53 protein-coding genes and 3 pseudogenes (1 of these 56 only partly in view) are annotated in these 56,175 nt (G+C 70.1%); 30 read left to right on the top strand and 26 right to left on the bottom strand.

All coding sequences use genetic code 11. The annotated features are described in order from the left end of the window. Positions 1-117: 117 nt before the first annotated feature. A complete protein-coding gene (locus IE124_RS12265) occupies positions 118-588 on the top strand; it encodes a GNAT family N-acetyltransferase (protein WP_189507735.1) in 471 nt (156 codons plus the stop codon). Between the two features lie 5 nt (positions 589-593). Here the strand turns inward: IE124_RS12265 and IE124_RS12260 are convergent. Together IE124_RS12260 and IE124_RS12255 are read right to left on the bottom strand one after the other, a co-directional pair. Then, positions 594-1,711, bottom strand: a pseudogene (locus IE124_RS12260) (IS630 family transposase). A 169-nt stretch (positions 1,712-1,880) separates the two neighbouring features. Then, complete coding sequence (locus tag IE124_RS12255) at positions 1,881-2,891, bottom strand: hypothetical protein (protein ID WP_189507734.1); 1,011 nt, start codon at positions 2,889-2,891, stop codon at positions 1,881-1,883. 309 nt (positions 2,892-3,200) lie between these two features. On the opposite strand from IE124_RS12255, the gene IE124_RS12250 reads away from it, so the two are divergent. Next, positions 3,201-3,674: a hypothetical protein gene (locus IE124_RS12250; protein ID WP_189507733.1), complete on the top strand. Its 474-nt coding sequence runs from the start codon at positions 3,201-3,203 to the stop codon at positions 3,672-3,674. Between the two features lie 149 nt (positions 3,675-3,823). Here the strand turns inward: IE124_RS12250 and IE124_RS12245 are convergent, their stop codons facing one another. Both IE124_RS12245 and IE124_RS12240 read right to left on the bottom strand, forming a co-directional pair. After that, positions 3,824-4,456 carry a hypothetical protein gene (locus IE124_RS12245; protein WP_189507732.1) on the bottom strand — a complete coding sequence of 211 codons (633 nt, stop codon included), beginning with the start codon at positions 4,454-4,456 and terminating at the stop codon, positions 3,824-3,826. A 118-nt stretch (positions 4,457-4,574) separates the two neighbouring features. Beyond that, positions 4,575-6,593, bottom strand: a complete 2,019-nt coding sequence (locus IE124_RS12240) for an RICIN domain-containing protein (protein ID WP_229832394.1) — start codon at positions 6,591-6,593, stop codon at positions 4,575-4,577. Positions 6,594-7,387: 794 nt separating this feature from the next. Between IE124_RS12240 and IE124_RS12235 the strand changes: the two genes are divergently transcribed. After that, a complete protein-coding gene (locus IE124_RS12235) occupies positions 7,388-8,122 on the top strand; it encodes a dienelactone hydrolase family protein (protein ID WP_189507822.1) in 735 nt (244 codons plus the stop codon). A 423-nt stretch (positions 8,123-8,545) separates the two neighbouring features. Here the strand turns inward: IE124_RS12235 and IE124_RS12230 are convergent, their stop codons facing one another. Further along, positions 8,546-9,037, bottom strand: coding sequence for a DUF6326 family protein (locus IE124_RS12230; RefSeq protein WP_189507731.1), 492 nt, complete (start codon positions 9,035-9,037; stop codon positions 8,546-8,548). 162 nt (positions 9,038-9,199) lie between these two features. On the opposite strand from IE124_RS12230, the gene IE124_RS12225 reads away from it, so the two are divergent. Beyond that, the gene (locus IE124_RS12225; RefSeq protein ID WP_189507730.1) at positions 9,200-10,342 is read left to right on the top strand and encodes a sensor histidine kinase; all 1,143 of its coding nucleotides are present in this window, start codon (positions 9,200-9,202) and stop codon (positions 10,340-10,342) included. After that, on the top strand, positions 10,339-10,995 hold the full coding sequence (locus IE124_RS12220) for a response regulator (RefSeq protein ID WP_189507729.1): 657 nt from the start codon (positions 10,339-10,341) through the stop codon (positions 10,993-10,995). The genes IE124_RS12225 and IE124_RS12220 overlap by 4 nt, the downstream gene beginning before the upstream one ends. Before the next feature lie 1,090 nt (positions 10,996-12,085). On the opposite strand, the gene IE124_RS12215 is transcribed toward IE124_RS12220, so the two are convergent. Next, positions 12,086-12,499, bottom strand: coding sequence for a hypothetical protein (locus IE124_RS12215; RefSeq protein WP_189507728.1), 414 nt, complete (start codon positions 12,497-12,499; stop codon positions 12,086-12,088). A 283-nt stretch (positions 12,500-12,782) separates the two neighbouring features. Between IE124_RS12215 and IE124_RS35350 the strand changes: the two genes are divergently transcribed. The 7 genes and pseudogenes from IE124_RS35350 (at position 12,783) to IE124_RS12185 (ending at position 17,875) form a co-directional block, all read left to right on the top strand. After that, a complete protein-coding gene (locus tag IE124_RS35350; protein ID WP_268246717.1) occupies positions 12,783-12,908 on the top strand; it encodes a hypothetical protein in 126 nt (41 codons plus the stop codon). 24 nt (positions 12,909-12,932) lie between these two features. After that, complete coding sequence (locus IE124_RS12210; protein ID WP_189507727.1) at positions 12,933-13,169, top strand: hypothetical protein; 237 nt, start codon at positions 12,933-12,935, stop codon at positions 13,167-13,169. Between the two features lie 269 nt (positions 13,170-13,438). After that, positions 13,439-13,822: a VOC family protein gene (locus tag IE124_RS12205; protein ID WP_189507726.1), complete on the top strand. Its 384-nt coding sequence runs from the start codon at positions 13,439-13,441 to the stop codon at positions 13,820-13,822. Continuing rightward, complete coding sequence (locus IE124_RS12200) at positions 13,819-14,694, top strand: sigma-70 family RNA polymerase sigma factor (RefSeq protein WP_189507725.1); 876 nt, start codon at positions 13,819-13,821, stop codon at positions 14,692-14,694. The genes IE124_RS12205 and IE124_RS12200 overlap by 4 nt, the downstream gene beginning before the upstream one ends. A gap of 129 nt (positions 14,695-14,823) precedes the next feature. Next, positions 14,824-15,728 (top strand): annotated as a pseudogene (locus IE124_RS12195) (FAD-dependent oxidoreductase); the annotation flags it as partial. A gap of 342 nt (positions 15,729-16,070) precedes the next feature. Continuing rightward, positions 16,071-17,198, top strand: a complete 1,128-nt coding sequence (locus IE124_RS12190) for an NHL repeat-containing protein (RefSeq protein ID WP_189507724.1) — start codon at positions 16,071-16,073, stop codon at positions 17,196-17,198. 191 nt (positions 17,199-17,389) lie between these two features. After that, positions 17,390-17,875 (top strand): excalibur calcium-binding protein, encoded by a 486-nt coding sequence (locus tag IE124_RS12185; RefSeq protein ID WP_189507723.1) that lies wholly within the window; start codon positions 17,390-17,392, stop codon positions 17,873-17,875. A gap of 779 nt (positions 17,876-18,654) precedes the next feature. Here IE124_RS12185 and IE124_RS36100 read toward each other — a convergent pair. Beyond that, the gene (locus tag IE124_RS36100; RefSeq protein WP_189507722.1) at positions 18,655-19,989 is read right to left on the bottom strand and encodes a transposase; all 1,335 of its coding nucleotides are present in this window, start codon (positions 19,987-19,989) and stop codon (positions 18,655-18,657) included. Positions 19,990-20,078: 89 nt separating this feature from the next. Between IE124_RS36100 and IE124_RS12175 the strand changes: the two genes are divergently transcribed. Further along, positions 20,079-20,495: a hypothetical protein gene (locus IE124_RS12175; protein WP_189507721.1), complete on the top strand. Its 417-nt coding sequence runs from the start codon at positions 20,079-20,081 to the stop codon at positions 20,493-20,495. 385 nt (positions 20,496-20,880) lie between these two features. On the opposite strand, the gene IE124_RS12170 is transcribed toward IE124_RS12175, so the two are convergent. The 3 genes from IE124_RS12170 to IE124_RS12160 all read right to left on the bottom strand — a co-directional run bounded on the left by IE124_RS12170 (position 20,881) and on the right by IE124_RS12160 (position 24,087). After that, positions 20,881-21,711 (bottom strand): DUF1206 domain-containing protein, encoded by an 831-nt coding sequence (locus IE124_RS12170; protein WP_189507720.1) that lies wholly within the window; start codon positions 21,709-21,711, stop codon positions 20,881-20,883. Positions 21,712-21,868: 157 nt separating this feature from the next. Further along, entirely contained in the window at positions 21,869-23,488 is a 1,620-nt protein-coding gene (locus IE124_RS12165; RefSeq protein ID WP_189507719.1) for a sodium/solute symporter, read from the bottom strand. Then, positions 23,485-24,087, bottom strand: coding sequence for a DUF485 domain-containing protein (locus tag IE124_RS12160; RefSeq protein WP_189507718.1), 603 nt, complete (start codon positions 24,085-24,087; stop codon positions 23,485-23,487). The genes IE124_RS12165 and IE124_RS12160 overlap by 4 nt, the downstream gene beginning before the upstream one ends. A gap of 545 nt (positions 24,088-24,632) precedes the next feature. On the opposite strand from IE124_RS12160, the gene IE124_RS12155 reads away from it, so the two are divergent. Further along, a complete protein-coding gene (locus IE124_RS12155; protein WP_189507717.1) occupies positions 24,633-25,313 on the top strand; it encodes a YoaK family protein in 681 nt (226 codons plus the stop codon). A 251-nt stretch (positions 25,314-25,564) separates the two neighbouring features. On the opposite strand, the gene IE124_RS12150 is transcribed toward IE124_RS12155, so the two are convergent. From IE124_RS12150 to IE124_RS12135, 4 genes are all read right to left on the bottom strand, one after another. Further along, on the bottom strand, positions 25,565-26,641 hold the full coding sequence (locus IE124_RS12150; protein ID WP_229832391.1) for a serine hydrolase domain-containing protein: 1,077 nt from the start codon (positions 26,639-26,641) through the stop codon (positions 25,565-25,567). Beyond that, positions 26,610-27,176, bottom strand: coding sequence for a hypothetical protein (locus tag IE124_RS12145; RefSeq protein ID WP_229832390.1), 567 nt, complete (start codon positions 27,174-27,176; stop codon positions 26,610-26,612). The genes IE124_RS12150 and IE124_RS12145 overlap by 32 nt, the downstream gene beginning before the upstream one ends. Positions 27,177-27,241: 65 nt before the next feature. Beyond that, positions 27,242-28,231, bottom strand: coding sequence for a nucleotidyl transferase AbiEii/AbiGii toxin family protein (locus tag IE124_RS12140; RefSeq protein ID WP_189507716.1), 990 nt, complete (start codon positions 28,229-28,231; stop codon positions 27,242-27,244). Further along, positions 28,228-28,821: a hypothetical protein gene (locus IE124_RS12135; protein ID WP_189507715.1), complete on the bottom strand. Its 594-nt coding sequence runs from the start codon at positions 28,819-28,821 to the stop codon at positions 28,228-28,230. Before IE124_RS12135 ends, IE124_RS12140 begins: the two co-directional genes overlap by 4 nt. A gap of 189 nt (positions 28,822-29,010) precedes the next feature. On the opposite strand from IE124_RS12135, the gene IE124_RS12130 reads away from it, so the two are divergent. After that, entirely contained in the window at positions 29,011-29,748 is a 738-nt protein-coding gene (locus IE124_RS12130) for a PH domain-containing protein (RefSeq protein ID WP_189507713.1), read from the top strand. A gap of 653 nt (positions 29,749-30,401) precedes the next feature. Here IE124_RS12130 and IE124_RS12125 read toward each other — a convergent pair. Beyond that, positions 30,402-32,264 carry a glycoside hydrolase family 18 chitinase gene (locus IE124_RS12125; RefSeq protein ID WP_189507712.1) on the bottom strand — a complete coding sequence of 621 codons (1,863 nt, stop codon included), beginning with the start codon at positions 32,262-32,264 and terminating at the stop codon, positions 30,402-30,404. 432 nt (positions 32,265-32,696) lie between these two features. Between IE124_RS12125 and IE124_RS12120 the strand changes: the two genes are divergently transcribed. After that, on the top strand, positions 32,697-33,209 hold the full coding sequence (locus IE124_RS12120; protein ID WP_189507710.1) for a hypothetical protein: 513 nt from the start codon (positions 32,697-32,699) through the stop codon (positions 33,207-33,209). Next, entirely contained in the window at positions 33,206-33,550 is a 345-nt protein-coding gene (locus IE124_RS12115; protein WP_189507708.1) for a transcriptional regulator, read from the top strand. The genes IE124_RS12120 and IE124_RS12115 overlap by 4 nt, the downstream gene beginning before the upstream one ends. A 139-nt stretch (positions 33,551-33,689) precedes the next feature. Here the strand turns inward: IE124_RS12115 and IE124_RS12110 are convergent, their stop codons facing one another. The 3 genes from IE124_RS12110 to IE124_RS12100 form a co-directional block, all read right to left on the bottom strand. Then, entirely contained in the window at positions 33,690-34,070 is a 381-nt protein-coding gene (locus IE124_RS12110) for a YrdB family protein (protein WP_189507706.1), read from the bottom strand. Positions 34,071-34,749: 679 nt separating this feature from the next. After that, positions 34,750-35,280: a sortase gene (locus IE124_RS12105; protein WP_189507704.1), complete on the bottom strand. Its 531-nt coding sequence runs from the start codon at positions 35,278-35,280 to the stop codon at positions 34,750-34,752. A gap of 521 nt (positions 35,281-35,801) precedes the next feature. After that, the gene (locus IE124_RS12100) at positions 35,802-37,463 is read right to left on the bottom strand and encodes an FAD-dependent oxidoreductase (protein WP_189507702.1); all 1,662 of its coding nucleotides are present in this window, start codon (positions 37,461-37,463) and stop codon (positions 35,802-35,804) included. A gap of 231 nt (positions 37,464-37,694) precedes the next feature. Between IE124_RS12100 and IE124_RS12095 the strand changes: the two genes are divergently transcribed. The 7 genes from IE124_RS12095 (at position 37,695) to IE124_RS12065 (ending at position 43,020) form a co-directional block, all read left to right on the top strand. After that, positions 37,695-38,816, top strand: coding sequence for a SchA/CurD-like domain-containing protein (locus IE124_RS12095; RefSeq protein WP_189507700.1), 1,122 nt, complete (start codon positions 37,695-37,697; stop codon positions 38,814-38,816). A gap of 67 nt (positions 38,817-38,883) precedes the next feature. Next, positions 38,884-39,354, top strand: a complete 471-nt coding sequence (locus IE124_RS12090; RefSeq protein ID WP_017237472.1) for a cupin domain-containing protein — start codon at positions 38,884-38,886, stop codon at positions 39,352-39,354. Next, positions 39,351-40,619 (top strand): beta-ketoacyl-[acyl-carrier-protein] synthase family protein, encoded by a 1,269-nt coding sequence (locus IE124_RS12085; RefSeq protein WP_189507698.1) that lies wholly within the window; start codon positions 39,351-39,353, stop codon positions 40,617-40,619. The genes IE124_RS12090 and IE124_RS12085 overlap by 4 nt, the downstream gene beginning before the upstream one ends. After that, positions 40,616-41,863 (top strand): ketosynthase chain-length factor, encoded by a 1,248-nt coding sequence (locus IE124_RS12080; protein WP_189507696.1) that lies wholly within the window; start codon positions 40,616-40,618, stop codon positions 41,861-41,863. The genes IE124_RS12085 and IE124_RS12080 overlap by 4 nt, the downstream gene beginning before the upstream one ends. Before the next feature lie 24 nt (positions 41,864-41,887). Then, positions 41,888-42,148 carry a phosphopantetheine-binding protein gene (locus IE124_RS12075; protein ID WP_015037975.1) on the top strand — a complete coding sequence of 87 codons (261 nt, stop codon included), beginning with the start codon at positions 41,888-41,890 and terminating at the stop codon, positions 42,146-42,148. A 1-nt stretch (position 42,149) separates the two neighbouring features. Then, on the top strand, positions 42,150-42,629 hold the full coding sequence (locus tag IE124_RS12070) for an SRPBCC family protein (RefSeq protein WP_189507694.1): 480 nt from the start codon (positions 42,150-42,152) through the stop codon (positions 42,627-42,629). A gap of 58 nt (positions 42,630-42,687) precedes the next feature. Further along, positions 42,688-43,020, top strand: a complete 333-nt coding sequence (locus tag IE124_RS12065; RefSeq protein WP_017237477.1) for a TcmI family type II polyketide cyclase — start codon at positions 42,688-42,690, stop codon at positions 43,018-43,020. 94 nt (positions 43,021-43,114) lie between these two features. Here IE124_RS12065 and IE124_RS12060 read toward each other — a convergent pair whose 3' ends face one another. Together IE124_RS12060 and IE124_RS12055 are read right to left on the bottom strand one after the other, a co-directional pair. After that, complete coding sequence (locus IE124_RS12060) at positions 43,115-44,143, bottom strand: methyltransferase (protein WP_189507692.1); 1,029 nt, start codon at positions 44,141-44,143, stop codon at positions 43,115-43,117. A gap of 54 nt (positions 44,144-44,197) precedes the next feature. Further along, positions 44,198-45,262 (bottom strand): right-handed parallel beta-helix repeat-containing protein, encoded by a 1,065-nt coding sequence (locus IE124_RS12055; RefSeq protein ID WP_189507690.1) that lies wholly within the window; start codon positions 45,260-45,262, stop codon positions 44,198-44,200. 186 nt (positions 45,263-45,448) lie between these two features. Here IE124_RS12055 and IE124_RS12050 point away from each other — a divergent pair, with 186 nt between their 5' ends. Next, positions 45,449-46,993, top strand: coding sequence for an MFS transporter (locus IE124_RS12050; protein WP_189507688.1), 1,545 nt, complete (start codon positions 45,449-45,451; stop codon positions 46,991-46,993). A gap of 378 nt (positions 46,994-47,371) precedes the next feature. Here IE124_RS12050 and IE124_RS12045 read toward each other — a convergent pair whose 3' ends face one another. Together IE124_RS12045 and IE124_RS12040 are read right to left on the bottom strand one after the other, a co-directional pair. Next, a complete protein-coding gene (locus IE124_RS12045) occupies positions 47,372-48,085 on the bottom strand; it encodes a class F sortase (RefSeq protein ID WP_370468753.1) in 714 nt (237 codons plus the stop codon). Between the two features lie 112 nt (positions 48,086-48,197). Further along, positions 48,198-48,914 (bottom strand): hypothetical protein, encoded by a 717-nt coding sequence (locus IE124_RS12040; RefSeq protein ID WP_189507686.1) that lies wholly within the window; start codon positions 48,912-48,914, stop codon positions 48,198-48,200. A gap of 519 nt (positions 48,915-49,433) precedes the next feature. Between IE124_RS12040 and IE124_RS12035 the strand changes: the two genes are divergently transcribed. After that, complete coding sequence (locus IE124_RS12035) at positions 49,434-49,622, top strand: hypothetical protein (RefSeq protein ID WP_189507683.1); 189 nt, start codon at positions 49,434-49,436, stop codon at positions 49,620-49,622. Here the strand turns inward: IE124_RS12035 and IE124_RS12030 are convergent. Continuing rightward, positions 49,619-50,200, bottom strand: coding sequence for an SDR family NAD(P)-dependent oxidoreductase (locus tag IE124_RS12030; RefSeq protein WP_189507681.1), 582 nt, complete (start codon positions 50,198-50,200; stop codon positions 49,619-49,621). The two genes, IE124_RS12035 and IE124_RS12030, sit on opposite strands and share 4 nt — an antisense overlap. 445 nt (positions 50,201-50,645) lie before the next feature. Here IE124_RS12030 and IE124_RS12025 point away from each other — a divergent pair, with 445 nt between their 5' ends. The 4 genes and pseudogenes from IE124_RS12025 to IE124_RS12010 all read left to right on the top strand — a co-directional run bounded on the left by IE124_RS12025 (position 50,646) and on the right by IE124_RS12010 (position 54,199). Beyond that, positions 50,646-51,110, top strand: coding sequence for an SRPBCC family protein (locus IE124_RS12025; RefSeq protein ID WP_306432393.1), 465 nt, complete (start codon positions 50,646-50,648; stop codon positions 51,108-51,110). Next, a pseudogene (locus tag IE124_RS12020) lies at positions 51,092-52,683 on the top strand (phytoene desaturase family protein). Before IE124_RS12025 ends, IE124_RS12020 begins: the two are co-directional and overlap by 19 nt. 345 nt (positions 52,684-53,028) lie before the next feature. Beyond that, the gene (locus tag IE124_RS12015; RefSeq protein ID WP_189507679.1) at positions 53,029-53,574 is read left to right on the top strand and encodes a GrpB family protein; all 546 of its coding nucleotides are present in this window, start codon (positions 53,029-53,031) and stop codon (positions 53,572-53,574) included. Positions 53,575-53,932: 358 nt separating this feature from the next. Then, the gene (locus IE124_RS12010) at positions 53,933-54,199 is read left to right on the top strand and encodes a hypothetical protein (RefSeq protein WP_189507677.1); all 267 of its coding nucleotides are present in this window, start codon (positions 53,933-53,935) and stop codon (positions 54,197-54,199) included. Between the two features lie 129 nt (positions 54,200-54,328). Here the strand turns inward: IE124_RS12010 and IE124_RS12005 are convergent, their stop codons facing one another. The 3 genes from IE124_RS12005 to IE124_RS11995 form a co-directional block, all read right to left on the bottom strand. Beyond that, positions 54,329-54,631 (bottom strand): hypothetical protein, encoded by a 303-nt coding sequence (locus IE124_RS12005; protein ID WP_189507675.1) that lies wholly within the window; start codon positions 54,629-54,631, stop codon positions 54,329-54,331. 308 nt (positions 54,632-54,939) lie between these two features. Then, positions 54,940-55,839: a hypothetical protein gene (locus IE124_RS12000; RefSeq protein WP_189507673.1), complete on the bottom strand. Its 900-nt coding sequence runs from the start codon at positions 55,837-55,839 to the stop codon at positions 54,940-54,942. 171 nt (positions 55,840-56,010) lie between these two features. Then, positions 56,011-56,175, bottom strand: partial view of a DUF2071 domain-containing protein gene (locus IE124_RS11995; RefSeq protein ID WP_189507671.1) — the final stretch only. It continues 561 nt past the right edge of the window; the window shows 165 of its 726 coding nt (coding positions 562-726); the start codon falls outside the window, past its right edge; it ends in the stop codon at positions 56,011-56,013.

Raw genomic sequence — 56,175 nt, 5'->3', positions numbered from 1 at the left:
GCGTTCGGCTAGGGAGCTAGTGCTCTGACCGCATAGGTTCACCGGGTTCGGTTCTGGTTCGAGCGTCGCGGAGAACTCGGATGCAGCCGCGTCCTGTGTCTGCGAGCATGCGTCGCTGTGGAGATCAACAACTCTGTCGTCCGGCGCGCGGTCGCCTCCGACGCTGCTGCGGTGGCCGATGTGTGGCTGCGTTCCTTCGCGGCGGCGCTTCCAGGCGTGCGCCGGGCGCACACGGACGACCAGGTCCGGGCCTGGTTCCGCGAGGTGGTCGTGCCCGGCCAGGAGACGTGGGTGGCGACGGTTGACGGCTCGGTGGTCGGGATGATGGTGCTGGACGGCGAAGACCTGGAACAGCTCTATCTCGATCCGGCCTGGCAGGGCCAGGGCATCGGAGGCCGACTCGTGCACCTGGCCAAGCAGCGTCGCCCGGCCGGGTTGGCACTGTGGACATTCCAGGTCAACGAGTCGGCACGGCGCTTCTACGAGCGGCACGGCTTCATCGCTGACGAGGCCACCGATGGGCACCGCAACGAGGAACGCGAGCCGGATGTCCGGTACGTATGGCGTTCCGGGGAGCAAGAGCTCTGAGGTGCTCACGCCGCCTGGGCGAGTTGTCGTCCGCCCCAGCGGATGCCCTTCTCGCTGCGGATGCGGGCGCGTTCACAGCGTTCGGCGGCCAGGACGTCGCGGTGGCGGGCGGTGGCGTTGCGCCACCGCAGATAGGCGTACAGGGCCCGCGTCTGCACGGTGTGGTTGGGGTGGTTCGAGTTGGCGATGGTGAACCGCCGCAGCGGGCCCAAGTGGGCTTCGATCGGGTTGGCCCAGGACGCGTAGGTCGGGGTGAAGCACATCTCGACCTTGTTCTTCTCCGCCCAGCGCCGGATGCCGGTGCCGTTGTGGGCGGACAGGTTGTCCATGATCACGTAGATCGGGGCGCTGTCCTGGCGGGCGGCCCGGATCGACTTCAGCGCGGCCAAGGTGTTGGCGGCACCCTTTCTGCGGTTGACGCCCCACAGGGTGTCGTCGCCGATCGAGTAGCAGCCGTGGAAGTAGCGCACCCCGTGGGTGGGGTGGTAGGTCGCGGGATGCCGCTCGGGCCGGCCTTGCTCGGCCCAGCCCGAGCCCGCGGTGGGACGAATCCCGAGCGGGCCGAACTCGTCGAAGGCGAAGACCCGGTCCGGGAAGCGGTCGAGGACCTCCTCGATCCGGTCCAACTTCGCTTCGCTGTCGGGGTCCGGGGATTCCTTCCACGTCTTGGTGCGCTGGAAGGTCACGCCGCGACGGGCGAGCAGACAACGTAAGGCCTCGCGGCCGATCCGGATGACGCGCCCGTGGACTTTCCACAGGTAGGCGGCGAGTTTGCGGATGGACCAGCGGGTGCAGGGCTGACCAAGTTTGGTGGGGCGGGGGTGGCCGTCTGGATGACGAAGTCCTCGTCGTCAGGCTTGAGCAGGCGGGGACGGCCTCCCGCCCACCGAGAGTCCAGGCAGGCCAGGCCGACATCGTCGAACCGGTGGATCACGTCCCGGACAGTGTCCTCATCGGCCTGCACGAGCTGGGCGATCACCGGCACCCGGTTCCCACCGGCCGAGGCCGGCAGCATCATCGCGCGCCGATAGCGCACCGAGCTGGTGCTGCCCCGGCGCACGATCCGCTGCAGCTTCTGCCCCTCCTGGTCGGTCAGTCTGCGCACGCGGACAGGCTCGGCCACCGCGCCTCCAGCGATCGGATCGGACGTCACCGCACATCCAACCGCCACGACCACCAACCCGGCCAACCTATACGGGCAGAGCACTTGCGCCCCCTACGGCCAAGGTGACGTTGCGCGCGATCTGGTCGCGGCCGCGGATCCGCCGGCCGAGGGTTGCCCCGTCACCGAGTCAGGCGGCGGCCCAGCGCAGTACGGTCTCTCCGTGGGCGGTGAGCCAGGTGCCGTCGCCGATCGGTATGGCGGAGACCCCCGGCGTCAGCGGGTAGTCGAGTTCGGCGAGGGGCCTGAGTGTGTGAGCGTCGAGCAGGAGGTGGGTGCCTTCCTCCGTCCACTGTTCCTCGGCCGCCACGACCAGAATCCGCTGGTCGTCGAGGAAGCCCGGGGTGTAGCCGGCGAAGAGCCACTCGTCACGGAGAACCTCGCCGGCCTCGATGATGACGTCGTCGGCACCCTCCTGTGTACGGCAGAGATAGCCTCCTCCGACGTCCTGACTGACCAGCACCCCTTCCGTACCGAGGCCGACGTAGGGTTCCTCGGCGGTGCCCGCCGCCCGGACGTCGAGCCCGTCGGTCGTGTAGGTGATCAGGAGACAGTGCGTACCGTCCTGGCCCATGGACGCGGTGAGCAGAATCTCGGGGCGTGCGTCCGGGAACTGCTGGAAGGCGTACGTCGCTGAGAGGGACGGCAGGACGTGCTCGGCAAGCACCTCGCCGGTGGCCAGGTCGAGGGCCCTGCAGATGTCGCCCTTGGAGGGCCCATCCGCCCCGAGGGGTCCTGCCATGGTCGCCAGGAGGACGCGCCCGGCCAGGTCCGGCGTGCAGGCGCCGGTGGCTCCGGGTGAATGCTGCCAGTCCCGGTGGCGATGTTCCCAGCGGACGGTTCCGTCGGATTCTTGGACAATGACGGCCTCCCGGGTGCTGGTGGCCAGGGCGCCGTCGGGCAGAGGCGAGCAGTAGGGGTCGGAGCCGTTCGCGGCCGGGTCGGTCCACGTGGCGCGGGCGCCGGCCACCAGAGATTGATCGGTGCTGATCCTGCTGGTGGTGATCGTGCCCTGGTATCGGGTGACGAGCCAGTGCGCGCCGTCGCGCAGGAGCCAGCCGTCCATTTTCCCCAGCGCCTCGGTGATACCGGGCAAGGACTCGCGGGCGAGGAGCCGTGCGGGTAGGCGGGGGTAGTTCATGTGCTCTTTCCAGTCCGTGCCTGGGGTGTAGCGGCTGGGCCGCTGGAACTGCCGCCGATTGGTGGGTCTGTCGTCATCGTACGTCGGCCCCGCGGGCATCCCCTCGATGCGGATGGAGGGGTGCGCAGAAGTCGGGACAGACGCTGCGTTGGGCCGCGCCGTGGGTGGGCAGCCGATCGTCCGAGCCTTTGCTGTGCCGGTTTCCGTGTTGCCGTCGCACCCCGTACCAGAATCGGGGGCGGCTGACACGGCTGGAATGGCCTGGAAATCGGTGGGAGCCCGGCGGCTCCGGACCTACTGTCACCCAAGATGGAGATGAACCTCCGGAAGCTGCCGGACAATCAGCACGAGATCCTCGTCCGGGCCCGCAAGGGACCGGACGTCAGGCTGCCCGCCCAGCCCGTCGGCCCGACCCTGCCGCACGACCTGGTCCACGCCGTCGTGGAGACCGCCCTCGGCATCGACGACGGCTTCTGGGGGGCGATGGCGCGCGGCGCCACCTTCGAGGGGTTCGAGCTCGTCCTCCCAAGCCGGCACCGCCGCTCGGGGCTGAAGGTGCTGCGCCGGGGCGGCGGCGCCGTCATGACCGCCGAGCTCTCCGTGAACTGGGCCTACCGGGTGTGGCTCGGCCTCCCCACGGAGGGCCGCGGCATCGGCCGGGCACCCCTGGACGAGGCGGCCCTGGCCCGGACGACCCCGCACCTGGACTCCGCCGCCGCCCGCTGGGCCGCGCTCCCGGAGGGCGGGGAACTCCTCTGGCGCTGGGGGGTGGACCGGGCATGACCTCCAGGGCCTGGGCCGACCCTGATCTTTTGGGCAGGTGGTCCTATGGGCCGGCGGGCGGCACCAGGGCCTGTGCCGGCCCCGTCGACCCACAGGAACGAGCCCGATGACAGAGGGGCACGAGCCTGTACGTGATCTTCAAAGGTGGGTCAACGCCTGCGGGCGCGGGCTCGCCGCACGAGAAGGCCGACCGTGGCGCCGACGAGCGCGAACCCCGCCAGACCGGCCACAGTCCACTCGGCCGTACGGTCGACCCGGTCGCCCGCCGGGCTCGAGGAGGGAGGGGACGGCGCGGGCGCCGGCGCCGACGGGGCCGGATCGGTGGCCGTCGTGGGGACCGGCGCGGGCGTGGTGGGGGTGGGGCGGGGGGCGGGCGGTGACGGGTCGACCGCGGGGACCGAGATCTCCGCATCCCCATGACCGAGGGCGGGGAAGCCCACGTCGACGGTGACCTTCCACGTGCCGGGGGTGAGGACCTCGGCGGTGCTCCAACTCGTACGCGAGCCGGGGTCGCGGACCAGCGGCCACGGGCCCATGGAACGAGATCCGTCGGGGCTGGCCGCGTTCACCGTGGCGGCGACGGCCTCGTCGACGGCGTCCCCGTCGTTCTCCCAGGTGATCTCGGTCGTGACATGACCGTCTCGCTGGCCGGTCACCACCACCTTGACGGTGTCTCCGTGGGCCTGGGCGGTGGTCGGCAGGACCAGGACCTGGGCGAAGAGCGTGAGCATCAACAGCAGGCCGAGGCCCGTGCCCGCGCGGAAAAGACGGTGTGTACGCATCGTTGCGGTGCTCCTGGTGCGTGGGTTGGTGCGGTGCGGTGGCGCCGGTGGACGGCCGCAGGAGCCGCCCACCGGCGCCGGGGCAACCCGGAGGTCGCCGTCGGAGTTCAGGCCGAGGTCAGGAGACCTTCTGGACCGTCCATACCTGTGTCGCAGCGCCGTTCGTACGCTCCATGTCGAGCAGCCAGCTCCCGTAGTACGGGCGGTTGCTCACCGTCAGGGCGAAGCCGCCGCTCGGGTCGGTGACGGCGACCGCTCCGTTGCGGCTGGACACCTTCCACCTCTGCGTGGCCGCGTTGCCGCACGCCTCCTGGGCGACCCACATGCCCTGGGTCGGAGCTCCGCCCGTCTGAAGGCACTTGCCGGAGACGGCGGAGCGGATGCGGACGAGTCCGCTGCCCGCGTCGTCGAACAGCCACTGCTGCTGGGCGTAGCCGGTGGCCCGCGCCCCGACGAGCACCGTGCCCTCGGCGGAGCGCCCGCCCCAGATCTCGGCGGCCATGCCGGTACCCGCGTTGCCGAGGGTGTAGCGGGTGCCGGGGGTGGTCGTGCCACCGCCCGCTTGGGCCGTACGGAAGGCGGTCGTCCGTCCGGCACCGCTGTCACGACCGGACCGGTCGCGGACGGAGACGGCTACCTCGTACCGGGTGCCGGGCTGAAGGTTGTAGATGCGCAGAGTCCGCGACTGCACCCAGGTCAGGTGCCGGCCATTCAGCAGGACCTGGTACCAAGCGGCGCCGTCGACCGCGGGCCAGCTCACGACGGCGGCCGTGGATTGGATCTGACCGACCGTCGCGGCCGGTCCTCCGCTGGGCTGCTTGGTGGGCGTCGGGGTCGGCGTCGGGGTCGAGGTGCGGGTCGGCGTCGGGGTCGGCGTGGGAGTGCGGGTGGGCGTCGGGCTGGGGTTCGGGTCGGGGCCGGCGCCGCCCGTGGACCGCATCAGGAACTGGTTGTCGGCGGTGTTCCAGTGCGTGGCCAGATAGCTGCCGGCCCTGGGGCTGGTGTGGAAGTAGTCGTCGTGGTTGCAGTCCAGGATGTTCTCGGCCGCCTGGTTGGAGCACACGTACCGCATCTGGGGGTAGTACGGGGTGTCCGAGTAGCACATGACGTCGTACTCGTCCGTGCAGTGGGCGCCGCGACTGGTGTTGGGGGCGCTGTTGTTGACCGCGCCGAGGTTGTGCCCCAGTTCGTGCGCCGCGGTGTGACCGCCCCAGCAGCCGGAGTCGGTACGGCCGTAGGAGGGGCCGAAGTTGCTCTGGTTGTTCTGGCCCGGTCGCTCGTCACCGGCGAAGGTACCGATGCCGCAGTAGACCTTGGCGTCCGCGAAGATCATGTACTTGCGGTCTCGCCGGTTGAGGCCCTTGTCGGCGAGCGCCTTGTTGGTGGCGCTGAACTCGGCGAGCGCGGACGCGGGAAGCTCGATGTTGAGCACGGTCGGCGTGCAGTCGGCCGCGGTCACATAGCGGATGTGCCGTACACCGCCGGTCTCCTTGGCGCTGGTCGCGTAGATGAGGTCGGCGTCGGCCGCCCACTTGCGGAACGAGGCGACGTACTCGCCGTACCGGTCACGGTCGGGGCCGTGCACGTACACGACCTGCACGCGATTGCCGGTGCTGCCGTCTCCGTCGCACTGGACGGTTTGACCCGCGGGGCCCGCGGCGACGGCCTGACTGCCGGATGTGGCAGACGGCGTCGGCGCCGCGGCATCCGCGGCCCGGGCGCCGGTCGCGTCGGCGGCGGGGGCGTCCTGTGGGCGTACGGCCGCAGGCGTTTTCGCGATCACAGCGGGAGCCACGTCCGCCTTGATGTCCACGCCCTTGGGCGGAGCGTCGGGGCCATGGGTGCACAGTCCGGCGTCGGTGCGGTAGACGCCCGTGCAACGGTCACCCTTGGCGGCCGCCTTGAGCCCGTCGTAGACCATGCCCCGCCGGGTGTCGTTGGCGGGCTTCCCTACGATGGGATCCGGCTCCTCGTCCCTGGCCGGTACGGCGGCCGGCGAGAGGGGTGCCGTCGCGGATCCGGCCTGCGCGGGTATGGCCGCTGCGGGCGTCCCCGCCTGAGCGTCACCGCCTATGCCGGCGTAGGTGACTCCTGCCGCGATCACGGCCGCTGACGCCACGGCGACAGTGGCGAGCATCAACCCCCTGGGCTTGCGTCTGTGTCCACGCTTCGTGCGATGTCCAGTCATGCGCACCTCAAATCCTTGGTCGGAGGAGTGGGTGGCGGAAGCCTGCCAGACACGCACGGTGGAGAATTCAGGCAAACAGGAATGGCCGTCGAGATATCAGAACGTTACTTCCGGCATTGATCTGATGAACACTCAACTCACCTTACCTGAAGGGGAGTTGAACTTTCACACGCGAAAGGTCCAGGCCTTTTCGGGAATCTCGTTACCGAATCGAGATATCAGGATTGAGCCTATTGACGGCAATTCAGTATGGGATTCACCTAATTACTACCTCGTGAATTCCCTTCGTCACCATCCGTGAGGGATCTCGGCCTCCGCAAAGCAGACGACCGGCCTGGCTCCGGCGCGCACGCTCAACCGCCCGGGCACCAAGCGTGGTTATAGGGCTGGTGTGACCGGCGATCGGGGTACTCCGGCCGGTCATGGGCGGCTGTCTGCGGCGTAGATCGTCCGTCAGCGGTTGATTGCCGGCCGGCTCTTCGGTGCTCGAAGCGGTGGAAGACGTGCGCTTCCCGACCAGTGGAGGGCGTGGGCCCGACGCCCTGGTGTCCTGCTAGGGAGCCTCCTCGAAACCCGTTGGCGGAACCACGGCGGCCGCTGCTACGTTTTCGGAGGCCGTGCGAGAGAACGAGGAGGTGGTACCCGTGAACGCAGTATCGACATGGGTGCTCCCCTCGTGGGTCACGGTCGGGCGATAGGTCGTCCGGGAGCGCCGTTCCTTGGCACTCCTGAAAGGCACGACCGTGCACTTCACTTCTGAACAGCGTCTCGACGGCGCTGTCCTCGAGCGCGCATTCACCCTCGGTGAGATCCCCGGCATCCTGTGGACGCCCGCATCTGCGTGCGTACCGACGCCGGTGATCCTGCTCAGCCCCCCTCCTCTCGGGCTGCGCAAGACCTATCCCCGGCTGGTGGCCCGGGCCCGGCGCGCTGCGGCCGACGGCTTCGCCACGGCCACCATCGAGCTCCCCGGAAGCGGCGACCGGCCCCGTTGGCCCGCCGCAGAGCAGGCCCTCGTCGATCTGCGCCGGGCGATGGAGGCCGGCGAGCCGGTCAGCGACGAGATCATCGACGCCCTCATCCTCCCACTGGTCGACAAGTCGGTCCCGGAATGGCAAGCCGCCCTGAACGCCCTCCTAGCACTGCCCGAGATCGGCGGCCCGGTCGGGTACTCGGGAGGAGTGATCTCCATCGGCACCCGGCTGGCGGTGGTCGAGCCGCGCATCTCGGCCGCCGTTCTGTTCGCCGGGAGTTTCGTCCCCCGGGCCATGCTCGAGGAGGCCCGCCAGGTCACCATTCCGCTGCACGTCCTGCTGCAGTGGGACGACGAAGGAAACAACCGGCAGGCAGCCCTGGACCTGTTCGACGCCTTCGGCTCCAGGGAGAAGACCCTGCACGCCAACATGGGCGGGCACACCGGCGTCCCGCAGTCCGCAGCCGACGAAGCGGGCCGATTCCTCGCCCGGCACCTGAAGTGACGCCCTTCCGTCAAGGCACCAGGAGCCGGTAAGCCGTGTCGGCCAGGATGCTGCCCATCCAGGAAAAGCTCCCGGCCCTGCTCGGCTCTCTGCCACGGCCCCTGCCAGACTCTCGGCAGGGGCCCACGCACCGCCCGAAACCATGAACTGCTCGACGCCGCATGGTCATGGACTTGCCGGCGCCTTGGGACGTCGGCTCGTCGTGGCGGGTGCCGGTGGCGCGGACGACGACCTCGCCGCGCTTGGGGTCGGTGTCGACGAAGCGGGGGGCCTGTGTGCGCATCCGATGTCCTGACCTGCCGGTAGGGGCCTCGGAAGGCCCCTACGCGACGTCCCGGTGGTAGGTGGTGTCCCACTGCCAGGCGGCCCCCACGGCGGCAACGAGGTACTTGGCTCCGAACAGGACGGGGACTGCTCTTGGGTTCACGCTTCCTGCTGAGCGCGAACGGTTTCACGGTCCGGGCTGGTCGCCACGGTCGCCGACGGTGTGGTGCGGGGCCAGGTCCAGGCGTACCGCAGGATGAGGGCGAGAACGATCACTTCCAGTGCGACGCCGAGGCCGTAGAAGTACGTCCAGGACTCGCCCACCACGTTGAATGCCGCGAAGGGGACCTGTAGCGAGGCCACGACGAGGTTCGTGATGCGGTTGGGCCGGGCGGGCAGCGTCATCGACAGCACGACCATGAGGATCGGGACCGCCATGAGCACGAGGAAGGTGGTCAACAACGTCTGGCTGACGTTGAACTCCCAGACGACGCCGGCCTCGATGTCGTCGACGACGCCGGGCTTGAAGAAGGCGATGATGTCCACGTAGACGTACAGGAACATGAAGCTTGTCCACGCTGCGGCGAGCTTGGCTCTCACCGGGATCCGCTGGTCTTCCAGTGCGGTCGTGGTGGGTTGACGCGTTCTCATCGTGGGCTCCGTTGTCGTGGTGAGGACTGGTAGGCCCACGATCGCTGAGCCCGGCGGCGAGCACATCGACGTCGAGGCCGGACCCGCCTCGGCCGTCGGGAGGAGCGGCGTCTCGTTCTTTCGGTCGGTCCCCGACGCCTCGGCGGCCCCTAGGCTGGGTGTGTGACCACCAACGCCCTGAGCACGCTGTGGGCCGAGCCCCGCGCCACGGACGCTCCCGAACGGGTGCCGCGCGACTGGGTGCTGGTCGGGGTGTTGATGGTGACGTCGCTGCTCGAAGGAGTCCTCCGGGACGAGGTCGCCTGGCGGCCGTTTGCGACGATCGTGGCGGTCGGACTTGCGCCGGTGCTGCTGTGGCGGCGTACCCACCCGTTGGCCTGTGTGGTGGTGGCCTTCGGCACCGCGATGGCGCTGGGACTGGCTCGCCTGCTGGGCGGGGCCCCGAGCGTGGGCCTCGACACGATGGTCTATTTTCTGGTACTCGTCCACGCGCTGGTCCGCTGGGGCTCAGGGCGCGAGATCGGGATCGGGCTGGCGGTGGTGGCGGTCGCTGCGGGAATCGGTACGGTCGCCGACTACACCCGGCCGGCCGACGCCATCGGCGGGTTCGCCGTCCTGACGGCGGCGGCGGCGGGCGGAGCGGCGTTCCGCTACCGCGCGGAGAGCTGGCGCCGGGCGTTGGAGCAGAGCCGCAGCCAGGAGCGGGTCGGCCTGGCGCGCGAGCTGCACGACATCGTCGCCCACCACGTCTCGGCGATCGCCGTGCAGGCGCAGGCGGGCCGGGCGATGGCCGGACAGCGACCTGAAGCGGCGCTCGAGGCGCTGGTGGTCATCGAAGGGGAAGCCTCGCGGACGCTCGCGGAGATGCGGGCGATGGTCCGGGTGCTGCGCGACGGAGCCCCGGCGGAGCGCGCCCCCCAGCCCGGCGTTGCCGACCTGGTGTCCCTCGCCCGACGCGCCCCGGTCCCGGTCGTCGACGTAGAGTTGCCAGACGACATGGACGAACTTCCGCCCCAGGTCGACGCGGCGGTCTACCGGCTGGCGCAAGAGGCGCTGACCAACGCCCTGCGGCACGCCCGCAACGCCTCGCGTGTGGAGATCCGGGTCGTAGTGGGCGAGGGAAGGCTGCGACTACGCGTGACCGACGACGGACAGATCGACCCGGCACGGTCGGTGAACCACGGCTTCGGGCTGCTGGGGATGACCGAGCGCGTGCAGCTGCTCGGCGGCACGCTGCGTGCCGGGCCGGCGCCCGAGGGCGGGTGGACGGTCGACGCCGAAATGCCGACGAAGGTACGCCGATGACGGTACGCGTGCTGGTGGCCGACGACCAAGATCTGGTGCGCACCGGTCTGTCGATGATCCTTGACGCGCAGCCCGACATCGAGGTCGTCGGCCAGGCCGCCGACGGCCACACCGCTGTCGAGCTGGCGCATCGGCTCCGCCCTGACGTGTGCCTGGTCGACATCCAGATGCCCGGGCTCGACGGCATCGAGGTGACCAAGCTCCTCGCAGGGCGAGGCGTCCCGGACCCGATCGCGGTAGTGGTGATCACGACATTCGACCTCGACGAGTACGTCTACGGCGCGCTCCGGGCCGGCGCCCGAGGCTTTCTGCTCAAGGACGCCGGGCCGGCGCTGCTCGTCCAGGCCGTCCATGCCGCCGCCGTCGGCGATGCCCTGATCGCGCCGAACATCACCCGGCGGCTGCTGGCCACCCTCGCCGCCAGGGAACCGTCGAGCCGACGGACCCAACCGATCGAGCCGCTCACCGAACGCGAGGAGGAGGTGCTGACGCTGGTCGCCCGTGGCCGCACGAACGCCGAGATCGCCGCCGAGCTATTCATCGGCTTGACGACCGCCAAGACCCACGTCGCCAGCCTGCTGACCAAAATCGGCGCCCGAAACAGGGTCGAGATCGCGATGTGGGCGTACGACACCGGCCGGGTGGGGGCCTGAACCCGGGTCCACCGCGCCGTAGTTGGTCTGTGGACGACGAAACGAGAAGAGATGCCTGCTGACCTGGGATGACGAGTGCTTCCTACGCCCTCATCGGTCCCACGAAGCAGGACACCGTGTAAGTGGGAGCCCCCCCAGGCCGGCCACGCTGTCCGCCGCGTTCGACGACCACGACCTGATCGCGCACGCCGGGCTCATCCCCACGATCCGGCCGGCTGAGCGGTGTGGCTTGCTCGCCCTGGTGGCCGAAGGGGTTCCCTGCTTTCCCGCTTACGAACGGCCGGCCGTGCTGCTGATGTCGATCTCGAATTTTGGCTCTGCCCGGAGCTCCGAGAAGGGTGAGGTCGCCCGAGTGGAGGTAGTGGGGATCCAGCGACCCACTTGGCAGGTCGCTACCCTGCTGCCACGACCGGGCCTGCGGTGACCTGAGGCCCGTTGGGAAGCAGCGGCGCGAGGTTGTTCCTTACGAAGTCCGCCGCCCGTTCGATCGATTCCTCAGCCCCGGTTTGGTCTTCAAATACGCTGGTAGAGACCATCACTCCGTCTCCGGCGTCCACCCAGTAGTACGCCACGAAGCCGGGGACTCGGCGAAGCAGAGGCACGAATCCCTCGTCGACTCGGCGTCCTGCCTCGGCAGAGTCAGTCACTCCCTCGTAGCGCCGAATTACTGCGTACATAGCTGATCTCCTCCTGGATCCCAAGGTCACGTTGCGCGAAACCACATACCCCCACCGAGCTCCTCTCGCCCGGGTGACGTCCGGAGGTGACCTGGATAGGCGTATCGGTGCGCCAAACCGGGCATTGGCTGTGACCGGGGCCGCGGCGCGCGCGGGACCTCACGGACTTCCGGTCAGAGCCAGATTCAAGCAGCGCCACACTCTCCACCTCGGGAACTCCGATGCCTCGGAGGCCGACATCGAACGGGCCGGGGTGGCCCGCACGGCCTAGAAGCCCACGCGGTCGGTCGGCTCCCGTCCCCGAAGCGTCACCTGGGGCCCGTGGACCGTGTCAACCGAGACGCAGGGCGAGCGGTCCTCGATGAAGTCGGCCTGCACGGCAGGCTGCGTCCGCGCGGTGTCCCTGGGGTGTCTCAGTAGTCGAAGGCGTGGAATTCGACCTGGGTGGTTCCGTCGGGGGCGTGGCGTGCCGTAACCGCGATGACGAAAGCGCCCTTCGTCTTCCTGGGGTCGCGAGTCACGTTCACGCACACGTCGACGGTGCATGGCGGGGTCTGGAACCCGCCGTCGGGGCGTTCGCCCCGGTCGGGGAAGGAACGGCTCACCCACGCGTCGAGCGCGGCTCGGGGCATCTGGAACGTCCCCCGGTACCCGCCATCCATCAAGCCGTAGGTCCGGCACTCCGCACCTGTCGCATGTTCGGGGAGTTCGGCTATGGCGAACTCGAACGCCTCCTCGCAGGACACCGGCCCTTCCCCGTCCCACTTCGCCTGCGACGCGAGCAGGAGCAGCAGAGCGAAGAGCACAGGCAGCCCGGCGATCGCCATCCCGGACCAACTCCAGGCTGCGCGCCCCGATACTCGCGGTTTTGACAAAGCGACCCCTGTCCAGATTGAACAGGTTCAAAGACGCGTGGGTGCACCGAACCGTTCCAGAAGCCCGTTGGATCTCTCGATCTTCCATCGGTGCTTCCGAGATGTTCGGAGGACTCCACGCCCGACCTAGCGATCCGCGGAGTCATGTGGCGTTCGCGGAACCACGCCAGGTTGCCGGCGGAGTGTTACGCCTGGTCGGCCGAACCTTGTTGGCATCGTCGACGAGAGCCACGGCGTGAGCGGAGGGAACACGGCACGTTGGTCGATCAGCGAGGTGCCACCGCCCTTCGAGCGCAAGCAGAAAGGCAAGCAGTACCGGCTCGACCACGGCCCATGGATCACCCGGCACAAGCCTCTGTGACAGCCCCACCCATGAACGATCACGATGCGGCTGCCGGTCACCCCGGCGATGGCCGGTGGAACGTTGGGCTGGGTGCCCCGCCACCTGCTCGTGCCCGTCGACGTGCACGTCGATCACCAGTCCGGCGCCCACGTCGGCGAGATCCTCGTATGGACGGACCGCGGAGCCACGCTCGCAGCCCTGGAGTTCGCCTGGGTCACCGACGAGATGCCCACATCCCTCCCGGCCGTCGTGGACGACCGCCTCAGCCGGCCGGCCTGACGCCTGTGCCCGCCCTCAGCACCCTTGGCTCCGCAGCGGACGAGATCGCCACGTGTGACGCCGCCTTGGGGCCAGACGTGCTCAGTTGATCTTCCCTTTTGCGTGATCTTCCTGGACGTAACGGGCTGTACGCGTGCTGTCGAGCCAAACGCATGTGCCCGGCATCCGCTGCGGCGCATCGCCTTGTTACCTTCGCCCGTCGGCATTCGTCATGGGTGTGACAAGCGGATACGAACGGCCATCGCACCCACCAGTGAATCGAGACCAGAATGCTGACCGACATCATGTACGTGACGATCTACGTCACCGATCAGGAGCGCGCGCTGGAGTTCTACACCGAGGGGCTCGGCCTGGAGAAGCGCCTCGACTTCCCGGGGCCCGACGGACGCTTCCTTACCGTCGGTGTGCCCGACAGCCCTGTGCAGATCATCCTGTGGTCGCATGCGATGGCCGCGGGGCAGCCGGGCGGCGCGGGTGCGCCCGGTCCGTTGATCCTCGAATCCGAAGACCTGCGAAAGGATTTCGAGATCATGCGTCGGCGCGGTGTCGTCTTCGAAGAGTCCGAACCTGTGGACTATCCGTTCGGGGTCCGCGTCGAGGCGGTGGATCCGGACGGCAACCGGATCTCGCTCCGTCAGCAGCGAAAGCTGTGACCGCCCACCGGTCCGGTCTCGTGGCCGAGGCGTTCGAAGCCGAGCGCGATCGGCTGCGTGCCGTGGCATACCGCGTGCTGGGCTCGCACGCCGATGCCGAGGACGTGGTCCAGGAAGCCTGGATGCGTCTCGCCCGGCAGGATGCGGCGATGATCGGCAATCTGGCCGGCTGGCTGACCACCGTGGTGGGCCGAATCAGTCTGGATGTCCTGAGATCCCGCCGAGCGCACCCAGAGACGGCCTACGAGGAAGAGTTCGCGAACCTCGTGGTGACGGCCGACGATGACCCTGCGCCGGATGAGATGGTGGCGCTGGCCGATTCGGTCGGCGTCGCCTTGCTCGTCGTGCTCGACTCGCTCACCCCGAGCGAACGCCTGGCGTTCGTCCTGCACGACATGTTCGCGGTCCCGTTCCGGGAAATCGGTCAGATCCTGGGGAAATCCGCCGACGCCACCAAGATGGTCGCCAGCCGTGCCCGCCGCAAGGTCCAGACCACGGATCGCACGACAGGCCCGGGTCGCGAACACCGAGAGGTCGTCAAGGCGTTCAGCGCCGCCGCCATCAACGGCGACTTCGAAGCGCTCCTGCGTGTCCTCGACCCGGATGTGAAACTGACCGTCGATACTCCCGAAGGTCTGGTCGTCACCCTCGGAGCCACCAACGTCGCCACCGGCGCCCGCATGTTCTCCGGCAAGGCCGCCCGCCAACGAGCCATTCTGCTCAACGGCATCCCCGGCCACATGACCTGGAACCCCGACGGAACACCTCTGTCCGTCATCGCCTTCACCGTCAGCGAGGCCCGGATCAGCGGCATCCGCATCGTCATCGACCGGGCGAAACTCGCCGCGATCCGTCTGCCCGACCCGAGCTGAACGGAGCCCGGCAGGCTCGGCCGGCCGGCACACTTCCCGTGAGGGGGCGGGAAGCAGTGGAAGTACGGGGACCAGGCGACGGGCCGAGTACCCGGCATGTCCGTCTGCCCCGGGCGGGTGGTGACTGTCCGTCCCGAGGGGCAGGCCATGCGCATCCTGGACACGGCCGGGACCGTCCTGCGCGACTGGCGACCCCGTCCGGATGACCGGGCCAATCCCGAGATCGACCGCGGACAACTCCGCGACCTGCTGCTCGGCCCTCTCGACGTCCAGTGGGGTCGGGGCGTGACGCAGGTGGTGCCGGGGGCCCGGGACGGCGTACTGGTCCACTTCACGGACGGGCGGCAGGAGGCGTTCGACCTCGTGGTCGGCGCAGACGGTGCCTGGTCCCGGGTCCGCCCGGCAGTCTCGCCGGCGACACCGCACTACACCGGCTCACCTATGTCGAGAGCTCCCTCGACGACGTCGACACCCGCCGCTCCGACCTCGCCCGGCTGATCGGGGACGGTTCCATGGCTGTGTACGGCGTGAACCGAGCTCTCGTCGCCCAGCGCGACAGCGGCGGCCACGTCAAGGTGTACGCCCAGTTCCGCGCGCCGCTGGACTGGCACACGAACCTGGACCTGGCCGACGTCGAGGCCGTGCGATCGAGCATGCTGTCCCTGTTCGACGGCTGGGCCGCTCACGTCCTCGAGCTCCTCCGCCACGGCGCCGCCGTCCACCGCCCGCTGTACATCCTGCCCGTGTCCCACACCTGGACGCACGTCCCCGGGGTGACGCTGCTCGGCGACGCCGCCCACCTGATGCCCCCCCTTGGGGGCGGGCGCGAACCTCGCAATGCTGGAAGGCGCCGAACTCGCCGGGTCCATCGCCACCGCCCTGAGGATCTGGACGACGTCGTCCGCGCCTTCGAGGAACGGATGTGGGCACGGGCCGGCAGGTGGGCGAAGATCACAACGGCCGGTCTGGAACGCCTCGTGAGCCCGGACCCCGCCGAAGCTCTCGCACTCTTCGACCAAGTCCAGCCATCCTGACAGGCAGTGTTGGGCCGCCGCCTCCCACCCTGGGGCGTCTCGGCGTCACACCCCGTCGGTGGTGTCCGCGTACCCGCGGCCTGTTCGCGCTCAAGGTCAAGGGCGTACCCATCCCAGCTACCCGGGTGCGGGGCCGGAGGCGGCGAGGAACTCGGAGGTGGTCATCGAGGCCGACTTGGGTGACGTCTCCTCAGGACTGGTTGTGCGCAACGGACTTGTCGGCATGGCGCTTGCTCGTGCTCGCCCCGGGCTGTTTCGGAAAAATGAAACATCTTTCGTGGGTCGGCGCGTCAAAGAGGTGAGAACCCGTACGACACCCGACTCCCTGCGAGGAATCCCGTCATGAATCTTTCCCTGCCCCGTGCGGCCGCCGCCGTCGCTGTCGGTCTCGCCTCGTTCGTCGCGGTCGCCGCGGCTCCTGCCGCCGCACAGACCCAGAACTGGCGGAACGTCAGCCCGTCCGGCAGCAACGGCAGTGTGCTGTTCGATGTCGAGACCGCGGGTGGTGCGACCTGGGCTGTGGGCAAGCACGACGACGCGACCACCCGGCCCTTCGCGCCGGTCGCGCTGCGCTGGACCGGTACCGGCTGGCAGGCGCCTCCGCAGCCCGCCGAGCACGGCCGCCTGGAGGACCTCGCCGTCGGCGCGCCCGATCAGGTGTGGGCCGTGGGCACCCGCCACGAAGCCGTCGGCGAGGACGACTGGGACCGGGGGCGCGCGCTGCTCCAGCACTGGAACGGCAAGGCCTGGAGCGCGGTCGAGGTGCCCTTCCCCAAGGGGGCGGAGGGCACGTCGCTGTCGGCCGTCGACGTGGACGCGCGTGGTGCGGTGTGGGTCCACGGCGGATACACCGACGCGACCGGCGAGTACCGGCCGGCTCTGTTCCGCGGCCGGGCGGACGGCAGCGGCGGCTGGGCCCGGCTGCCGGCCGACACCGGGCTCGCCTGGGTCTCCCAGCTGGAGGTGGGACCGGGCGGGGTCGTCCTCGCCATCGGTGACGGCGTCTCGCGGTTCGACGGTACGTCGTGGACGAAGCAGCAGCTGCCGAGCGGGCTCGACGGCGCGATGTTCGACGGCATCGAGAGGCGGTCGGCGAACGACATCTGGGCCGTGGGACACATGCGGGACGAGAACCTGTGGCGCCGTCCCGTCGTCGTGCGTTTCGACGGCCACGCCTGGTCCACGGTCGAAACGCCCGCCGAGACGGGCCAGCTGTTCGACATAGCCTTCGACGGGTCCGGCCGCCCGGTGATCGTGGGGGAAACCATGAACCCCGACGTCAACCCGGCCGGAAACTACGTCCTGACGCTCGGATCCAACGGACTGCTCAAGCGCACGGAGAACCCGCGCGGAGCCGGGTACCTCTACGGCGCCGCGACCGACGCGGCGGGCCGGGTCTGGACAGTCGGCGGCGCCCAGGGCGCGGAGGGCGGGATCTCCCCGTCGGCGTACGCGGGCATCCGTCGCTGACCCGGCGCACCGGGGAAGCCGGGCGGATCCGTCTCGGCCTTGTGGGCGGCGGCGACGGCGACGGCGTGCGGAGGTGCCGTGTGCCGACCGTTGGACAGGACCGGTGACCGTTCGGGCTAACTCCACGAGCCCCGGCTGCGGGCCGTTCCTAGCGTGGGGTGACGTCTGCAAGGCACTGAGGAGGTCTCCTGATGAGCAGTCGCAGTATGGTGGCCGGCATAGCCCTGGCGATCGTTTCCGTCGCCCCCTTGTCCGGCGTCGCTCACGCTCAGGATCTCGACTGCCGGGACTTCCGCTTCCAGGAAGACGCCCAAGCGGAATTCGACCGGGATCCCAGCGACCCGCACCGGCTCGATGAAGACCAGGGCCCCGATGACGGCATCGCCTGCGAGGCGCTGCCCAGACGTGGCAGCACGCGTGCCGTGCCGCCGGTCAGCCCGAGCCCTACCGTCACCCGGCCCGTGAACCCGGGTGCCACCACGCTTCAGCCGGTGGTCCCCGCTGTTCCGGCCCCGGTCGTTCCGAGCCTCGGTACCCGGGCCGGGATCGGCGGAGCGTCGGGCCCTTCCGATGTCAGCATCGTCGTAGGCCTCACCCTGGCCGTCACTGCCGCGGGGGTCGGCGGCTACCTCGCGGCGCGCCGCCATCAGCACCGGGCGCAGTCGAGACGGCAGTGAAGCCGGGTGACGGTCACCCGGCGCGCCGAACGTCGGCTTTCCCGGCACCCGGTGTGAACGCACGGCGCAGGGGTAGGGCGGCGGCCGGGCGGCATTGCTCCCAGAGCGCGTCGGGCGCCGGTCCTCACCCGCGCACGCCCCACAGGTGCGCCTCCTCGGCCTTCTGTTCGGGTGTGCACTCGGGGGACGGCTCGCGTCCGCCGGTCACCTCGCCGGGGTGCGATGGTGCCGTACCAGGCCCCGCAATCGCTCGACGGACATGACAACTAGCCCATCTCTTAAGGGACTTGCCAGGCCTACCGGCGGCGAGCGGCCGGGTCGAAGGGGCCGTCGGCCGGCACCACGCAGCCCTCGGCCACGGACTCCGCTCCGGCAGCCGTCGCCTGGAGGCACAGCCGCCCGCCGTCCCCAGGGCGCAGGTCGAGGCGTCGGGCTTCGATTTCGACGACCAGGGCATCTCTTTCCGATCATCGGATCGCTGGACTGGCCGATGCCGGAGGCCGACCCGCCCCGGCGTCCCGTACGGCATGCGCGCCACGTGCCGCGGGGAGGAAGCGCCCAAGCCGCTCGACGATTGACCACAGCCGGACGAGGCCGGGGCGTCCTCGGATGTCCCGGGAAGGCCGCCATAGCGCGTTCGCCACCGAACGCTCGCCGTCACCGGACAGGAACGACGCCCGGAACCTCTCCGTACGGCCCCGAGACCCCAGCTCGTCCCACCCTCGCCTGCCGATCCCTGGCGTTTGAACCCGGCATACTGCCGACCCCGCCGAGCGGGTTCAATTCACCGGCATGCCGATGCCAGGGAGCCACAGTCGGCCATGGTCGTTGACCGTCACCTCCCAGGCCACGAGCTCGTCCGGGCAGACCGATCCACGGGCGCGGACGTCGGCGACCAGCAGCCGGGCCGCCGACCTGGCCGCGTCAGGGTCCTGGTCCGCGAACTCCGCGCGCCACCAGCCGCGGTCGCACACCTGCCAGCCCCGCTCCCGCATGGTCTCCTCCAGGCCCGGCGCGTCGGCTGTGGTCCGGTGGTCCACCATCAGCGACAGCCGGCCGGGGTCCTGGCTGTACCCCACCCGCAGATGCCGTGGCCAGTCCCGCGAGCACCCGACGATGAACGACGCCCAGTCCCCCGGCATCTGTACCGGCAACTGCTCCATCCACGAGTCCAGGAGCAGTTCGAGCGACGATTCCAGATGCTCCCAGGACGCGGCCGTGTGATGACCGTCCCAACGGAAAGCCGGCCAGTCCCGCTCCGGGCCCCGGTGCAGCAGCCAAAGGTACGGAAGTGTGTCGAAGCCGTGCGGCTGCTCCGCCCGCCAGCCGACCGAACCCGACTCCACCACCGAGTACTCGCGCCCGTGCAGGTCCGATGCCGTGTGCACGGACAGTGTGGCGCCCTGCGGGCCCCCCGCCAGCAGCACCACGTGCGACCCGGTGTGCCAGCGCACACTGGGGCCGGCAGCCGAACCGCCGTACAGCGTCGGCTCCCCGATCTCCGCCACCACCGCCGCGTACACCGGCCGCACTGCCTCCCGCCGCACCACTCGGCCGGCGCCGGGCGGGTACGAGGCGACCGGCACCGCCGGCACATCCACATACGTGTCAGGACGATCGCGCATTGCGCGCGCGTGAGCAGCGGCGCCCGCGGGGCCGGGAAGAAACGGAGACATGCCGATGACCATAGGCGCCATCGTGCCAGGCACCGCACCCGCCCTCGCCTGCAGCACCACCTCCACCAGGCGGGCGACCAGACTCTGCCACAGCGTTTCGTCCTGGCATTCCCCCTGCCGCCCTCTTGGATGTGATGCTGGTGTGTGCGGACGATGGTGGAGTCGACCGAGATGTCTCGTCGATCTAGCCCGCCTCGTCGGCCGCGGCCTGGACCTGCTGGAGCAAACGCCCCCCGTGCCGTCGGCCGACCACAGCCGGCGGCGTTCGTAGATGGTCTTCCACGGTCCGAACCGTTCGGGCAGGTGGGGTGAGTGCGACCCGGTCCGCACCCGATACGACATCCCGTCCATCACCTGCCGATGTTCACGCCACCTGCCACCACGTCCGTTGCTGACCGGCCGGAACGGTCGCAGCCGTTCCCACTCGGCATCCGTCATCACCCCGCCCCATGCACCCAATCACGCCCCGGCGGCGGAGCAGTCACTCGGTCGGGCTCGGGGGTACCGAGACATGGCATCATCAGCAGATGGTGCTTGTAGGAGAGTTCTTCCTTGCTGAGGGCGACGAGTCAGCAGTGCGGGTAGGACCGCGCAAGAGCCATGATTTTCCTGCCGTGCCGTGTGACGGCATCTATCCGGATGACGCAGTCCCGAGGTGGGAAGCTCTGCTGACGGGGGCGGAGAGTCCGCTCCGGCACGTGGTGCCCATGGCCAACGACGGCTTCACTGTCTTCGCTGTTTCGCAGACGCTCTCGACAGCCCTGGCCAATGCAGGAACGGATCAGCTCAGAGCCACCGCTCTCACGTGGGCCGAGATCGTCTCCGAGATGGGCGATGAGATCGGGTCGGACGATGCCGTCGACCTCCTTGAGCGACTGTCAGCTCTAGCCATGAGGCGTGCGGAGAGAGGCCTGAGCCTGTACTGCTGGTACTTCGCGCCCTGACCTCACCACGCCGGTATTCCTGTAGTCGTGATCCGAGCCCTTGCTGGGGCAGCGCGAGCGGCTTCTTGCCCCGGCGCACCTGGAGTGATCGGCCGGACAGGTTCTAGGCTCATCCCTCGTCGTGGTAAACCGTCCATGCGTCCCCACCGCCCTGCGCAGATCGGCCAGGTCCCGCGGCGGCGGGCTCCGTGCAGGCCAAGGTACTCCTCTGGAGGGAACGTCCACTCTGTTGAAGAGCGAGAACTGCCGCTCCCCCGAATGGCACCGTCACATCACCCTGGCCATGACCGCACACGCCTTGTCGGATTCGAGCTCGACGATGGTGTTGCAGCCGGGTGAGGCGAACGAGGACGAGAAACAGCGGCTCGCCAGAGTGCGACGGGGCTCAGACGTCGCGCCACTTGGACTGACCGAAGGAGAACACACCGAAAAGGACGAGTCCGACGGCCACGGCGACCAAAAGCCACGGCCCGACGGGTGTCTGGGCGAAGGAGCGGATGGCATCGTCCATACCCTTGGACTCCTTCGGGTCGAAGGTGACCGCCGCCCTCAGGCCGAAGTAGCCGACCGCACCGAAGACGAGCCCGCGTCCCACACCTCCTGCGATACCCGTCACGTCCATGAACCGCCGCTGGTGCTTCGACATCCGGCCCCAGGTGAGGTGCTCGCGGTACGTGCGCAGTGCCGCCCGGCCCGCGATCCACATTCCCGCGCCGAGGAAGCCCGCGGCCGCGGCGCCCACCCACCACTGCCCGCCGGGCAGAGCGAGAAGGCGCCCGGTGATGTCCTGGCTCTGCCGGTCCGTGGAACCGGCCCCGCTGCCCCGGTCGCCGACCGCGAAGGCCAGGACGAGGAACGACGAGACTCCGTAGAAGACGAACCGTGCGCCGGACAGAGCGCGTTTACCCGCGCCGTCGCCCTTGGGTCCCGCCGAGCCGAACAGCGCCTCGGAGAGCCGCCACACCGCCATCCCGGCGAGTCCGACGCCCAGGGCCCACAGGAGGACGGCCCCGAAGGGCGTCGCGGCTACCTCGGTGAGGGCCCCGCCCCGGTCGGCCTGCTCGTTCGTGCCCGTCAGGCCGATGCGTACAGCCAGAACTCCGACGAGCAGGTACAGCACACCGCGCGCCGCGAAACCCACCCGGGCGCCCGTACGTACGACGTCTCCCCCGGCCGCGCGCCTCGCGGCGGCCCACGACGACCCGGTTGTTGTCATGTCAGGTCCTCCCCTTCGTCCGGACCCCCCGCATGCCCCGAGTGCGCGCTTCGAATCAGGAGGCGGGGACCGCGACAGCCTTCGATCACGAGCCGCGTCACCAAGGTCGCCCAGCTACGGCGACAGGCCGGGCGCCCTTTTCGTCGGAGCGTGCGCGTCAGGACGCCGAGGCGCTGTTCGCCGCGGGGGTGCCGGCCAGGATCGTCTCCTCCACCGCTTCGTACCGCAGGCGCTGGTCGTCCGGGTCGCGTTCGCGGAGCACCGTGCCGAGCCAGCCCGCGAGGAAGCCCAGCGGGGCCGAGAGAATGCCCGACGTCGTGAACGGGAACCAGTTGAAGTCCTGGTCCGGGAAGATCGCCTGGGGCGATCCGGACACCAGGTTGCTGCCGGTCATCAGGATGAACGCGGAGGCGCTGCCCACGATGAGGGTGCAGAGCAGTCCCGTACGGGAGTAGCGGCGCCAGAAGAGGCTGTAGATGAGGGCCGGTGCGACCGCGGACGCGCCGATGCAGAACGACAGGGTGAGCAGTGCCTGAAGGTTCAGGTGCCGTGCACCGGCGGCGATCGCGATCGCCGCGAGTCCGACGCCCGCTGCGGCGGTCCGGGCGATGGCCATCTCCGTGGAGGCCTTCAGTTGCGCCTTGCGGCGCAGCCCGTGCGTGATGAGGTCGTGCGCCAGGGTGTTGGCGCAGGCGAGGGTGATCCCGGCGACCGAGGCCAGCAGCGTGAGGAAGATGGCTGTCGCCACGGCCGTGAACAGCAGTGTCTCGACGGCGCTCTGGTCCGTACCCATGACGGCCTGGCTGACCATGAGGAACGCCGTCTTGCCCTGCGGGTCGCCGGCGACGATCCCCTTGTGGCCGACGATCGCGGCCGCGCCGAAGCCGATGACGGCGATCAGCAGACAGGTCACGACGACGGTCGACACGGCCCAGGACATCGAGCGCCGCACGGCTGCCGCGCTGCGCGCGGTGAACATGCGCATGGTGATCTGCGGCAGCACCGCGGCACCGAGCACGACCGTCAACTGAGTGCTGATCATGTCGAGTTCGTTGCCACCGAACTGCAGACCGGAGGCGAGATAGGCGTCTCCGGCCCCGCTGCCTTGCTTGGCGGCGTCCAGCAGGGAGGGCAGGCTGAAGTCGAAGCGGTTGAGGATGAGCGCGGCGATCGCGAGGGACGCGCCGAGCAGGGTGACGGTCTTGACGATCTGGATGAAGGCGGTGCCCTTCATGCCTCCGATCGCCGCGTACGCGATCATCAGCAGGCCCAGGAACACGATGGCCCCGGTCTTGAAACCGTCGGAGTCGAAGCCGAGGACGACGGAGAGGAGGTCGCCGGCGCCCGCGAGCTGGAAGATGACCAGCGGCAGCAGTGCGGTCAGGGTGACCATGGCTGTGGTGATCCGTACCGCGGGGCCCGGGAGACGCCGGGTGAAGACGTCGCCGATCGTGAACCGGCCGGCGTTACGCAGCGGTTCGGCGAGCAGGAACATCATCAGGACCAGCGAGAGCACGGTGCTCAGGGCGAGCGTGACGCCGTCGTAGCCGACGAGCGCGATGATGCCGATGGTGCCGAGCACGGTGCCGGCGGAGATGTAGTCGCCGGCGATCGCGAGGCCGCTCTGCACGGGAGAGAGCGAGCGGTAGCCGGTGTAGAAATCGCCCAGGTCGTCACGATCAGGGCCGGTCATCACGCACAGCAGCAGCGTGACAGTGATGACCGCGATGAACGCCAGCAGCGACATGGTCTGGGCCTCGGAGCTGAAGCTGGTCATGCGCGCGCACCTCCGGAGGGCTGCTGCCACACGGGACGTGCGGACCGGCTCGGGCGTTCCGGCCGGGGCTCGGCTGCCGCGGCCGCCTGCTCGGCGCGTTCGCGGATGGCCGCGGCGAGCGGGTCGACGTTCTTGCGCGCGATCCGCTCGTACAGCGCGATCGCAGCCAGCGCCACGGGCAGCTGGAGGAGACCCAGAACCAGGCCTGCGGTGAGACCACCGCTGATGTTGCCGGTCATCATCGAGGGGGCGTAGCCGGACAGGAAAAGAAAGATGACGAAGTAGCCGAGCGCGGTGAAGGTGGCGACGCGGCGGAGCCTGCGGTAGGCCGATCCGAGCCGGTGCAGATCAGCGCGATCGTCGGTGGCAGCGGGCGGTTGCGGCTGCGGAGACGCGTCCCAGGGCTGCTGCGCGAAGTCCCGGCCCTGCGGCGAGGAGTCCCACACTCGCGGGGACGAGTCCCAGGCTGCCTGTGGATCGGTGCCCCAGGACGACGATCCGCCCTCCCAGGACTGAGACGCCGCCTCTTGGCGGTGCCGTCCGGCATCCGGGCGCCGGGGTACGGGCGGTGGGCCGGGGAAAGGCTGGTGGTACGACATCGATCTTGCTCCTTGCCGCCCCGGGAACGGGCGGGTGGCGCTGGTGGTCCGCGTACGTTACTCATGGGTATAGCTCTTCCGTAAGGGGTTTCCGACCGCTCGGTATGTCGGTTCGGTGACGATCCTGTGCGTGTGGCGACGAAATCGGTGGAAACCCCGTCGTGGATCTTTCCGCAGGTCACGGGTGCGACTCGGGCCGCCGCCGGGGCCGGGCAGGCCGCTCGGCACGACCGGTCCGCCGGGGCCGACGACGGGACGCCTACCTGTGCAGCCTTGAGGCACGGCAGCAGCGATCGGGTGAGTGCGCGGGCCAGGCCCCCTGGCCGACGCAGGCACGAGGCCCAGCGCTATGAGGCTGTGCACGTCCCCTTCGAATTCCGTGATGTCGTCGCGCTGGGTGATCAGCCCTCTTGGATGGGTTCGGAGCGCCGGGGTCAGGGTGCTCGTATGGACCGCGCGCGGACAGTGCTCGGGTTCGCGTCCGACGGGGAGTCGTCGGTGTCCCCGGCGTTCGCTCCCCTCGTCCGGGTCAGGAAGGCGTGACCATGTCCGTATCCGCTCCTGCCGATCCGCGGCCCAAGGTGCTCGTCGCTCTGACCGCGGTCACGGGGATCGTGGACGCGGTGGCCTTCCTCGGCCTCGGCCAGATCTTCACGGCGTTCATGACCGGCAACATCCTCTTCCTCGGCTTCGCCCTGGCCGGGGGCGAAGGCCTGGCACCCCTCGCGTCGTTCACGGCACTCGCCGCGTTCGCCGTGGGCGCTGTCGCAAGCAGCCGCCTGGGGGTGGCATGGGGGGGCAGGCCCCGGCGGTGGATCTTCACCTCGGCCGTCGTCGCGGCGGCCCTGCTCGTGACCGGGGCGCTGGCCGCGCTCGGCCTGCCGTCCGTCGTGGGAGAGCCGTCTCCTCGGCACTACGCGGTGATCGCCTCGACCGCGCTGGCCATGGGGGTGCGCAGCGCGACGATGTGGCGGCTCGGGGGCGTCCTCAACACCACCCTCGTCACGGGCACCCTCGTCACGTGGATCAGGTACTCGGCGCTCGGCAGCGGGCCGGGTGACCCGTACCAGCTCTATCGGCTCGCGGGGCTGGCGGCGGTCCTGACCGGCGCGGCGATCGGCACCGTGCTGCTGCAGGTGAGCATCACCGTGGCCCTGCTGGTCGCGGCCGCGGGCGTACTGGGCGGCATGGGCGGGTACGCGGCCCGTCTGACGCCGAGCGCATGAAACGTTCTTCCCGGACGGCCTTCTGCCGCCCTGCCTCCCGGACATCGAGCGGGCGGGGGCGGCGCAGCAGCGCACAAGCTGATCAGCTGCCGAATGCCGTCACGGCCAGTCGTTGGGCAGCCGCAGGGACCCCGTCGACGGGCCCGGCGGTACCCACCGCGTAGACCGCGCGCAAGCCGAGATCCCGGGAAGCGAAGACACCACTGCGGTACCCCGGATCCGATCCGGTCTTGCCCCACAGGAGCGTCCCGTCAGGCAGCGGCGTGGACATCAACCCCACGCTGAAGCAGGCTGTGCCCTTGCCAGGCCCCGTGTTGCAGTGGGAGCCGTCCATGTACGGCAGAGGGCTTGCCATCCTCGCCCTTCGGCACCGTGAACAGTTCGGCGGCCTGCGCCGGGCGCAGCAGTGGGCCGTCGAACAAGCCGGATATGAACCGGTCCAGGTCCGCCGTCGTAGCTGTCATGCTCGCGGGCAGCCCGCCTTGTACGTTGACGTCGACGAGGTCGCCGCCGTTGCCTGCCAGGTAGCCGGGCAGGTACGGCCGGGGCACGGGGGTGGCTCGGTTCGGGACGGTGGGTCGTGTGTCCCGCATCCTCAGCGGCCTGAGGATGCGGGTGACTGCCTCGTACTGGTACGAATGCCCGGTGATCTCCTCGATGAGCTTGCCTGCGATGCGGTAGCCGAAGGAGTTGTACTCCTGTCGAGTGCCGGGGCTGAAGCACGGCCCCGGGCCGGGCCGGCCTTCGGGGCGGAGTGTCTTGCGGATCACCTCGTCGAAAGTCACGTAGTCCATCCGCTGCTCGATCTCCTCGTCCGGCGTGGAGGCCGGCGCGCCCTCCAGGTCGTGCGGGAGTCCGCTGGTGTGGTCGAGCAGCTGTCGCACACTGATCGGCTCCTTGAACCGGTCCTCCGGCAACAGGCCGGGCAGATAGAGCTGGACGCTGTCGTCCAGGTCGACGCGGTCCTCGGCGGACAGCTGGAGCAGGATCACCGCCTCCATCGTCTTGGTGACGCTGCCGATCCTGAAATGCGCGCGCGGTGAGACGTGCCGGCCGGTCACGACGTCCCCGGCCGCGCCCCGCCACGTCTCCCCGTTCCTGTGTGCTTCCGCTACTACGCCGGCCGCGCTGTCACCCGGACGCGGTTCGATCGCGGCGCGCAGCGCGGCCCGGTCCAGCACCGGGGTCAGGCCGTCGGGGGCGGCCTGGGCGGGCGCGACGACGCTTAACGCCAGAGCCGCCGACAGACACGGTCGACGGGCGAGGGCCTCGGGCGGTGGCGGCTGAGCCTGGGCCCTACCAGTGGTGCCAGACCTCTGCAGGGGCAATGTCCCAGGATGTACCCGCGATCTCTCCGGGATTGCAGAAGAGCGCCCAGGTCACCACGGCGTCGCCGGCACGCTGTGCGCCCAGGTCGATTTCGAAGCCGTCGACGATCAGTTCGCCTCCCCCGGTGGACCGGAGCCCCACGTCGTGCCGGATCGCGTAGGACTCCATGTCCTCGAAAAGTTCGGAGGGAACCCTGCCGATCAGACGGATTCCCTCATGGGTGACCTGTGGGCCGAGTCGTCCATCCACCAGCACACACGTCAATCCCGCACCTTCGACGAAGTAGCACTTCACCGCTGGTCGGCTTCTCCTGGCCGGCTGCGGCTTGGAGAACTCGACTCGCCACTGCGTACGTCCCGTCGCCTGCCAGCCGCCCATGTTGTGCGGCGTCGCAGCGAAGCCCTGCCCCTCCATGGTGGCAGCGGCGTCCTCCCGACTCATTCCAAAACTCAGCGGCCCAATGGTCTGGAGGGGGACGTACCGCCACTGATCCCGCTCGGAGTCCCCGAGGACCGCCCAATAATCCGTGCTCACGGCCCCAATGATCGTCCACGCAGCTCTACTCAGCACAATCTGCCGGCAGATCCGAAGGAAACGGTTTAGGCGGTCCCCAGTATCGGAGCCAGCGCGGACAGCAGACGGGCGCCGAGGTCGCGCCGGGCGGCCTCCGTGTCGGGGTGCGCGTCGTCGAAGCCCGTCCAGTCGACCTCGCGGACGGCGTTCTCGAACACCGCCAGGTTGAGCGGCTCGTCCGGACGGCCCGGCCACTCGTCCGCCTCGCGCAGCACCGCTTCCAGGAGGGCGAGGGGCGGGGTGCAGCTCTCGGCGAGGAGGACCGCGTCGTACAGATCCTTGGCCTGCGGATACATGTCGCAGCTCAGCCACATGAGCTTCCAGGCCAAGGACGACTCCCGGTCCGCGGCCGACAGGCGGACGCCCGCGACCTCAGCGGGGCGGGGAGGGGTCGGGAGGCGCTCGTTGAAGACGAAGTCGAGCTGGACCTGGCCGCGGGGAAGACCGGGGACGGTCCACGGCAGGACCAGACGGTGGCCGGGCACCCGCTCGTACGTCCAGATGTACTCGGACACGGCTCCGGCCGCCGAGATCGACAGGTCCGTCCCACGCTCCTCGGCCAGGCGCTCAGCCGCTACGGCGATCCCGTCGAGCATCGTCCGGGTACGGGCCTCCTCGATGCGCCAGGTCTCGGGGACGACGACGAAGTCGATGTCCTTCGGGGCGCGGGCGGCGTCGCCGAACCAGGCCCCCATCAGCATGCTGCCGCGCAGCACGAGGGAGCCGGCCCACGGCGACCCGGCGACGGCCGCGAGGACGAGCTCCAGCGCCGCGCGCCGGGCCGTCTGCCAGCGGGCCCGCAGCTGCGGGTCCTCGACAACCCCGTCGGCGGGCCGGAACGCCTCGTCGAAGTGCTTGAGCGCGGGGTCGAAGATCCGGTGCCGTGTGGCCACGTCGCCGACTCCCGCGGTCAGGGTCTGCGGAACCTCGCTCCTGCGGCGCGTGCGGTCGGTGATGGGCTCGGTAAGGCTGTCGGGCCCGTCAGGAACAGACGGCGTCCACTGCTTCTCGTTCATATGGTCTCCTCCAGCCAGCCCTCGTCCCACGACAGATCGCTGTCGGAGACCACGAACTCCCGCTCCTCCGCCACCGGCTCGTGTCCGGCGGCGATCAATGACGCGACGAGCGCGTCGCAGGCGCGCCCCGCCGCGTCCGCGGGGCCCGGGTGCCGCTGGGTCACGAACCGTTCGTGCCGCTCACCCGGCCCCGGCAGCACCCGGCGCGCGTTCCACGACACGTGGGCGCCGTGCGGCACGACGAGGTCCTCAAGCGCCACCCGGTCGTACGCGGCGGGCAGCGCCAGCTTGACGTGGTGCTCGTAGTAGCCCCCGCCAGGGCCTGCCGGCTCCGCGCTCCACGGCACCGTCTCCACCTTGACCCGTCCCGGCTCGAAACCGGCCTCTCGCAGCCCGGACACCACTGCCGGATGACCTGCGCGGCCGCGCAGGGTCAGCATCGGTTGGACCGGCGTACGGCCACGCGCGAGGATGATGGTGGTGACCTTCAGGTCGCGGTCCACCGCCCAGGCGCGGAGGCGGGTGAACTCCCCCTCGGTCCGGCACCGCACCGTCACATGCGTCTCGAAGACGTCGTCAACCTCGTTCATCCCCACCCCTGGAACCACTTGCGTATCGCCGCGAGTCTGTCAGAGGAGCGGGCGCGGGTACCTCCGAGTTTCCGTCCGGCGGGCCGCGGCTCTCAACGGAGACGACGGGAGACCGCCACACAGCTCCTGTACGGCCTCCCGGGCGCAAACCCACTCGCCTCGCTCGACGGCCGCCCGGATGGTGTGGCGATGACCGAGACGGTGCGAGCGCCTCGCCCCGTGGCGGGCAATCTCGTTCCGGCCGAGGCGCGCGGCGTGCAGCTGCTGGATGGCCTCCTCGTCGGCCTCGGCGGCCGGCACGTCCTTCTTCCTCAGGCCCACAGTTCACCTCCGGGCGGGCGGGATCGACGGATAGCATCCGGTCCACGACAGAAGGGGTGGGGTATGGGGAAGTACAACGTGCGGCCGGACATCGACGCGGCGGCCGAGAAGGCCGGGCCGGCGATCGGGTCCAGGCGGGAGATCGAGAACCTGCCGTCGGTGCTGTGGGCGGGCGAGCAGGTCGACATGCTCGCCTCGGGCATCTACGGCGGCGGTAACGGTCTCGTGGCACTCACGAACATGAGGCTGGTCTTCTTCAGGCACGGGATGATGTCCCAGAAGTTGGAGGACTTCCCGCTGATCAACGTTTCGTCGGTGCAGTGGTCCGCTGGGATACTGATGGGCACGCTGTCGGTGTTCTCGTCGGGCAACCGAGCGGACATCAAGTCCGTGGCCAAGGCTCCCGGTGAGGCGTTGTCCGGTCGGCTCCGCATGCTGCTCGCGACGGCCAATACCCAGGTGGCGCCGCCCGCTTGGGGCGGGATGCCGGCAGGGGCGCAGGACGTGGCGTCGCGTCTGGCGACGTTGGATCAACTGCGGGTGGCAGGGGCGATCACGGACACGGAGTACCAGGAGCATCGCACGGCGATCCTGAACAGCATCTGATGTGCCTTGAAGAGCCCTGGCGCAGTGTGCTGGTCGGGGCTCTTCTCCTATCCGGGAGCCGCATTGGTCAGAGATGACTTTTCTCCCGCTGACATTCTCGTCTGCAACATAGGGGGCGTCGTAGTACGCCGTTCCCCATGCCCCGAACGAGATGGCCGCTTTCGGGTGGTCCGCAGCCCGCTCGGCAACCCTCAGTTTCGACTCCGGTGCGACTGCTGTCGCACCCACGGCGCTGACGGCGCCCATTGCGTAGGCCATGGCCGTTCTCGGGTCAGCGCCTGAGAGCAATGTCCCGCCGGCCAATGCGCCGGACACGGCCCCCACACCACTGAGCCAGGCGGACCGACGGCGCTTTTGATGGTCGGCCTGGTGTCTGCGTCCGGGCACGTCAGCACACGTTGCCGCGCACACCTTCACCGAGGAAGCCCACGGTGTACGTGACGTGGGCCGGGACCCATTCCCCTTGCCGGTTCGTGACGCCGGTAGTCTTCCCGCCCTTCGTGCGCCTGAGCAGGTCCATCTGGTCCTCTTCGACGGCCAGTTCGGCAGCGTGACGGTCATCGCGCCGGGAAACGACATCCGCGGGCCCGCAGCCGGAACGCGGCCCGCCCGCCCCTGTTCGGGGCGGGCGGGCTCGGTGGTCGTGCCCGAGGTTACTTCAGGCCGTTGCTGATCGCGCTCACGAGTTCGCCGTCGACGGTGTCGCCGTTGAACTCCCAGAAGAACGCGCCGCCCAGACCCTGGCTCTTGGCCCACGCCATCTTGGTGCCGACGGTGGCGGGGGTGTCGTAGCTCCACCAGTCGGTGCCGCAGTGCGCGTACGCCGTGCCCGCGATCGTGCCGGTGGCCGGGCAGGTGGTCTTCAGGACCTTGTAGTACTGGTTGCCCGGCTCGACGCCGGCCGCCGGGCCGGTCGCGGTGCCGCCGGGGGCGGACTGGGTGACGCCGGTCCAGCCGCGGCCGTAGAAGCCGATGCCGAGCAGCAGCTTGGAGGCGGGTACGCCCTTGGCCTTCAGCTTGGCGATCGCGTCGGCCGAGTTGAAGCCCTGCGCGGGAATCCCGGAGTACGAGGTCAGCGGGGAGTGTGGGGCCGTCGGGCCCTGAGCGGCCCAGGTGCCGAAGTAGTCGTACGTCATCACGTCGTACCAGTTGACGTACTGCGCGGCGCCGCCGTAGTCGGCCGCGTCGAGCTTGCCGCCGTTGGAGCCGTCGGCGGTGATGGCCGCGGTGATCAGGTTGTTCGGGCCGAACTTGGCGCGCATGGCCTGCATCATGTTCTTGATCGAGGCCGGGCCGCTGGTGTCGCAGGTGAGACCGCAGGCGTTCGGGTACTCCCAGTCCAGGTCGATGCCGTCGAAGACGTCGGCCCAGCGCGGGTCCTCGACCAGGTCGTAGCAGGACTGCGCGAACGCGGCCGGGTTCTGGACGGCTTGGCCGAAGCCGCCGGACCAGGTCCAGCCGCCGAAGGACCAGAGGACCTTGATGTGCGGGTACTGCGCCTTGAGCTTGCGCAGCTGGTTGAAGTGACCGCTCAGCGGCTGGTCCCAGGTGTCGGCGACGCCGTCGACGGACTGGGCGGCGGTGTAGGACTTCTGGTAGTCCTCGTAGGGGTCGCCGATGGTGCACTTGCCGTTCTGCACGTTGCCGAAGGCGTAGTTGATGTGCGTGATCTTCGCGGCGGAGCCCGAAGTCACCAGGTTCTTCACCGTGTAGGAGCCCCAGTTGGTGAAGTAGCCCAGGTTGATCTTGCCGCTGCCGCCTGGGTTCTCGCCGCCACCGCCGCCGGTGGTGCGGACCGCCGTGGCGGCGGAGGCCGGGCCGGTCTGGTCGGCGGTGTCGCGGGCGACCACGGTGTAGCTGTAGTCGGTGCCGGCGGTCAGGCCGGTGTTGGTGTAGGTGGTGCCGGAGACGGTGGCGACGGTGGCTCCGTCCCGCTTGACGTCGTAGTTCTTGACGCCGTTGTCGTCCGTGGCGGCCGCCCAGGACAGCTTCACCGAGGTGTCGGTGAGGTCGCTCGCGGTGGGCGCGCCCGGGGCGGAGGGGGCGCTGTCACCAGGGGTGGTGCCGCCGTCGCAGGCGGCGCCGTTGAGCTTGCAGCCGGTGGGGGCGCCGGTGCCGCTGCCGTTGAAGCCGAAGGAGACGGAGGCGCCGGGGGCGAGGGTGCCGTTCCAGCCGAGGTTCTTGGCGGTCCAGTGGTTCGCGGAGTTGGTGACGGTGGCGTCCCAGGCCGAGGTGACCTTGGTGCTCGCGGGGAAGTCCCACTCGACGGTCCAGGAGGTGAGCGTGGTGGTACCGGTGTTCTTCACCGTCCACTTGCCCTCGAAGCCCGAGCCCCAGTCGGAGGCCTTGGCGTAGGTGGCGGTGGCCGAGGCGGCGGCTTCCGCGGGGGCGGCGAGGCCGACCATGGCGGCCAGCGGAAGGAGTAGCGCAGTGGCGCCCGCGAGGGCCTTGGACCGCTTGTTCGGGATGATGCTCTGTGCCGATCTGGTGCGGCGCCGCCGCGTTTCGGTGCTCAAGGAAGCTCCTCGGGTGAGGTTCGGCGGGCAGGGGTGGTCCCTGACCTGTCAACCCTGCGTGTCCCTGAGTGCGTGGTGTCCTTCCTTGGCACCCACCGCAGTGTTCCCGCGACCCTAGGAAGGACTAGACCAATCGTCAAGAGGTCTGGACCAAGAGGTCGTTGACATCTGACGGCGTGACGCGTCGATCCGCCTCTCGCCCGTGGACGACCTGTCCCGTGCATGGCCGGCCCGCCCTGAGGGACGCCTCACCGGGGCTGCAGCGACCGCTCGACCCATGCCCGCTGCGACGGCTGCTCGACCCACGAGCATCCCTCGCCGGACCTCCCGGGCCGAGTACGCTCCACGCCTCCCCGCGCCGGCGGACCGCTGACTTGCCTACCAGGAAAGGAGTTACTTTCCTGGTGGGAAAGTAACCGGGGACGGAGGGCGATGACCGTGAGCACGTCGGTGGATGCCGAACAGGCATGGAAGGATCTTCAGCGCATCCGAGTGCCGCAGGAGCGGGTCTACGACGAGTTCGAGCGCTCCGCGTCCGGCGGACGCGGCATGACCTACGGCACGGCCGCGCTCATGTGGGTGTTCCTCGCCGGCGTCGGCATGGACCTGCCCGGGTGGGGGGTCGGACTGTTCGTGGCCGCCTACGTCGGCCTGCTGAGCCTGCTGATCGTGAGCAGGAGCCGCAGGAGCCGGATGCAACTGCACCACACCCGCTGTCCCGGGCGCATGTGGGCCGCGTTCGGTGCGGCGGCGGTGCTGGTCGGCGGAACGATCGTACTGGCGGACCACCTCACAGAGCCGCTGGAACCGATCTACGCCGGTCTCATCCAGGCCACGGCCGGAGTGGCCGCATACCTGCTCTCCCTGGGCCCCGCCAACCGCTGGGCGGCCGACTCCGTGCGGAGCGGCGGCGGACCGGCGCTCGACGAGGAAGCGGGCCGATGAGCACCCCCGCAGGCTTCGACGAGCTGATCCACCCCGCCACCCGACTGTCGGTGGTCGCGCTGCTCGCCGTCACCGAGTGGGCGGACTTCGCGTTCGTCCGCGACAGCCTCTCGCTCAGCGACTCCGCGCTCTCCAAGCAGCTCCACACCCTGGAGGGGGCCGGATACCTGGAGATCCAGAAGGAGGGCGGCGGGCGCATCCGCCGCACGAAGGTACGGCTGACCGACCGCGGTCGCACCGCCTTCGAAGGACACGTGGCGGCACTCCGGGCCATCGTCGACAGTGCCGTACCCGTGAACGGGGCGGCACAACAGCAGTCCCACGCGGAGGCGGGCCGATGACGACGGTCGAGCGCACCGATGTCCGGCCCGCGATCCAGGTGCGCGAGCGGCATCACCGCCTACCTGAAGGTGATGAAGGGGCCCGCTTTCTTGTGGGACTCCCTGGTGCCCTGTCGGATTGAAGCAACGCCGTCCGGGGTCAGTGTCGGAACAGCCAGACCACGCGGTCCCACGACAGGGCGTGGTAGACGATCAGCACGCCGGCGAGCGTGATGGCCAGAACATGGGAACCCGCCGCGTACAGCGCCAGGGCGCCGCCGAAGAAGACGGCCAACTCCAGGAGGAACCGCAGCGCGCCGGGGGTCGCCACCACCGTCCCGCCGGACCGGGACTTGTCGCCGGGAGTGGCGAACACACCCCACAGCACGGCCACAAGGACCGGGGCCACGACCACAAGGACGTACCTCAGAGGTCCTGACGCGGTCGTCCAGGCCCAGACCGCGAAGCATGCGAGCGACACCAGTTCCAGAACGAACCGTACAACGAGCGTGGACGCGTGAAACCCGAATCCTGACGACATGCGAGATCCCCTCCCCTATGGCCCTCCGTGGACGTGAGCCGCCGGCGGCCGAGAGCGGACAAGAGAGCCAACCACGGGCACCCCGGCTCCGGGGCTACCAGCCCCTCGACATCCCGGACAGGGCCGCTGACTTCCTTCGCGCCGTCGACCTCGCCCCCACCAAGCGGGCCACCCTCGACCGAGGTGTCACTGTACCCGGCCAGTCCACCACGTCCTGAGGAAATGCCACGGTCGTGAGACGGCCGTGAGACCGGCCGGTGTGCCACCGACCTGCGACAGCGACTGAGCTCCTGATCAGCGGGCCGGGCCCCATGGGGGCTTCGAGCGATGCGCGGACACTGATGCCCCGTGAGCGGTTCTCTCGCCGCCTACCAGCCAGGCACGGTGGAGTCCGCCGCCGGCGGGGGCGCAGTGCGCCAGCGCTCGCCCTCGCCGGTGGACGCGAGGCCCCGCGTCCGGTGCGTGACAGAGCAGCAGGACGACGCCCACGCGGGCCGTCCGAGGGAACGCGCCCCGATGGTGCTCTGCCAGACCTCTGCACCGAGCCGTGCGTCATGCGGATCATGCCTCCGCTGGATGGCGTCCGGATCTCCTCGCCGAACCGGAACCGGAACCGGAAACCGGAAACCGGAAACCGGAAACCGGAACAGCAGCCGGAACCGGAACCGACGGCGTGGGGTCAGGCGCCGTTCCGGGCGACGGTGGCGCGGCGGCGCGTCCAGACCAGGGCGCCGGCGGTGGCGCCGCCGAGGAGCAGCGCGCCCAGGGCGTAGAGCCTGTCGCCGCCGGCCCCGTCCGCCTCTTCGCCTGCCCCTGCCCCTACGCCTGCGGCCCAGCCGAAGCCCGCTTCCACCGCACCGACCGGCTGGCCGGAGATCTGGTAGGAGACGGTCTGCTTGATGCGAGGCGGGCACTTGAGGGTCACGGTGTCCGTGCCGGAGGCGGCGTCCCGCGGGAGCGTGAACTTGCCCACCAGGACGCCCTCCCGGTCGCCGGGCAGGAGGTGGAACTTCCCGCCCGCTTCCGACTCGCCCTTGCCGTACGTCTCCTTGCCGCAGGCGGTCGTGCTCACGGTGACGGTGGTCCCGGGGGCCGCCTGCCCCGGATTGACTCGGACGTCACCGTCGGGCGCCGCGACGGCGGGGGATGCGGACAGGACGAGGGCGCTCAGGACCAGGGCGAGCTGGGGGCCCGTACGTGCGAGACGCATGCTTGTTCTCTCCTTCGGCGGAGCTTTCCTGGCCGGCTGGGCAGCGCGGCGCCTGTGCTGTGCTCCGTGCACGAGAAAAACCCCGACCGGGGAGCACCGCAACGGGAGATTCGCGTGCGCTGTCCCCCGGTCGGGGTCTTGATCCGCCCTGCTGGTGATCATTTCCGCAGGTCACGGCGGCTCGTTCGGTGATCTGGATCGGATGGTGTCCTGCGCGCGAACGGGCTAGGGGGTCTCGTCAAATTCCCGTCGTCGCCCGAAGGGCGGCCCCGCGGCGTCTGGTGCATGCTCTCGGCGTGCCGGGGGGAAGCCCACGTACTGGACGTACGTGGGCTTCCACCCGGTGCGGCGAGAGTGCGTGCCTGGGGGCACCTCCCAGCGGTAGCTGGGGGAACGCCGCGGGGCAGACGGGAATGTGACGACACCCCCTAGCCGCAAGGGTCACGAGCGACGTCGGTGCTGCCTGGTCCCGGGCATCACGAAGGCTTCCAGCCCCGCCGTGCTCGGCCACGAGGGAGCGGTCAGTCGCGGCCCAGGATCGCCGTGAGGGCTCGCTGCAAGACCGCTCTGGGATCCGCCGTCGCTCCTTCAGACCGCCACGCGACGAACCCGTCGGGGCGGACCAGCACCGCGCCGTCCGGCGTGACGCCGTGGACCTCCGCCCAGTCCGTGTCGCCGGCGGACGAGAGCTCGGCGTCGGGCCCGGCGCCGATCCGGTACGAGTCGAGCGGCACCGACAGCTGCTGCGCGACGCGTGTCGCCGCGGTGTGCCAGTGGCCGGCGCCGTCCTCGGAGCTCAGGAGCACCAGGGACCGCTCGTACAGATCGAGGGTGGAGACCCGGGTACCGGCGCGGTTCAGCCACATGTGGGGGGCCCGGCTTCCGGGTTCGCCCGTCAGGCTCAGTCCGTCGGACACGACCGGCATCGTCCGGTCGGTGCCCAGGACGGCTCCCTGCGGATAGCGGTAGCCGAGCACCTCGTTGAGGATGCCGCCCTTCTTCCCCTTGGGGCCGCCGGCTCCGGGGCCGGGGACGTACCCGGGGTGGCTGTGCTCGACCGACCGCGCCGCGGCCCGGGCGCTCGTCACCTCGGCGACCGGCCGGCGCTCCGCGTCATAGGACGCGAGCAGGCCGGGACCGGCCCAGCCGCCCAGCGCGGCGGAGAGCTTCCAGGCGAGGTTGTGCGCGTCCTGGATACCGGTGTTGGAGCCGAACGCCCCGGTGGGCGGCATCTCGTGGGCGGAGTCGCCGACGAGGAACACCCGTCCGTGCGCGTACCGTTCGGCGATCCTCTCGGCCGCGTGCCAGGGAGCCCTGCCCGTGATCTCCACGTCGAGGTCCGGCACGCCCACGGCCCGCCGGATGTGCTCCCTGCACCGCTCGTCGGTGAACTCCTCGAGCGTCTCGCCGCGTTCGGGGTGCCACGGGGCGTGGAACACCCAGCGCTCGCCGTTGTCGACGGGCAGCAGGGCCCCGTCCGCGTCAGGGTTCGTCAGGTAGCAGACGATGAAGTGCCGGTCGCCGACGACGTCCGCGAGACCGCGGGAGACGAAGGTGATGCTCACGTTGTGGAACAGGTCGCCCTGGCCGTTCTGCCCGATGCCGAGCCGCTCGCGGACCGGGCTGCGCGGGCCGTCCGCCGCGACGAGGTAGTCCGCGCGGATGGTGGTGTGCTCACCGGATTCGCGGCTCTTGACCTGTGCGGTCACCCCTTCGGCGTCCTGCTCGAAGGACATCAGCTCGGTCGAGAACCGCAGGTCTCCGCCGAGCTCCCGGGCGTGCTTCAGCAGCACCGGTTCGAGATCGTTCTGGCTGCACAGACACCATCCGGCGGGGCTGAAGCGGGCGATCCCGCCGCCGGGGTCGATGTCCTTGAACAGCCACTCGCCGACATCGCCCACCAGGCTCGGCGTCTGCAGGATCCCGTTGTTGACCGACAGGACCGACGCGGCCTCCTGGATGGGCCGCGTGATTCCGGCGCTGCGGAACACCTCCATCGTGCGCACGTTGTTGCCGCGGCCACGCGGGTGGATCGAGGTGCCGGCATGGCGCTCGACCAGCGTGTGCGGCACTCCGAGACGCCCCAGGAACAGCGAGGTGGACAGGCCCACCAGCGAGCCGCCGACGATGAGTACGGGCGTGCGGTGGCCGGTTGCTTCCCCGGCCGAGTCGAATCGGGTCATTGCTCGTCTCCGGCGTCGCCTGCGACGCGAGTTGGGGATGGGATGCAGATTCATGCCCTTCGGGGACGGGTTCGCGTGCCCTGGGCACCCGGATGACACGCGGTTCACTCGTCCGCTTCATGCGGCTCGCGCGCTGTCGGCGCTCCTGTCAAGGATCGACACATGTCGGCCTCGGCGTTTCGGCCAGGTAGGTCGTCTCCCACCCCCACCGAGAAGAGAGAGGTGTGCCGGATGGCCCCCTCGGGACGCATCTCGCAGTCTGTGTTCGACGGCTCCAGGCTGCGGGTGATCCTCCTGCTCGACCTGTACGAAGGAGCGCAGCAGCAGTTCCTGGACGCGTACGAGCTCATGCGCAAGCAGGTCGCCTCCGTGCCCGGCCACATCAGTGACCAGCTGTGCCAGTCCATCGAGAACCCCTCGCAGTGGCTCATCACCAGCGAGTGGGAGAGCGCGCCGCCGTTCCTCGCATGGGTGAACAGCGAGGAGCACGTCGAAACCGTCAAGCCGATGCACAGCTGCGTCCGGGACACCCGGTCGATGCGCTACAGCATCCTCCGGGAGACGAGCCCCGGTCAGCCGGCCTCGCGGACCGCGGCATCGGCCGACGTGCAGGTGGAGCCCCGTGTGGGCGACGGTGTGGCACGCCATGCCCTCACCTTCACCGTCAAGCCGGGTTCCGAGTCGAAGGTGGCGGAGATCCTGGCCGGGTACGAGTCACCCCAGGCCCAGGTCGACGAGAACACCCGGCTGCGTCGCACCTCCCTCTTCATGCACGGCAACCGCGTCGTGCGTGCCGTGGAGGTGGAGGGCGACCTACTCGTGGCGCTGCGGCACGTCGCCCGGCAGCCCCAGGTGCGAGCGGTCGAGGAGGCCATCAACCCGTACCTCGAGCAGGACCGGGACCTGACCGACCCCGAGTCGGCCAGGGTGTTCTTCACCCGGGCGGCGCTGCCCGCCGTCCATCATGTGGTGTCCGACCGGCCTGCTCCGGCCGGCCTGCGACGGCACGCGCTGTACTACCCGGCCAAGGAAGGCCAGGGGATGGCGCTCGCCCGGCTGCTCTCCCATCAGGACCGGGCCGCCGCGGACGATCCGGACAACCCGGTGCACAGCAGCACCGTGTTCCAGCGCGACGACATCGTGGTGCGCCTCGTCGACGTCACGGGCGACCTCGACCTCGACCCCGTCGCCTCCCTCGGGCTCAAGGGCCCCGGGAAGGCCGCGGAGTTGGAACGACTCCTCGACGGCGCCGCGGTCGGCGTCGAGGGCTCCCTGGAGACGGACCGCAACATCAACCGGCTTCTGTCGCACGCGGACATGCTGCCCGTCACGGACCGTTCGGCGCACTCCTGACGGACGACCGCGGCTCGCACCGCGGTCGCTCCCCAGCACGTCACTGTCACATCTGGAGGTAGCAACCATGCTCAAGCAGCGTCCACGCATCGTGAACCTGAGCGAGACGGAACCCAACCGCAGGCGGGGAGGTGACCTGCGGGCCATGCTCACGCCGGCCACCGTGGGTTCCACCAGCGGCTTCATGGGCCTGGCCATCGTCCAGCCCGGCGAGCGCATCGGCGAGCACTACCACCCGTACTCCGAGGAGTTCGTGTACGTGGTCTCGGGCGCGCTGGAGGTGGATCTGGATGGCGACACGTACGCGCTCCAGCCCGATCAGGGCCTCCTGATCCCGATCGACGTACGGCACCGCTTCCGCAACGTGGGCGATGTGGAGGCCCGCATGGTCTTCCACCTGGGCCCGCTCGCCCCCCGGCCGAGCCTCGGTCACGTCGACACCGAGATCACCGACGAGGCCGAGCTCGCCGCCGCGGGCCCGCACCTGACCGTGCACGACCCGGGACGGGTGTCCGAGCGAAGCGGGGCCATCGAGTGAACCGGCGAGTGGCCGTCACCGGCATCGGTGTGGTCGCTCCAGGCGGCATCGGGGCGAAGGCGTTCTGGGACCTGCTTTCCGCCGGCCGTACCGCGACCCGCGGTATCACCCTGTTCGACCCGGTCGGGCTGCGCTCCCGCATAGCCGCCGAGTGCGACTTCGACCCGGCGGACCACGGACTGGATCCGGATCTGAGCCGCCACGCCGACCGGTACATCCAGTTCGCCGTCGTCGCCGCCGGAGAAGCCGTCCGCGACGCCGGACTCGACACCGACGCCGAGGACCCCTGGCGCGTCGCCGTCTCCCTGGGCAGCGCCGTCGGCGGCACCACCCGGCTCGAACACGACTACGTCCTGGTCAGCGAGGGCGGGCGGCGGTGGGACGTGGACCACCGCGCGGCCGACCCCAAGCTGCACATGGCGTTCTCGCCGAGCACACTCTCCTCGGTCGTGGCCGAGCAGTTCGGCGCCCGCGGGCCGGTGCAGACGGTCTCCACCGGCTGCACCTCCGGCCTCGACGCCGTGGGCTATGCCTTCCACACCATCGCGGAAGGCCGGGCGGACGTCTGCATCTCCGGTGCGTCGGACTCCCCCATCTCCCCCATCACCATGGCCTGCTTCGACGCCATCAAGGCCACGTCGCCCGACAACGACGACCCGGAGCACGCCTCCCGGCCCTTCGACAACAACCGCAACGGTTTCGTCATGGGCGAAGGCGCGGCCGTCCTCGTCCTGGAGGAGTACGAGCACGCCAGGGCACGCGGTGCGCACATCTACTGCGAGATCGGCGGCTACGCCACCTTCGGCAACGCGTACCACATGACCGGTCTGACCGGCGAGGGGCTGGAGATGTCCCGGGCGATCGACTCCACGCTCGACCAGGCCCGGCTCGATCCCACGCTGATCGACTACGTCAACGCGCACGGGTCCGGCACCCGGCAGAACGACCGGCACGAGACCGCCGCCGTGAAGCGGTCCCTGGGCTCGCACGCGTACGACACACCCATGAGCTCCATCAAATCGATGGTGGGGCACTCGCTGGGCGCGATCGGTGCGATCGAGGTGGCTGCCTGCGTACTCGCACTGAAGCACCAGGTGGTACCCCCGACGGCGAACTACGAGACCCCCGACCCCGAGTGCGACCTGGACTACGTGCCGCGCACCGCCCGCCCCCGGAAGCTCAGGAACGTGCTTTCCGTGGGCAGCGGATTCGGCGGTTTCCAGTCCGCGGTACTCCTGACGCGATCGGGTGGGAGGACACGATGAGTACTGAGCGTCCACGGCGCGCGGTCGTCACCGGGATCGGCGTGATCGCCCCCAACGGACAGCGCGCCGACGCGTACTGGAAGTCCGTCCGAGAAGGGCTGGGCGTACTGGACCGGATCACCCGTGAGGGGTGCGAGGATCTGCCTCTCAAGGTCGCGGGCGAGGTCCGCGGCTTCGACGCCTCCACCCTGATCGAGGACCGCTTCCTCGTCCAGACCGACCGCTTCAGCCACTACACGATGGCCGCGGCCCAGCTCGCCCTCGACGACGCCGGCCTCCCCCGGGAGAACCCCGAGGAGCCGTTCGAGATCGGCGTGGTCACCGCGGCCGGGTCCGGAGGCGGCGAGTTCGGCCAGCGAGAGCTCCAGAAGCTCTGGAGCCAGGGATCCAAGTTCGTCGGCCCGTACCAGTCGATCGCCTGGTTCTACGCCGCGAGCACCGGCCAGATCTCCATCCGCAGCGGCCTCAAGGGGCCGTGCGGCGTCGTCGCGAGCGACGAGGCGGGCGGCCTGGACGCCATCGCCCTCGCCGCTCGGGGCGTACGACGCGGCACGGGGGCGGTGCTCGTCGGCGCCGCGGAGGCGCCCCTCGCCCCGTACTCGATGGTGTGCCAGCTCGGCTACCCGGAGCTCAGCACCGTCGAGGACCCGGACCGCGCCTACCGGCCCTTCACCGCCGGAGCCTGCGGCTTCGTCCCGGCGGAGGGCGGCGCGGTGCTCGTCGTGGAGGACGAGTCCCGTGCCCGCGACCGGGGAGCGGCCGTCCGGGCCGTGGTGGCCGGCCACGGCGCCACGTTCACCGGCGCCTCCCGATGGGAGAAGTCCCGGGAGGGACTCGCCCGCGCCATCCGTGTCGCCCTCGACGAGGCCGGGTGTGCCCCCGAGGAGGTCGACGTCGTCTTCGCCGACGCCCTGGGCGTACCGGAGGCGGACCGTGCCGAGGCGCTGGCGATCGCCGACGCCCTCGGAGCGCACGCCACCCGCGTCCCCGTCACGGCGCCGAAGACGGGAATCGGCCGCGCCTACTGCGGAGCTCCCGTCCTGGACACCGCCGCCGCGGTGTTCGCGCTGGAGCACGGCGTGGTGCCGCCCACTCCCAACGTGTTCGACATCTGCCACGACCTCGACCTGGTGATGTCCCGCGCTCGGCCCGCCGAGCTGCGCACGGCCCTCGTCCTCAGCCGGGGACTCATGGGATCCAACGCGGCGCTTGTCGTGCGCCGCGGCGACGAGTCCGCCCGGTAGGACCGGGCGGGAAGGAGAGCACGCATGATCACCACCGCACTGACCTTCGACGAACTCTCCACGCTGATGAAGCAGGCGGCCGGCGTCACCGTCGACGCCCGGGAGCTGGAGAAGGCGCCGGACGCACCGTTCACCACCCTCGGCCTCGACTCGCTCGGCCTGCTCGGCATCGTCGGCGAGCTGGAGAACCGGTACAGCGTGGCGCTGCCCACCGACGCCGAGCGCTGCAAGACGCCGGGCGAGTTCGTCGGCCTGGTGAACAACGCCCTCAGGACGGGAGTCTGACGTGGCCGGTCACACCGACAACAGCATCACGGTCGACGCCCCGCTCGGCCTCGTCTGGGACATCACCAACGACATCGAGAAGTGGCCCGACCTCTTCAGCGAGTACGCCTCACTCGAAGTGCTCTCCCGCGAGGGTGACTCCACCACCTTCCGCCTGACCATGCACCCGGACGAGTCCGGGAAGGTCTGGAGCTGGGTGTCGGAGCGCACCGTGGACCGCCCCGGGCGGACCGTTCGCGCCCGCCGCGTCGAGACCGGTCCGTTCGACCACATGAACATCCGGTGGGAGTACGAGGAGACCCCGGCCGGCGTCCACATGCGCTGGGTGCAGGACTTCGCGATGAAGCCCGACGCTCCGGTCGACGACGCCTGGATGACCGACAACATCAACCGCAACTCCCGCACGCAGATGGCCCTCATCCGGGACCGCATCGAGCAGGTCGCCCGCGACCGCCGGAGCGCCCCGGTCCTGCCCGGCTGACCGAACCCTGCCGCGGACACCCGCACACCCGCACACCCGCACCCTGGAAGGACGCTCGATGCACCACGCCCTGATCGTCGCCCGCATGGCGCCCGGCTCGGCCCCGGCCATCGCCGACGTGTTCGCCGCCTCCGACCGTGGGGAACTCCCCCACCTGGTCGGCGTCACGCGGCGCCGCCTGTTCCAGTTCGGCGACGTGTACCTGCACCTCATCGAGTCGGACCAGGACCCGGGGCCGGCCATCGCGAAGCTGACCGGACACCCCGAGTTCCGCGACGCCAGCGAGAAGCTGTCGGCGTACGTCAGCGCGTACGACCCACAGACGTGGCGGAGCCCCAAGGACGCCATGGCGCAGTGCTTCTACAGCTGGGAGCGCGACGCCGGCTCCTGATCCCCCGAGGTCGGTACGGCAGGGAAACCCGAGGCCGCCCGCCCCGCGAACGACGCGGAGCGGGCGGCCTCGGGTTTTCCTCCTTCCTGCCCCGTCAGGCGGGCACGGTGCACTCGAACGCATGGAGGTACGCGTTGACCGGGCGGATCTCGCCGATGACGAGCCCCGCGTCCGTCAGTCGGTCGACCATGCTCTGCCGCGTGTGCTTCGCACCACCGACGTTGAGGAGCAGCAGCAGGTCCATGGCCGTCGTGAACCTCATCGAGGGCGTGTCGTCGACGAGGTTCTCGATCACGACGACCCGGGCGCCGGGGGGCGCCGCCTTGCGCACGTTGGCGAGCGCCCTACGGGTGCTGTCGTCGTCCCACTCCAGGATGTTCTTGATGATGTACACATCCGCGCGGATCGGGATGTCCTCGCGGCAGTCGCCGGCCACCACACGGACGCGGGGACCGAGTGCGCCGCCGTCCCGCAGGCGCGGGTCGGCGTTCTCCACCACTCCCGGCAGGTCGAGCAGCGCGCCGTTCAGGGTGGGGTGCTTCTCCAGGAGACTCGCCAGGACGTGTCCCTGTCCGCCACCGATGTCCGCGACGCAGGACACGTCCCCGAGGTCGAGGAGGTCCGCGACGTCCTGGGCCGACTGCTTGCTCGACGTGGTCATGGCCCGGTTGAAGACGTGGGCGGACTCGGGCGCGTCTTCGTTGAGGTAGGTGAAGAACTCCCGCTCGTACACGTCCTCGAAGACGTTCCGTCCGGAGCGCACCGCCTCGTCGAGCTTCGGCCAGACGTCCCACGTCCACGGTTCGGTGCACCACAGTGCGATGTACCGCAGGCTGTGCGGATCGTCCTCGCGCAGGAGCCGGGACATCTCCGTGTGGGCGAAGGTGCCGTCGGGCTGCTCGGTGAAGACCCCTTGGCAGGACAGCGCGCGCAGCAGCCTGCGCAGTGTCCGCGGCTGGGTCTTCACCGCTGCCGCGAGGTCTTCCACGGTCATGGGCGTGTCGCCCATGGCGTCGGCCACGCCCAGGCGGGCGGCCGCGCGTACGGCGGCGGCGCATGCCGCCCCGAAGACGAGTTCCCTCAACCGCATCGGCGGGGCGGGAGCCGGATCAACCGTTGTCATGTGTTTCGCCTTGTCCTTGGTGCGTACCGTGGGAGATGTGGGGGACCCGGTGGGTCAGCACATTCCGGCGGGTTCCGAGAGGGTGCAGGTGTTGCGGGTGAAGGTGTTTCCCTGACCGGTGTCCCGGTCGGCCAGATCGGCGGGGCTGTTGCGCATCACCACGTTGTCGCGGATCGCGTTCTGAGCGTTCGGAACGCCCACGAAGCTCTTGAACAGCACGATGCCGCCCGAGAGCGGCGAGGCTCCCACGTTGCCGACGACCCTGTTCTTCTCCACCACCGTCTCCTCGGCGCCGGTGAGGACGATGCCGGAGCCTTGCAGGAAGGGCAGACGGGGGGTCTTCGGGCAGTACCTGTTGTTGGCGTGGATGTCGTTCCGACGCAGGGTCATGGCTCCGGCACGCGGCTTGGACTCGTCGCCCACCACGAACACCGCGGCGCAGTTCCCGGTCGCCTCGTTGTGGTCGACGGTCACGTTGCGCAGGCGCCGTACGGTGAGGCCGATCCGGTTGCCGGTCAGGGTGTTGCGGGTGACCCGCGTCCCCTCGGCGTCCGTGGCGCCTGCCTCCGTGTCGGTGGTGTTGGCCAGGAACAGTCCGGCGTCGGCGTTGTTCCGGGCTGTGTTGTCGCTGAGGACACCACGCGTGGATCTCTCCTGGGCGATGCCCCACTTCCCGTTCTTCTCCGCGAGCACCTTGCGGACCGTCAGCCGGTCGGTGCGGGTGGCCCACAGGCCGTTGGCGGTGAAGCCCCTCAGCGCGAGCGAGCGCACGGTGACGCCCTCGACGGGGTCGCTGTCCGTCCCGGTCACGCAGATGCCGTGACCGTTCTTGGCGCACGCGTCGGTGGCGGTGGCGTCACCGGGCACGAGGACGGTGGAAGCCGAGCCCGAGCCGAGCAGGGTCAGGCCCGAGGTGGTGATGCGGACGCTCTCGCGGTAGGTGCCGGGTGTCAGGACGATGGTGTCCCCCGGCTTCGCGGCGTCCACGGCCTTCTGGATCGATTCGCCGGGCTTCACCAGGTGCACCATCCGGCTCACGGCGCTGGGTGCGGCCGCACCCAGCCCCGAGGCCGTGAGGGCCACGGTGCAGGCCAGCAGGGCGATCTGTCGTTTGGTCATGTGCCGAAGCTAAGAGCGCGCATTCCGGCCTGCCACCGGTGATCCCCCAGGCGGACCTAGGCATACCTCCCTGGGGTCCACGCTCGGGCGTGGCGGGCGGGTCCTCACGGGATCCGCCGCTCCTCCGTGGAGCATGGGGGCCGCCGGGGGCACGTCTTCGGTGCGGCGGGCAGCGAAGGGGTTCGGATGCGCAAGTGGTGGCCCTTGGCCTCGATCTGTCTCGGCACGTTCATGCTCCTGCTGGACGTCACCATCGTGACGGTGGCGCTGCCCGCCATGGCGACGGACCTCGGCACCACGCTCTCCGAGCTGGAGTGGGTGGTCGACACGTACGCGCTGGCGCTGGCGTCGCTGCTGCTCGGTGTCGGTTCCCGCGCCGACCGGATCGGCCGCAGGAAGGTCTACCTGGTCGGGCTGATCGTCTTCACCGCGGCGTCGGTGGCGTGCGCGGTCGCCCCGAACGCGGGTGTGCTGATCGGCGCCCGCGCGGTGCAGGGGATCGGCGCCGCCGGGATGTTCGGCACGACGATCGCCCTGCTCGGCATGCACTACAGCGGCCGGGACCGGGGTGTGGCCTTCGCCGTGTGGGGCGCCACCAACTCGGTCGCCGCGGCGGCCGGCCCGGTGGTCGGCGGACTCCTCACCCAGTACCTGGACTGGCGGTGGATCTTCTTCGTCAACCTGCCGGTCTGTCTGGCCGCGGTCGTGATGACCCTGCGTTCCGTCCGGGAGGCCAGGGGCCAGGGCCGGCAGCGTGCGGACGTCCTCGGCACGGTCGCCTTCACGGTGGCGAGCGGCACCCTCACGTTCGGACTGATCCGCGCCCATTCCGACGGCTGGGCGACACCTCTCACCCTCGGCATGTTCACCACTGCGGTCGTCGCCCTCGCCCTGTTCGTGGTGGCCGAGACGAGGCACGAGCACCCCGTGCTCGACCTGTCGCTGTTCCGCAGTCCGTCGTTCGCCGGCCTCATGGTCAGCGCCCTGTTCCTCCAAGGAGCCGCGTTCGCCTACCTGTTGTACGAGTCGCTGTGGATGCAGTCCGTCCTGGGGTACGAGCCCGTCGAAGCAGGTCTCTACATCCTGCCCATGTGCGCCGCCGCGTTCCTCGCCTCCGTACTCGCAGGCCGCTTCGGCCCCTGGCCGCCACGGACGACCATCGGAGGAGGGCTGGCGCTCATCGCCGTGGGCTCCGCGATGCAGGCCACCCTCGACGCGGGATCCTCGGGCAGCAGCCTCGTGGCGGGGCTCGTCGTCGCCGGTCTGGGTGTCGGCCTCGTGACACCCAGTCTGCCGGCGGCTGCCCTGGCCACGGTGCCGCCGGAGCGCGGAGGCATGGTGGGCGGTGCGGTCAACACCTTCCGCCAGTTGGGCTTCGCCTTGGGGATCGCCGCGTTCGGCGTGATCTTCCAGTCGCGGATCGAGCGTGTACTGACGACCGACGGCGCCGTCCCGGACCCGAGCAAGGCGGCCGCCGTTCTGAGCGGCGGACACGCCCGGTCCTTCGTCGCCGGCTGGCCGGATGACGGACGCGCCGATATGACGCACCTGGTACGCGAGGCGTTCGCGTCGGGCCTGAACACGGTGCTGATCGTGGCGGCGGCCCTGGGGGCGGCGGCCTCACTGATCACCTTCGCGACGGTACGCGTACCCAAGGCCGACACCGGACAGCGGCCGGAAGCGGGCGCGATCGCGGGCGGCCAGGAGACACGAGCGGACGCCGCCTTGTAGCGCCGGGCGGACAGGAGGCACAAGCGGACGCCGCCCTGTAACGCCGGGCGGCCGCCCTCGCCCGGCTCTACCTGCGCCGCGCTCAGTACATGACGGGCAGCTCTCGAAGCGGGTTCGACGTGCTGTGGAAGGCCGCCGGCGAACCTACGCGGAGAGGCCCGCCACCCCGGTTCACGGTGGCGGGCCCTTCCTCGGTTCCGAGTGGAGCGGTGGGTGCACTGGGCCCATGTGTCCGTCTTCATGTGCGGGTGATCCGGTGGAGCCCCGACCGGGCTGAATCCCGGCACGCTCTTGCGGATCGATCGGCCTCTTTGCGTGCAAGCGTCAGTGCGAGAGCGGCGGCGGGGCCATGCGGAGTCGGTGGTCGCGCTGGGGGTGTCACTTGGGTTGCAGGTGGGCGAAGACGACGAGGTTCCCGGTGTAGTCCTTGGCCGCGCGGTCATAGGGGCCTGCGCAGGTGATGAGCCGGACGAGGGCGTCGGGGGTGTCGTCGTAGACGCGCTGGTTCGGGAAGTCGTCCTTGCGGAAGCTTTCCACGGAGTCGATGAGGAAGACCGCGGTGGTGCCGTCGGCACGCGCGACCTCGAAAGAGTCCCCTGCCTCGAGTTCGCCGAGCCGGGCGAAGACGGCCGGTGCGGTGGCTGTGTCCAGATGTCCGGCGATGAGCGCGGTTCCCCGCTGGCCGGGAGCGATACCGGCGGCGTGCCACCCGACGAGATTGGTGTCGTCGGCCGGGGGCGGGTCCAAAGCTCCGGAAGGCCCGATCTTCAGGCCGGTGAACGGGGCGTCGACACCGATCTTGGCGATCTTCAGACGGGTGGGAATCGCTCGGGGCATCGCGAGACCGGACCTGGGGTCAGGTTTCGGCTTCGCCCGGTGCGGTGTGCGGGGGGATGCCGAAGCGCCGGCCGCCGGCTTCGACACGGCCGTCGAGGATGCGGGGCGGGGGGTGTCGGTCTCGTCCTGCGTGAACAGCCCCGGTCCGGCAAGGACCAGGAGCGCGGCGATCGCCGTCGTCCAGAACACAGTGGGCGCGACCCATCGAGCCGGACGGCGTACTTCTTCGTTCGCGGGGTCGGGTGGGGGTTCCATCACAGACGTCTTCTCATCGGGCATGGCGGGTCCGGGGTCGCGTGGCGAGCAGAAACTACGGCCGCGGCTCAGGGGCTGCCTCAGGGCGGCAGCCCCTGAGCCGGGTGGGCTATCACGCGGACGCGCCGGCGGTCTTCTTACGGCGGTAAAGGACGAACGCAGCCGCCCCGCCCGCGAGCACCAGCGCGCCGGTCAGGTTCAACCCGGGCCCTGCGAGGCCGCCACCACCGGTGTGCATGCCGCCCTTGGGCTTCTGGTGCTTGTCGCTCTCCTTCTGGTACTTGTCGCTCTCCTGCTTCTGCTGCTCGGGCTTGCCCCAGTCGTCAGCGTTGACCGCGGACAGCGCGCCCGAACCCGTGTGCATACCGCCGTGCGGCTTGTCGTGCTCCTTCTCGGGCTTGCCGCCCTTCTCGTGCTCCTTCGACCACTCGTCACCACTCACCGCGGTGAGCGCACCGCCGCCGGTGTGCATCCCGCCGTGCGGCTTGCCGTGCTCCTTCTCGGGCTTGCCGCCCTTCTCGTGCTCCTTCGACCACTCGTCACCACTCACCGCGGTGAGCGCACCGCCGCCGGTGTGCATCCCGCCGTGCGGCTTGCCGTGCTCCTTCTTGTCGCTCTTGTCCTTGGACCAGTCGTCGCCGCCGATCAGCGACAGGGCGCCGGAGCCGGTGTGCATGCCGCCGTGCGGCTTGTCGTGGTCACGCTTCTGGCTGTGGGAGGAGTCGTCCTTGTCCCAGTCGCCGGCCGTGAGCGCGTAGGCCCCGGGCGTGGTGAGGGCCAGCGCGGCGGCGGTGGCGGTGGCGGCGAAGAGAATGCGGGCAGAACGCATCAATGGCTTCCTTCCGTCCGCTGCGTCAGCTGACCGTTGTCTGCTTTCATACGCAGCGACATGGTCCACCGTCAGCTCTGGCATGACGGCCCGCCACCTGAGCTAGTGCATAAGGGAACCAGGGGTAGCGGAATCAGCCGAGCGCACGGAGCAGCCGCCTATGTCCCGATGAAGCCGGACCATGTGTCAGATGTGGCATGCGCTCGGCGCAGCGCTCCAGAAAGCCGCTGTGTCCGAGGATGTGGTCGGTCTCCGAGGCAGCAGATCAGTGACGCCGGCAGGAGTCCTTCCCATCCCAGGAGCCGGGTCTCGGTCCTGCCGCCCCGGGTGAAGGGGCGGGACACCCTTCTGGACTCGGGCGCGGTTCGGGGCACGGCGGGACCTCCCTGGGGGTAGCGGCGTCGTCAGCCTCACCGGCTCGTGGGGTCCTTGGGTCCTTGGGTCCTTCGAGGCCGGAAGCGGGCATGAGCTGCCAGACGCCATCGGATCTGGGCTCGTGGGGAGGGACGGAGCGAGGCGGTGACGACTGTCAGTCGTTATGTGCGCCCGTCAGTTCTGCTCCGAATGCGCGGCGATGTCGACGACCTGCCGACCTGCGGGGAAGGTGCCGAGGAGGCAGGCGCGACCGTTGAGGATGTGGACCTTGCAGTAGCGCTGCTCGCCGTCGGTGGACAGGGCGGCGAGACCACGGTTGGAGCCGCCGCCTAGCCGAGGCCGGCACAGGGACGGCCACCAAGTCGCACCGAGGGCCGACGCGCTGAGTGAGCGTCAGGTAGCGAGTGTCCAAGCCCGGTGGCGGGAATGCACCAACAGTCAGTCCGCTGCCTCTGTGGCCGAACGCTTAGAGCGGCGAGGGAGGCGGTCTGCATGTAGTGGCCGTGGGTGTGGAGGAGGTCGGGCAGGAAGCAGCGTGCCGTGACCGCGCTTGCGATGAGGTTGACCTCGACGACGCGGCGCCAGACGCCAGGATCGGTGTCGGCGAAGGGGCCTGCCTGGGCGACGCGGGCATTGGCCACCACCACGGACACCGGCCCGAAGCGGGATCGGACCTGTCGGGCTGTCTCGGCCATGGCCTCGTCGTCCGTCACGTCGACCCTCCAGCAGGCCGACTCGGCACGCATCGAGGCGGCCACCGTCCCCAGGCGCGCTTCGTCGAGCCCCAGCAGGGCCAACCGTGCTCCCCGTTCGTCGAAGGCGCGCGCCAGCGCCGCTCCGAGGCCGCGCGCAGCCCCCGTCACTACGACGGTTCGGCCCCGCAGGGGCCCGTGGTGTGTGCGCGTCCTCATGTGGCGTCTCCCGCCGTCCGCCCCCGAGGGCTGGGAAGCACGTACGCAGCAGGTGCCCGGGCTCAGCCCAGTCCGGCCGTCCGGTTTCCGGTTCTCCTTCCCGGGATGCTCGTTCTCCTTCCCCGCATGCTCCCCGCCGGGCCTTCGGCGCCCTGACTGAGGATGCGCCCGGCTCTCAGGCCGACTACCAGCCGCGGCTGCGACCTGCGGCACGCCGGAGCACATCTCTCCCGACAGCGTGAGACGCGGCGAAGGGGGTACTCGCCCCAGGACCGTGACACCACGCTGTGCCTGGGAGGTTCCGTCACACCCCGTCGAGCCCGGCCCGTCCGGGGGCGAGCCGCAGAGTGACACCGCTGCCGCCCGCAGCCGAGTCGTGTGTTCGGGGCTGCGGGGCCCGGCAGGTACGGGTCCGCGCGTCGGCGTTTCACTGGGAGGAGCCGTCATGGCCGTCCGTCATCAGCTCATCCGACGACCCCCTCGTGCCGTATGGGCCGTACTCGCCGATCCGCTCCGCTACGGAGAGTGGGTAGTGGGTCCCTCCCGGTCCACCCCGCTCGACGACAGCTGGCCGTCACCGGGGGCACGACTGCGCTACGCGATCCGGCTGGGCCCGTGGTCCGCCGAAGGTGTGACGACGGTGCGCCACACGGAGACCGAGCGGGAGCTGGAGCTGGAGGCCTCGTTCAAGCCCCTCGGCACTGCAAGGATCCTGCTCCAGCTGAGGCCGTGGGGCGCGGAGACGCTCGTCATCTGCGACGAGCACCCGTTGCGCGGCCTGGGAGGAACCCTGCAAAACCCCGTGAGCGAGGCAGCCCTCCAGCTGAGGCACAGGGGGCATGCTGGCGCGACTGGCCACGGTGGTGGAAGGGCGGCCCCGGGAGGTGCTCGGTGCCTGACGCGGTGGTGATCGGCGCCGGGCCCAATGGGCTGGTGGCCGCCAACCTTCTCGTCGACGCCGGGTGGAGCGTGCAGTTCTGGAAGCCCAGGCAGAGCCTGGCGGGGCCGTACGAAGCGACCGTGGGGTGCACCCGGACTACGTCTCCGACCTCTTCAGCGCCTTCTATCCGCTCGCCGCCGCCTCTCCGGTCCTGGCCCGTCTCGATCTCGCCGCCGAGGGACTGCGCTGGAGCCACACACCGCGCGTGCTGGCGCATCCTCTGCCGGACGGCCGGTGCGCGGTGCTCGAACGCCGTGTCCAGGACACCTCGGCCGGGCTCGCGCACTTCGCGGCAGCTGACGGTGCCTCCTGGGAGTCCTTGTACGGGACGTGGAGGCGGTTGGGGCCGGACCTCGTAGACGCGTTGTTCACGCCATTCCCGCCGATCCGCGCAGGATTGCGGCTGGCTACGAAACTGCGGGGACCGGCGGGACCGCGGCTGGCTCGTAGCCTGGCCCTGCCCGTACGGCGATTGGGCGAGGAGGAGTTCGTCGGAGAGGGAGGTCGGCTCCTGCTGGCCGGCAACGCCCTCCATGCCGATCTGGCTCCCGAGGCGGCGGGCAGCGGCGGCTTCGGCTGGCTCATGTCGATGCTGGGCCAGAGCCACGGGTTCCCGGTGCCCGTCGGAGGGGCCGGGGCCCTGACAGCGGCACTCGTCGGCCGTCTCCGGCGACGCGGTGAGGTCCTGCGGTGCGGAGAGCGGGTCACGTCCGTCGCCGTGCGCGGCAACACGGCGGTGGGCGTCGGAACAGACGGCGGGGAGACGATCGGCGCGCGTCGGGCCGTACTCGCCGACACGTCGGCGACGACCCTGTATCGCGACCTTGTCGGCGAGGACAGCCTTCCGTCACGCCTCCTGCGCGACCTGGAGCGCTTCCAGTGGGACTTCGCGACCTTCAAGGTCGACTGGGCGCTGGCGGGACCCGTGCCTTGGACGGCTCCGGGAGCGGTCGGCGCGGGGACCGTCCATCTCGCCGACGGCGTGGACGGCCCGACCCGGTTCGCCGCCCAGATCGCCATGGGGCGAGCGCCCGACGAACCGTTCGTCCTCTTCGGCCAGATGACCACGGCGGACCCCAGCCGGTCCCGCACCGGGACGGAGTCCGCGTGGGCCTACACGCACGTTCCGCAGCACGTCACCGCGGACGCGGGTCCCGACAACATCACAGGAAGGTAGGACCTCCGCGAACAGGAGGCGATGCCCGACCGAATCGAATCCCGAGTGGAACGGCTCGCCCCAGGCTTCCGTGACCTGATCCGCGCGCGCCGAGTCCCGGCTCCCCCGACCCTCCAGGCCATGGACGAGAACCTTCACGGTGGTGCCGTCAACAACGGCACAACCGCCCTGCACCAACAGACGGTCTTCCGCCCCACACCCGGCACCGGCCGCCCCGAGACTCCGGTGAGGAACCTCTACCTCGCGTCGGCGGCCGCCCATCCGGGCGGCGGGGGTCACGGCGCGCCGGGGGCGAACGCTGCCCGGGCCGCCCTGGGTCACCGTGTGCTGCGCGCGCCCCTTCACCGCGCCCAGCACTGGAGGTGACCCCCGTGTCGACGTCCCCGACACGCGGAGCGTCAAGTCCACCGAGCGCCCGCGGCACAGACCTGCCAGGCCGAGGCGACCACAAAGCCTCGGCCGCCGGTGGCGACACTGGTCATGAGCGGTCCTCCGGGTACGCGGGCCGGACGGCGAGGGCCGTCGACCTTCCGCCGGACTCCCACGCGCGGAGGTGAAGCCGGTGCTTCTCCCAAAGGGCGCCAGCCATGAGCACGCCGGCGCACCGTCAGATCGGCTTCGTCAGTACGCCGCAACCAGGCCGGGCCCCGGTCCGCCTGCCCAGCCGTCGCTCGGCCCACGGCTGGGCCAAGCCGTGGAACACTCCGCAGCATGGGAGAGTCCGTCGAGATCACGCCGTATGACCCTGCTTGGCCGGTCATGTTCGCCAGGTGGGGCGTGGACCTACGTACAGCCCTCGGTTCCGCCGCGGCTCGTATCGACCACATCGGATCCACCTCGGTGCCGGGACTGGCAGCCAAGCCGGTGATCGACATCCAGATCTCAGTGGCATCACTGGAACCGACGGACGCGTTCCTGGGCCCGCTCACCGGCATCGGTTTCGTGTACCGGGCGGACAACCCCGAACGGACCAAACGGTACTTCCGGGAGCCGCCGAGTCAGCAGCGCACACACGTGCACGTACGACAGCTGGGCAGCTTTTCGCAACAGTTCCCACTCCTGTTCCGCGACTACCTCCGCTGCCACCCGCCTGCCGCGATCGAGTACGCAGCGGCCAAACGGCGCTGCGCGGCCCGGTTCCACGACGACCGGCCCTGCTACGTCCAGGCCAAGGACGCAGTCGTCTGGGACATCATCCGACGCGCTGACGCCTGGGCCCAGCTCACCGGCTGGGCCCCCGGTCCCAGTGACGCCTGAACCTCGCCAACGGAGCACGGACGAAGCCGAGTTCGGCGGAGTCACGGGACAAGCTCTTGGCTTGTCGTTTGTGGTCCGAGGGCGAACGCGGATCGATCCGACCTCGCCCGGCTTCGCAGATCACCGGCCGGGGTGCCGCTGCCCAGGGCTGCGGACGGCAGCGCACCGAAACCGTCCCACCCCGGTCCCGGCCGGCCGCTCGGCTCGAAGAACCACCGCCCTGCCACCCATCGCGTCGTGGGTCTCGTCCTCGCCCACCGGCGAGTCCGTCCCACACCCGCCCCGCACACCACAAGGTCGGCACGAATCCACGACGAAGAGGCTGACAAGCGACAACGGGGATCAGCACAATGAGCACATGCGATACGAGGAGAAAGCCAAGCTCACGGCGGTGAAGGCCCTGATCCCGCTGGCCATCCTCGTCGCCTCACCAGCGTTGCTGACAGCAGGAGCACCGATCCGCCGCCGTTACCTCCGCTACGTCTACCGTGATGAAGCCCCGCAAATCCTCGACAAGGAGCAGGGCTGGGTCAGTGCCCACTACTTCGTCATCAGCCACCCGCTTCTCGAATGGCTCTGCCGGCCCACGGAGACACTCGCCCGGCTCGTCGAGCGCCGACGATAAACGACGAACCTAGCCTGCCGTTCGGCCCGCGGGCCCGAACGGGGCTCGAACTCGTTCCAGTTTTCCCAGTTCACAGGACGTGTCACGGGTCAGCGCGCATCTGGTTGGCTCCCCACCCACACTGCCGGATCACCGGAGGCTGAGGTGCCAGTCCCCGCTGGAGTCGAGGCGGAGCAGGGCGGGCCCGGCCTGGCGGACCTCGCCGGTGCAGGTGGTGCTGCGGCCCGTGAGCAGGGGCGGTTCCGCCTCGAAGTCGTCCGTCAGCACGTGGAGGCGGAGGGCCGCGCCGCCGCGCTGGCCGACCCGCAGGACGGCCGGGCCGCCGGTGTACTGGAAGACGTACGGGACGCGGGAATCGAGCTGCGACTCCAGCACCGGGATGTGACCATGCGACTGGAGCCAGGCACGCCAGGAGGCCGACGTACGGATCACGACGTTGACCCCCGCGCCACCGTCCGGGGCAGCGGCACAACCGTGCGGCGTCCGGCCGAACCGGCTTTGAGGACGGTCCCCGGTGCTCCGGCGTACAGGGCGTGGGTTCTGCGTGGTACCAGCGAAGGACCAAGTGAGGTCGCACGGCACACGCCCTCAGCGCCGCCGTACGGCGTGCGATCACGGCCGGCGTGTGGGTGCCTGATTTCGCGGCTCGCGTCGTGGAGAACGGCGCTGACCACGGGCCTCTGATGCGTCTCGGTCCGTCCATGACTCGGGACGCGCGTCTCAGGCCCGTACGTCAGCACTCATCTGACCCCGATGTCGCCAGCCTCGCCGTCGGGCTCGTCATCGTGGTCGGCGGCGCGATAGTGGTAGGCGTCCGCGCACCAGTCGTCGTCCCAATCGTCGTCGCCGTCACCGTCCTCGTCGACGACCCGGTCGACGCCACGCCACCTGCTCCGGTCTTCGACGCTCTCGAGCACGTGAAGCCGCTGTTGCTCGTCCAGCGCCGCGACGGCCGGATGGCACTCATCAAGGAGCCGGTCTCCCAGTGGGTCGTCGCAAGCCGTGCGGGCTCCGACCTGCTTGTTGGCGCCATCGGCGAACCAGAGCACCGCAAGGCCCAGGGCCGCCCCTGTGGCGGCGACCCATTCCAGGACGCCGTTCGGCCGAGCCATCACGAGCAGCATTGCCGCCCATACCCAGAAGACCAGCAGCAGGACCACGCCCACACAGGCGCAACAGGCGAGCAGCTGCCGCCCCTCGCCGTCCGGCATGCGCGGGATCTCGGGCAACCGGGCGTCGCACTCGCGCCGGTACGCGCCGCGCCGTGCCTGATACTCCTCGTCATGGCAGTCGACCCAGCCGATCGACACCGGCTCGGGGTCATGCCTGCGTACGGCTTCCAGCAGGGCGGCGGGCACCGGGTGGACGGGGGTCCGGCCACGGGTGCGGCCCGCCTCGGTCAGGAGCACCGCTCCCTCTCCATCGATGTCGAGGTACCCGCCCAGGAGTAGCTCGGCGGCCGCCGCCTCGGTCACCCCGGACTTCAACGCGGCGGCGTGGTACGGCTCGAAGTCCAATGCGGCGATCAACTCGAGGATCTCGCGCCGGATCCGGGCACGCCGTCGCCACCGCAGGCCGATGGCCCCGTATACGGAGGCGGCCACGGTCAACACCGCTGCAGCGAGCACGAGTTGGATCACGCCCCGAGGCTATGTCGGCGGCCCGCCGGACCGGCATCGGATTTCCGGCCGCGGCGGCACCGCGCCGAGCAGCGGCGGGACGTGCGGTCACGGCCTGGCTCCTCACGAATGCGGGCACCGGGCGCGGGCCGTCTTCGCCGGCGGCCGTCACCAACTCATCCGTGAGCGCCCTTACTCAGAAGCCATGGCCGGGAGTGGCCGCCAGCTGACGGGGACGTCGCGCATGATCAGAGCGCAGTCCAGGGTCGCGCTCCCCGATGGGAAGCAGTCCGGGTCGTCGAAGAAGGACGACGCGGCGGAGCGTACCCGGCCGGCTTCCACGTGCCAGGCGTCGGT

Origin of the sequence: Streptomyces narbonensis, assembly GCF_014649015.1 — a bacterium.
Taxonomy (GTDB): domain Bacteria; phylum Actinomycetota; class Actinomycetes; order Streptomycetales; family Streptomycetaceae; genus Streptomyces; species Streptomyces narbonensis.
This window is presented reverse-complemented; position numbering and strand designations above follow the sequence as displayed.

Bases quoted from the DNA above. Each gene is read 5' to 3' on its own strand.
- IE124_RS12255 (WP_189507734.1), bottom strand. From the start codon at position 2,891: ATGAACTACCCCCGCCTACCCGCACGGCTCCTCGCCCGCGAGTCCTTG.
- IE124_RS12250 (WP_189507733.1), top strand. From the start codon at position 3,201: ATGGAGATGAACCTCCGGAAGCTGCCGGACAATCAGCACGAGATCCTC.
- IE124_RS12245 (WP_189507732.1), bottom strand. From the start codon at position 4,456: ATGCGTACACACCGTCTTTTCCGCGCGGGCACGGGCCTCGGCCTGCTG.
- IE124_RS12240 (WP_229832394.1), bottom strand. From the start codon at position 6,593: ATGCTCGCCACTGTCGCCGTGGCGTCAGCGGCCGTGATCGCGGCAGGA.
- IE124_RS12230 (WP_189507731.1), bottom strand. From the start codon at position 9,037: ATGAGAACGCGTCAACCCACCACGACCGCACTGGAAGACCAGCGGATC.
- IE124_RS12220 (WP_189507729.1), top strand. From the start codon at position 10,339: ATGACGGTACGCGTGCTGGTGGCCGACGACCAAGATCTGGTGCGCACC.
- IE124_RS12215 (WP_189507728.1), bottom strand. From the start codon at position 12,499: ATGGCGATCGCCGGGCTGCCTGTGCTCTTCGCTCTGCTGCTCCTGCTC.
- IE124_RS12210 (WP_189507727.1), top strand. From the start codon at position 12,933: ATGCGGCTGCCGGTCACCCCGGCGATGGCCGGTGGAACGTTGGGCTGG.
- IE124_RS12205 (WP_189507726.1), top strand. From the start codon at position 13,439: ATGCTGACCGACATCATGTACGTGACGATCTACGTCACCGATCAGGAG.
- IE124_RS12190 (WP_189507724.1), top strand. From the start codon at position 16,071: ATGAATCTTTCCCTGCCCCGTGCGGCCGCCGCCGTCGCTGTCGGTCTC.
- IE124_RS12185 (WP_189507723.1), top strand. From the start codon at position 17,390: ATGAGCAGTCGCAGTATGGTGGCCGGCATAGCCCTGGCGATCGTTTCC.
- IE124_RS36100 (WP_189507722.1), bottom strand. From the start codon at position 19,989: ATGACGGATGCCGAGTGGGAACGGCTGCGACCGTTCCGGCCGGTCAGC.
- IE124_RS12175 (WP_189507721.1), top strand. From the start codon at position 20,079: ATGGTGCTTGTAGGAGAGTTCTTCCTTGCTGAGGGCGACGAGTCAGCA.
- IE124_RS12170 (WP_189507720.1), bottom strand. From the start codon at position 21,711: ATGACAACAACCGGGTCGTCGTGGGCCGCCGCGAGGCGCGCGGCCGGG.
- IE124_RS12165 (WP_189507719.1), bottom strand. From the start codon at position 23,488: ATGACCAGCTTCAGCTCCGAGGCCCAGACCATGTCGCTGCTGGCGTTC.
- IE124_RS12160 (WP_189507718.1), bottom strand. From the start codon at position 24,087: ATGTCGTACCACCAGCCTTTCCCCGGCCCACCGCCCGTACCCCGGCGC.
- IE124_RS12155 (WP_189507717.1), top strand. From the start codon at position 24,633: ATGTCCGTATCCGCTCCTGCCGATCCGCGGCCCAAGGTGCTCGTCGCT.
- IE124_RS12140 (WP_189507716.1), bottom strand. From the start codon at position 28,231: ATGAACGAGAAGCAGTGGACGCCGTCTGTTCCTGACGGGCCCGACAGC.
- IE124_RS12135 (WP_189507715.1), bottom strand. From the start codon at position 28,821: ATGAACGAGGTTGACGACGTCTTCGAGACGCATGTGACGGTGCGGTGC.
- IE124_RS12130 (WP_189507713.1), top strand. From the start codon at position 29,011: ATGACCGAGACGGTGCGAGCGCCTCGCCCCGTGGCGGGCAATCTCGTT.
- IE124_RS12120 (WP_189507710.1), top strand. From the start codon at position 32,697: ATGACCGTGAGCACGTCGGTGGATGCCGAACAGGCATGGAAGGATCTT.
- IE124_RS12115 (WP_189507708.1), top strand. From the start codon at position 33,206: ATGAGCACCCCCGCAGGCTTCGACGAGCTGATCCACCCCGCCACCCGA.
- IE124_RS12110 (WP_189507706.1), bottom strand. From the start codon at position 34,070: ATGTCGTCAGGATTCGGGTTTCACGCGTCCACGCTCGTTGTACGGTTC.
- IE124_RS12105 (WP_189507704.1), bottom strand. From the start codon at position 35,280: ATGCGTCTCGCACGTACGGGCCCCCAGCTCGCCCTGGTCCTGAGCGCC.
- IE124_RS12100 (WP_189507702.1), bottom strand. From the start codon at position 37,463: ATGACCCGATTCGACTCGGCCGGGGAAGCAACCGGCCACCGCACGCCC.
- IE124_RS12095 (WP_189507700.1), top strand. From the start codon at position 37,695: ATGGCCCCCTCGGGACGCATCTCGCAGTCTGTGTTCGACGGCTCCAGG.
- IE124_RS12090 (WP_017237472.1), top strand. From the start codon at position 38,884: ATGCTCAAGCAGCGTCCACGCATCGTGAACCTGAGCGAGACGGAACCC.
- IE124_RS12080 (WP_189507696.1), top strand. From the start codon at position 40,616: ATGAGTACTGAGCGTCCACGGCGCGCGGTCGTCACCGGGATCGGCGTG.
- IE124_RS12075 (WP_015037975.1), top strand. From the start codon at position 41,888: ATGATCACCACCGCACTGACCTTCGACGAACTCTCCACGCTGATGAAG.
- IE124_RS12065 (WP_017237477.1), top strand. From the start codon at position 42,688: ATGCACCACGCCCTGATCGTCGCCCGCATGGCGCCCGGCTCGGCCCCG.
- IE124_RS12060 (WP_189507692.1), bottom strand. From the start codon at position 44,143: ATGACAACGGTTGATCCGGCTCCCGCCCCGCCGATGCGGTTGAGGGAA.
- IE124_RS12055 (WP_189507690.1), bottom strand. From the start codon at position 45,262: ATGACCAAACGACAGATCGCCCTGCTGGCCTGCACCGTGGCCCTCACG.
- IE124_RS12050 (WP_189507688.1), top strand. From the start codon at position 45,449: ATGCGCAAGTGGTGGCCCTTGGCCTCGATCTGTCTCGGCACGTTCATG.
- IE124_RS12045 (WP_370468753.1), bottom strand. From the start codon at position 48,085: ATGGAACCCCCACCCGACCCCGCGAACGAAGAAGTACGCCGTCCGGCT.
- IE124_RS12040 (WP_189507686.1), bottom strand. From the start codon at position 48,914: ATGCGTTCTGCCCGCATTCTCTTCGCCGCCACCGCCACCGCCGCCGCG.
- IE124_RS12030 (WP_189507681.1), bottom strand. From the start codon at position 50,200: ATGAGGACGCGCACACACCACGGGCCCCTGCGGGGCCGAACCGTCGTA.
- IE124_RS12025 (WP_306432393.1), top strand. From the start codon at position 50,646: ATGGCCGTCCGTCATCAGCTCATCCGACGACCCCCTCGTGCCGTATGG.
- IE124_RS12015 (WP_189507679.1), top strand. From the start codon at position 53,029: ATGGGAGAGTCCGTCGAGATCACGCCGTATGACCCTGCTTGGCCGGTC.
- IE124_RS12010 (WP_189507677.1), top strand. From the start codon at position 53,933: ATGCGATACGAGGAGAAAGCCAAGCTCACGGCGGTGAAGGCCCTGATC.